Raw genomic sequence first — 56,640 nt, 5'->3', positions numbered from 1 at the left:
TAAAGACAGAAAACTGAGCAACCTGTTGACAAGCGATGAAATCACATCAGCGACAGCTCATGAAATCGCTAACAATTAGATGATTTATATGGAAAATATTAAGATGATGAGGAAAGCATAAAGAGGGCTGAGAATGAGTATAAAAAAGTAATTGAAGTATTACAAAAATTGAATTTAGATTTCAATACTAATAAGCGTTTGTGTTGGACGACACACTTATATACTGTATTTTCTTTCGCCTGGACACTTGTGAGAAAAAATATCTCAGCAGAAAGTAAAGCAAATTTGGTTAAAGAGTTTTATGCTGAATATTTTTCAAAAAGTAGCAATTATGAAGGAATGCTTAAAGAATATAAAGATGCATCATCAAGTAGAACACGTTCAGAGACACAAAGAAAGAAGAGACTGTTCGCATTGCTATCATATTGTGGGATAGATAATGATAACGGAAAGTAAACAAAAATGTTTATTAGTATATGGTGGCTTTTATAGGGATATTATTTGAATAAAAAGCTGTAAAAATTCACGTTGAATTTTACAGCTTTTTATGTATAATATAAGTAGCAGAAACAATATAAAATCAAGGAAGGAGCTGAAAGAATATGGCAAGTATTTTACCAGTATCTGATTTGAGAAATTATAATGAAGTCCTGAAAAACTGTCACAAAGGAGAACCGGTATATCTGACCAAGAATGGCAGAGGACGTTTCGTTGTCATGGATATTGAAGATTATGAGCGTGACCGGGCAGAGAAAAAGCTTCTGATGAAGTTGCAAGAAGCTGAAGAAGCAGTGAAAGACGGAGAAGGCTGGCTGGATCTGGATGAATTAAAAGCACTTGTGGGGAAATAAGATGTTAAAACTGCGGATCAATCCGATTGTTGCAAAGGATTTGAAGAACATCCGGGATTATATTGCCGAAGACAACGAGGAATATGCTGCGAAGACGCTAAAAGAGATTTATGGTAAATTTGAAAATCTTCAAATGTTTCCGGGAATGGGGGCGGATCTCTCCAAACGGGTCAGCTTTCGGACAGATTATAAATATGCGATATGGGAAGATTATGTAATTATCTATAAGGTCGGTAACGAATATGTAGAGATTTATCGTGTAGTTAACCGATATCAGGATATCACGAGAATCTTTGATTGATAACAGAGATGTGATAACAAATTGATAACACCGTTCAGTACAGCCTATGGATTTAGGACAGTAGAACACATATAAAACCAAATAGAACCATAATACCAATACTAAAAAGTATAGTGGTGAGATTTTATTTGCGAGATTGAGCCGGCGCTTGATGTAGTAACGTATGTGGGTGGCTGCTGCGGCTCAAATCCATCTTATATCCGTACCTTGAAATCGATTGTGGATGCAAAAAAATAAACTTCTATAGAAGCTCTGCTCTGATCTTATGGACGGCAGCCTCCACTGCGGAGGTGTCGCCCAAAATGCCAAGGCAGGTCATATGCTGGAGACAACTGCCGGGAATCTCAAACACATCTACGCTGGCGGCTTTTTGCGCAAGGTCGCTGGCGTAGATCATATCACACACATCACCGTGAAGCAGCGCAAGGGAAGAACCCTGGTCGAAAAGGTCTGATAAATCTCCCTTGTGCAGCCGTTTGGCGATGATTTCTTTTGTACCTTCTGATACGGTTTTCATAATTCTTATTTTCATTTCATGAGATGCCATAGGATCAACCTCCGTTTTTCTAAAAAAATAGTGCAGCTTAAGCTGGTTTTACGCCATTTAAGCTACACACTTTGCACATTTACCTGTTGGAAAAGCTGGAAACAGGCGCTTATGAGATTAGTTTTATTATAGTCGGTTTAGGCATTTGGCGCAAGTAAATTCTTCAGGAGGGAATAGGAGAAAAAACTGGTATATGAATGTATATGGGTGTATGATAGGAGTAAGAACACATAAGGAGGAAGAAAAATGGAGTATGAGATAAAAAATGCTCAGCTTTGTGTAAGGATTTCATCTAAAGGCGGTGAGTTCCGTTCCATTCAGGATAGTGAGGGAACGGAATATCTGTGGCAGGGAGATGAAGCTACATGGATAGACAGAGGACCGAATCTTTTTCCATATATAGCGAGAATGACAGACAAAACTTACACTTTCCAGGGAAAAACATGGCATATGGATATTCATGGATTCCTTCCCTATTCGGAAATGGAGCTTGTGAGCCAGGAGGAAAAGAAGCTGGTGCTGAGGCTGGACAGCTCTGCGGAAACTTTGGAGAAGTACCCCTTTGTTTTTTCTCTGGAAATCCAGTGGGAGCTTAAGGAGAATGCTTTGGAGATTACATACCGTATCTTTAATAAAGATACCAAAACCATGTATTTCGGAATCGGCGGGCATCCCGGTTTTCGTGTTCCCTGGGACAATGATACGGAATTTGAAGACTATTTTCTGGATTTTGGGGAGGACACGGAGCCGATACAGGTGGGTTTCTCAGAAGACCACTTTGTAATCGGAAAGGATGTACCCTTTGCATTAAGGGAAAACAGATATCTGGATTTAAAGCATGAGCTGTTTGACCAGGATGCCATTGTTCTGTGCCAGATGCCGAGACATGTGGTTCTGACCTCGAAAAAGTGCAAAAAGGCAATTAAAGTGGACTTTCCTAAAATGCCGTATATCGGATTCTGGCATTGGCCGAAAACAGAAGTTCCTTATGTCTGCATTGAGCCGTGGAGCTCTCTGCCGTCCAGAAAGGGTATCGTGGAGGATCTGGAAAAGCAGGAGAATCTGATTTCTCTTGAGGCAGGGGGAACATATGAAAATCAGTGGAGTATTACACTGAAAGAAACAGATTAATAAGAAATATAGCATAAAAGCTGCAGGGATCAAGATGATAATATCAGATATGCCAGGGGAAGAAGGTTTTTTACGAAGAAAGTCCTATAATAGATAATATTTTAGCTATTTATTGACAAAAATAAGAAAAGTAGATAAAATATTATCTATGAATAATTTTGACTTTTTAAAATCACCAGCGGAAATAAATATGGAAATTGCAAAACGGATGCGGGAGCGGAGAAAGGAGAAAAAATTGTCTCAGATTGAACTGAGCCAACGTTCCGATGTGAGCCTGGGATCGCTCAAACGGTTCGAGCAGACCGGGCAGATATCATTAACCGCTCTCATCAAGATCGGTTTTGCCCTTGGATGCGAGGACGATTTTGAGGTACTGTTTTCCAGGAAGGGATATCGTTCTATTCAGGAGGTTATTGATGAACAATTATAAAACGCTGAATGTGTGGATGAATGGAAAAAAAGTAGGAACGCTGGCAGTTACGCGGGATTATCTGACTGCGTTTGAATATGATCCGGAATGGCTTAATGACGGATTTTCCATTAATCCACTGTCCCTTCCTCTCGAGAAGCGGGTATTTGTACCAAAAAGATTTGATCCATTTGAGGGGCTATTCGGTGTATTTTCAGATAGTTTGCCTGACGGCTGGGGACGTCTGCTTTTAGATCGTTTGCTTTCGCGGAATAAGATAAATCCAGCAGAGGTGAATAGCTTAACACGTTTGGCAATAGTTGGGAAAAGCGGAATGGGAGCCCTGGAGTACCAGCCGGAAACCATATTGGAGTCAGAAGAAAAAGAGATGTCATTGGATCAGATTGCGATGGAGTGTAAAAAAATATTTGATTCAGAGCAGTCTGGGAACCTGGATACGCTGTTCCGGCTGGGAGGCTCTTCGGGAGGAGCAAGGCCGAAAATATACTATGAACTGGATGGAAAGGAATGGATCGTAAAGTTTCCGTCAGCGCTTGACCGGAGAAATATCGGAGAAGAAGAGTATCGATATTCGGTATGTGCTAAAAAATGTGGAATCAATATGCCTGAGACGAGATTACTTTCATCTGAATTAACCTCCGGATATTTTGCGGTAGAAAGATTTGATCGAACGGAAAAGAAAAAAGTGCATATGATTTCTGTTAGCGGCCTGCTGGAAACGTCTCATCGGATTCCAAACTTGGATTATAATATTCTTATGCGTCTGACCATGAAAATGACAGGTGATTATGAGGAAGTTGAAAAATTGTATCGGCAAATGTGCTTTAATGTTTTTGCCCATAACCGAGATGATCATTCGAAAAACTTTTCATTTATTTATGATGGGGAAAGGTGGAAGCTATCTCCGGCATATGATTTGACATATAGCAATTCCATAGGCGGAGAACATGCAACGACTGTCAATGGAAATGGGCGTGATCCCGGAATGGAGGATTTACTTGCTGTCGCGGGACAGATAAAGTTTGATCCAAATAAGGCAAAAAGAATAGCAGCAGAAATAGAGGAGATCGTTAGTACAGATTTGGCAGAGTACCTGTAGGAAATGAGGATAAGCCATAAAGGAAGTGCCGTTCTACGACTAAAATATAGTCGCGGAGCGGCACTTCTTTGGTTAAAATAAAAAATAAAATAGAATCAAACAAAATATCCACCTCATCCATCTAATAAGTGTAAGCAATAAATTGAGATCCGGACTCTGCAGAAAGAAAGGAAACGGCAATGAACCTATTGATAAGAAAGGCCAGAAAGCATGATAAGGCGGCATTCCAGGAGTTGATGGAGCAGCAGGGCAAAGCGATGTATAAGGTTGCCAAGGCCATTTTGAAAAATGATGAGGATGTTGCGGATGCAATGCAGGAAACCGCTTTGACATGCTGGGAAAAAATCGACACTTTGAAAAAAGACAAATATTTCCAAACATGGCTGACTCGTATTTTGATCAATAACTGCAATGCAATCTACAGGCAGCGGATGAAAATGGTATCCGAGGAGACCGTATCAGAAGCGTGGGCTCAGGAGGATGGTTATGCAAATGCGGAATGGGAGAACTTTTTGAACTGCCTTGACGAAAAATACCGCACTGTAGTAATGCTGTACTATGTACAGGGCTTTAAAACCAGAGAAATTGCGGAAATTCTCCAGATAAATGAAAGTACGGTTCGGGGAAGACTGGCAACCGCAAGAAAAAAACTGGAAGTTCAGTACAGAGGCGATGAAAAATCAATACGAACAGCAGGTTTTGATGATAACAGGACATTTTGCATGGCGAAAAGGGGATTTTAATATGAGTAAATTTGATGATATGATCTGTGGGCTTCAGCAGGACACAGAGGTTCCGAAGGATGTGTGGGCAAAATATACGGATGCACTTTCAAAACTGCCGGATAAGCAGGAAGAACGCCGCGTAAGTAAAAGTCACTGGATGAAATATGCGGCATCAGCGGCAGCAGTTGTAATGGTGGGTTCGGTGGTGTGCTATTCGAATCCGGCGCTGGCAGCGAAAATTCCGTTTATTGGGAATATCTTTAAAGAGGTGCAGAAGATATCTACATTTTCCGGAGAATATGATGAAAAAGCAAAGGTTCTTTCTTCGGATGATGAAGGGATTTCGGATTCCATATATACAGCGGAAGCTTCCGGCGTAACAATTACGGCATCGGAGGTGTATTGTGATGGATTATCTATTTTTCTCACAGCAGAGGTGGATGTTGAGAAGGGAGGCTTGGAGAGCAGTCCCGGCGGATTGATCTATCTGGACGGAAGCTGGAAGCTTGCCGGAGATACGGAAGATAGGATGTTGATAAATAACAATCTGGAAGGAAAGGCGATAGATGATCATACATTTATTGGAATGCTGAAGCTTGATCTGGATGAAACAGATCTGCAGGGCAGTACAATGGAATTGAAGCTTTCCATGATCGGATATGACGATGTGAATGAACTGGATGTCGAGGATATTTCCGCTTCTCATAAGATCCAGGCAGAGTGGGACCTGAGTATTCCGTTTACAGTTGACAGGGAGGCGGTCCGTACGATCGAGATCCGCAAAGAAAATAAAGGCTACTGTCTGGACAAGGTATTTGTGTCACCGTATCAGGTCATTACCTATACGGATGTGCCTTATGTGGAACAGGAAATCACCCGGGATGAGTATGAGAAAGCAATGGAGGAAAAGACGGGAGGATCCGGAGAGGACGTGGGAATTTCCTATGAAGAGTATGTGGAGCAGATGGGAAAAACTTACGCGCAGTGCAGCACTTTGATCTTTAATCAGGATGGCGTACAATTACAGCCAACGGAAGAAATCCGGGGACGATCCGTGAATGCAGTACAGGATATGGAAATCTCAAAGCTGTATATTTATGTGTTTGATGATTTTGACGATTGGATAGAAATGAGCGAGAATGGGATGGATAGTGATGCTGCAGAGCGTGCAGTCATAGCAGAGGAAGTTGATGTAAAATAAGCTTGTTTTACTCAGAAAAGAACGGAGCCGGTGATCTGTGTGGTCACCGGCTCGGTGTGTTTGAAGAAGATATTTATTCCTGTTTATTTGCGGTTTTCCAGGGTCTGGTTTTGCTAAGCCAGCTCTGTGAGTTCCAATATTTAGCATCTAAATATTCAGGATTGTTTTTATATAGTGATTTTTGCATGATGCGGCAAAAGAAAAACTTAACTTTTGTTATTATGCTTGTCCGTGCAGGAGTGCTATAATCAATGCGGATATATTTGTCCGATAGCCGTTTTATCTTGTTCGTAAGTTCGGCCCGTTTTTTATCAGTGAGTTTGTCCCAAATGATATCGCCCATCAGTGAGCCTGTAAAGATACTGATTTCAGAGATTCCCCACCATGACAAGCTGTGTTTGATATCCTTTGCGGTGGATTTTGCGCCTGAACCAAGACATTGGGTGATAATCACAGCGCGCTTCTGAAACATTTCAGGGGCAGGGCGGTGAGGCATCCATCGGTAGGCAAAATGGTCAAGCATAGCTTTCATTGCACCTGTAGCGTGCATAACATAGGCAGGAGAGGTCATTACAATTAAGTCCGCCTCTAAAAGGGACTTCTCGATTTTGTGTATATGGGCAGCGTCTTTGCATGTATACTCGCCTTTTAATACGCAATTAAGACATCCTGTACAAAAAGCGGGACAGTCTTTTGGAAGGTAGTATTCTGTGATTTCTGCCTGTCCTTTAAATGGTTCTAAAAACATTTCTTTGAGACGGTATGTTACACCGTGCTTTTCTGTTCCGTTTATGACTGTAATTTTCATAGATCAAACCTCTAAGATATCATGTAATATTTGTGTGTGAAATGCTTTGCGTTCTTCCGGATTTGTCAGATCGATCCCCTGTGTCTCTGAGACTACCTTGTGGCGCAAAAAAGTCTGCTGCATAATAGCGATCAAACAGAAGGTTTTATGCTCAACGGTTGCTTTATCCCAATCAGGACGGCAGGCAGACACAAGCGGCAGATAGGCAAGGTATGTCCGATGGGTGTTGTCGTCTTCTTTTGGGGTGCGCATATCGGTGAGTATGGAAATTTTTGATACGGCGTAATGGTCGAATAAAAAAGTCAATGTGATGTTTCCAAGATAGTCGAGTGTTTCGAAGGGAGTAAGCCCTTCGGTCTTTTCCTGCATAGAGCGAAAGTTATCAACGATACCATTAACCATACGCTCAACGCATAATTCTATTAGTTTGTCCTTGTTCTCAAAATGGTAATTTACGAGTCCCAATCCTACATTTGCTTTTTTACAGATTTCCCGCACGGTTATTTCGTTTAACTGTTCGCCCTTTTCGGTAATAAGGGATATTGTAGCTTGAATGATAGCTTCTTTGTTATCCATTGTGCCCTCCTTGAACATTGTTCAAATATATTATACTGAACAATGTTCAAAATGTCAATAGCGGGGTAAGATGTCTCAGATTTATAAGGAAATAACAGAAATTGAGGGCATTTCAGAGTGAGATGCGTTATTATATATGATTGATAGAGATAGGAAGGACAGAGATTTTGGAGGTGCTGTATGAAAATTGAACATGTAGCAATGTATGTTAATGATTTGGAAAAGACACGGGATTTTTTCATTCGATATCTGGGCGCTGCTGCAAATGATGGGTATCATAATAAAACCACGGATTTTCGTTCATATTTTTTGACATTTGATGACGGAGCGAGGCTGGAAATCATGAATAAGCCGCTGATGGACGATGCCGCGAAGACCTTAACAAGAACCGGGCTCATCCATATAGCTTTTAGCGTTGGCAGCAAAGAAAAAGTGGATGAGATAACAAGGATATTAAAAGCGGACGGTTACGAAGTGATCAGCGGACCTCGTACAACAGGGGATGGCTATTATGAAAGCTGTATTATTGGAATTGAGGGAAATCAGATTGAGATAACCGTGTAAGCAAAATAAGAGGAAAGGAACATCCGAATCAAGTTTTCGGTGAAAGAGAAAAATGAAAAATGTTTTCTGGAAAATCTTAAAGACTATCGGGAACGTGGCTGCAGCAATTTTAATATTAATATTGGCGCAGCTTGTCAGCGGAATTATTGGCGGGATGTTGCCGGATCCGTGTATAGGCGATATAATAAGCGCAGTGCTTTATATTGCAGCGGCATTGGGATTAGGGATATTGTATGCAAAATATGTACTGCATTTAACACCGGCACAGTTAGGCGTAAAAAGAAAGGCACCGGAATTGAAATGGGTTTTGACCGGGATTCTCCTGCCCGTGCTGGTATCTGTATTTTATCTAGTGTTTATGGATGGAGAGCTGATCAAAAATGACAGATTAACCCGGGTGTACCCAACGGTTATTTTCGCTGTCTTTACCACAGGGCTTGGAGGCGGAATTGTGGAGGAACTGGTATTCAGGGGCTTGATCATGCGGACAATGGAGAAATATTGGGGAAAGACAATTGCAATTTTGGTGCCTTCTTTTTTGTTCGGAGCTGTCCATTTGGCAAATATGTCTTCGTGGCATTTGCTGGACGCAGTGCTGCTATTACTTGCAGGTACAATGGTGGGAGTTATGTTTTCTCTGATCGCGTATCAAAGCGGAACAGTCTGGTCGAGCGCAGTGGTGCATGGGATCTGGAATGTTGTGATCATCGGTGGGATTTTGGAAATCGGCGCGGCAAACTATGATATGCGCATTGACAGCATATGGCAGTATAAACTTGCAAGCAGCAATTTTTTGATCACAGGAGGGGCTTTCGGAATCGAGGCGGCTTTGCCGGCAATGATTGGCTATGCGCTGGTTTCTATTGTTGCCATTGGGGGTGAAAGATGCTCTACTGATCAGCTTGCCAGAACGGAGTAGACGAAGAAGCGCGAACAGGCAATCGCCGAGAACGCAGAAACTCTGGAACTCTGCGTTTGGGATTTTAACACCGATGCATTATAAAAGATTAACAAAAAACAAAGATAAAAACGCAACGTGCATCCTGTGGGATGTGCCAGAGCCGGTAGGTAGCCCGGCCGTCCTGTCTGTTATGACAGGGTAAGTAACCTGCCCTCCTGGGTTGTCCGTTCTTTGTTCATAACACATTTTAAAGGAGGGAACGTTATGGACAAAATGAGTGGGAAGCTGACGGTTTATTTTGAGGAGCCTTTCTGGGTAGGAGTCTTTGAACGGATATCTGACGGGAAATTATCGGTGTGCAAGGTCACATTCGGAAAAGAACCGAAAGATTATGAAATTTGGGATTTCATCCTCAAACACTACTACAGCCTCAAGTTTAGTGCGGCTGTTGAAACCAGGATAAAGCAGACTGCGGATAATCCGAAACGCAGGCAGCGTAATGCTAAAAAGCAATTACAAAGTTCCGGCATTGGAACAAAGTCGCAGCAGGCATTGCAAATGCAACGAGAAGAAATGAAAACGGAACGTAGGCAGATCAGCAGGGAACAAAGAGAATCTGAAAAGCAACGACAGTTTGATTTGAAACAACAGAAACGAAAAGAGAAGCGAAGAGGTCATTGACCATGCTTCGCTTACAGGCACCCGGCTTGTGACGATTCATGAGCCGGGATGTAGCAGACTGCACATCGGCCTGGGGCAAAAAATATCCGATTTTGATTCAATATCAACATGAAGTAAATAGACCTGACTATGCCCGGAGAATAGATGGTACCTATAAATATTCTAGGTGCATTTAGGTCATCACTCCTTTGACCAAGTAACAGAAATATCGTCCAGATAATAAGCTGTCGTAGACTCAAATCCGGAATCTGTGCCAATGATAAGGTATACTTCTCCGTCTTCGTTTGCCATCGTATCAAATTCAGCTGAGAATTCGTTGAATTCGTACTCACCGGGATGATTATTTTTCGTTTTTGCCATATCCCCGACAACCGTCATATTCTTTCCTCCGTTGCTTTGTGATCCTGTATCAATATTCATACGAAAGTATCCAGATTCATTTATCGCTTTCGGCTCAATAGAAACAATACCACATTTCACTGTGACTGATTCTCCTGGAGCGCCCCCGGCGCCGACCAGTCCGCCCTCTATATTTGTAGCCAGTTTAAAACTGACGCTGAAACGATAAGTTTCTCCCGCGGCGAATCCTTCGAGCTTTTTAACATATCCCATGAACAAATCATCATTCACGTCTTCCTGATCGGGGTAGTCTGCAAAGATGGGAACAAATTCGCTGCCGCTTTGCTCAAAATCAAAAAAGGCGGATGTTCTGGCGGGAGATTCCGACGTGAGTGTGAAGCCTGACATAAAGTCAAGTAGCAGGGCAAATACTATGGTAATTGGGAATATTTTCTTCATTTTGTACCTCCTATTATTTCGTTGTTTGAGATGAAGCAAGTATAATACCAGAAATGTTAGATTATTGTTAGACTGAAAAAGAGCAGGCAATTATTTTACTCTTCTTTCGAATTGTAGCAAGCCGTTTTATACAGTATAATAAACCAACTAACAAAAATCTAACAATGATTTTGTTAAAATGAAACTTCAAAGGAGGTTTTAACCATGCGGATATTGTTGGTAGAAGATGAAAAAATGCTTTCTGGATTCATTGTGAAGGGATTACGTAACGCCGGATATGCTGTAGACCCGGTTTATGATGGTGAAGAAGCACTTTATGAATATGAGGTCAATGAGTATGATCTAATTGTTATGGATCTGAATCTGCCTAAAAAGGACGGTTTGGAGGTTTTGCGGGAAATTCGGGCAAAGAATCAGGAAATTAAAGTACTGATTCTTTCTGCACGTACCAAAGTGGGGGATCGTATCCGGGGTTTAGACGAGGGAGCAAATGACTATTTGATTAAACCTTTCGATTTTGGGGAACTGGAAGCTCGCATCCGCAATTTGTTGCATCGGGAATTTGTGCAGAAACCTCTAAATTTATCATTGGGCGACCTTCGGGTGGATACAAAGGCAAAACGCGTCTATTTCGATGATCGGGAAATTGCACTGACCCGGAAGGAATATGGGATTTTAGAGTATTTGATGTCACACAAAAGCCAAGTGATCAGTGCGGAGGAGCTTACAGAACATGTGTGGGATAACGAATTTGATCCCTTTTCTAATACTTTTCGATATCATATCCACAGTTTGAAAAAGAAACTTTATACCGCTTCGGAACTGGATTTTATCAAAACCATTCGGGGACAGGGCTATATCATAGAGGAAGTATAACATGAAAAAGTTAACCTTACAGTGTCGAATTACTATTTTAACTGCTTTGGTTTTGTTAATTTGTACGGCAACGCTCACGGCAATTTCTATTCGCAATGCAGAGCCTTTATATTCGCTGACCAGCGATGAACCAGAGGCAGATGTTGTAGAGAACTATGATTTTTATGGTTCTTTAGAGCCGGTAGAATTGACACCGATTCCTGCACAGTTGGCAAAAAAAGAGTTTGACGGAAAAAGCATCCTGTACTGTGGCATATTCACTGTATTGGGAACAGTAGCCGTTTATATTGTTACAGGACACGTCTTGCGGCCGCTCAGACAACTGACTGACAAAGTGGACACAGTGGATGAACACAATCTTTCTATGCGTTTGCCGGAAGCAGCTTCCGATGATGAAGTCAGTCGCCTGACGGATGGTTTTAACCGTATGCTGTCCCGGCTGGATGACGCTTTCTTGCGGCAGAAGCGATTTACTGCCAACGCTGCCCATGAACTGAAAACACCGCTTGCTACGTTAAAGACCGGTATTCAGGTTTTAGGTGCAGATGCCAACGCAACCCTGTCGGATTATCAGGAGCAAAATCAAATGGCACTGGAAAGTACAGACCGACTGGCAGGTATTGTAGATGATCTTCTTGTACTGGCTTCTGCGGGAGAAACCGGTGGTGAAATACGGGAAACTATTTTGCTGGACCCCCTGTTCAATGCTATTTGCAGTGAATTGGAGTCACGGCTAGAGCAACGGCGAATGACTTGCCATGTTGACTGCGGGAATTTGTCGGTCGTTGGAAATCCCGCTTTTTTTTATCGGGCATTTTTCAATCTTTTTGACAATGCCTGTAAATATGGAAAAGAAAATGGAAATATCAGTGTAAAAGCAATCATGCGTATAGACGGTATTGAAGTTTTATTATGGGATGATGGACCGGGCATTGCTGAGGAGCATATTCCCTATATCTTTGATGCCTTTTACCGGGTGGATAAGTCTCGTTCCAGAGCTATGGGCGGGTCTGGGCTTGGGCTTTCCATTGTTAAAGCTATGATTGAAGCCTGCAACGGGGAGATTTCTGTGCAGAGCGATGGGAAAAGCGGAACCTGTTTTCTTGTCAAATTTTACTATTGATAGAGAGAATAAAGACAAAAAGGCGAGTGATTTGTTCCGCTCGTCTTTTTTGCAGTCTAACAATAATCTAACACTTCGTATGCTATCATTGACCCAGCTCAAATGAAAGGAGGGGGTGCAATGAACAGATTTAAATTGCGGAAGCAAACTTCTGGTTGGCGGCATCGGCTTTTATCCTGCGTATAAAGCGTTGGAATTAAAACTCATCGATACTTTATATTACGAATAAATATCATTGCAGAAAGGAAGAAATTCAATGAAAAACATGAAAAAAATAACAAGTATACTGATTATCCTCACTTTGATGTTGAGCTTTACAACCCATACAGCGATAGCTTCCGATCAAGACCTCGACGTAGTTTGCGCTAAAGAGTACATCTATGGAAAGATCACAAATATAACTGGTAATGAAATCGAAGTGGCTTTAGTGGAGATGCCAGAAGATGTTGAAACGGAACCAGAGGCTCCGAATGATGATAATTTTGAGATTCCAATGGAAGCGAACGAAATATCGACAGGAGGTGGATTTGCTATTGATGATGCTGGTAATTTGAAATTTACCGGAGAAACGAAATCATTAACAATTCGTTCCGAAGTCGAAGTTTATAGTATGGGGCAAGAAATCAATCTTTCTAATTTGAAGAAGGGCGATATTATTTTTGTAACAGTGGATACAGAAAATGCTGAGACTGTTCTTTCTGTGGAAAAGGCCTTCGATCAAGACCTTGACGTAGTTTGTGCCGGAGAGTACATTTAAGGAAGGATCACAAATATAACTGGTAATGAAATCGAAGTAGTTTTAGCGGAGATACCTGAACATTAACAATTCGAGCCGAAGTCAAAGTTTATAGTATAGGGCAAGTAATCAATCGTTCCGACTTGAGCTTCATGTGCTGAAAAAACAGCTTAGATTTGGATCGTTTCTTGCCATTTTGGGTGTCTCCGGTTATGATTAATCCACACTGATGGAATGCTCTCTATAAAGCATAAAATGATGTAATAAATTCATGGTACTGGTACATACATGGCTGCATTATTGGGCGGGGCAATTACAATCAGATTATAGATCAATAAAGGTCCTTGATCCAAAGAAGATGCGGAAAGATACAAGTCGCAAATCACATTGGCAAAAAGGCAAGTAAAAGCTTTTGAAATTGCGAACCGTTAGCAAAACAAGGGGTGTCGGACAGGGCATCCCTTATTTTTTTCAGAAAGTGTAACTTCTCTTTTTAGAATACGACAATAAATATGAATGCATTCAGAATAAAGATGAGGAGGAAACAGATGGATGATGAAAAGATTATTACGTTGTTTCAAAACCGTGATGAGTCAGCGATCCGGGAATTAAACAATAAATATGGTCCATATTGTGCAAGGATTGCGTGGAATATTTTAGAGAACCGTGAGGATGTGGAAGAGTGCGTCAATGATACCTGGTTTTCTGTATGGAAATATATCCCGCCGCAGGTCCCGAAGGTGCTGTCAGCATTTTGCGGAAAAATCGTGAAAGGGATCGCAATAGATAAACTGAGAAAGAGATGCGCTGGTAAACGTGCGGACACGCATATGGCGGATATTGCGGCTGAGACGATAAACCTTAGCAGAGCAGCGGATTTTGCTGAAGATGTAGTTAAAGAAGGTGAAATTCTCCAGGCAGTCAATGAGTTCTTATGGAAATTGGATCCGGAAAAAAGAGATATATTTATTCGACGATACTGGTATTTGGATTCTATGGAAGAGCTTGCGGCTCGCCATGGAAAAAGTGTGGGCAGTATAAAGACAGCACTGCACCGGATGCGGAGAAAATTGGAGAAGGATCTGAAAGAAAGGAGGTTCCTATGAAGAGTGAAGAATATGGATTTGTGGAGCTATTTAATAAGATTGATATTCAGCTTGTAAAAGAAGCAGAGGGAGAATGGAAAAAAAGAAAAAAAGTGTTATTCTTTAGCAGTGGTGTGGTAAAGGCCGCCTGTGCCGCTCTTTGTATCAGCTTTGGCGCCTTGTGTATTTTCCAGCCGCAGGTACAGGCTGCGATGAAAGAATTTACCGGGTGGATTGCCCGGATATTGCACTTGGAGCGTGAGCTGTCTCCTTACACAGAGGTAATTAATAAACAGAAGACAATAGACGGTTTTACTCTCTGTCTGGATGAGGTGATCCTGTCCGAAAACAGGGTTTATGCGGCAGTGACGATCAATACGGAATATCCGGAAGGGTCATTTTCCGGAGGAAGGTGTGTTACGGTTAATGGGAAGGATTATCTGTTAGAAAGTGTTCTTGACGTGCCGGAGGATATCGGGCAGGATCTGGGCGAACAGGTATCGCATCATTTATATACGTTCGTGCTGGAAAAAGAACTCCCGGAAATTGTTACAGATATGGAACTGCATTTTGTAGCATACCAGAATTATGAGGACCTTTTGGAGGAAAAGAACGCAGTTGCTTTGGATTTTGCGTTTTCTGTCACAAAAGAGGAACTGGAAAAAGATAAAATCCAGGTGCCTGTGGATAAAAGGATTACTCTGGAAGATGGGACTACCGTCCGGCTTAAAAGTCTGACACTTACAAAACTTGATAGCAGAATAGAAGCGGAATTGGAAAATATCCCGGAAAATAAAAAAGACAAGGATGCTGCTTTTAATGACGGGTATCTGGAAGGATGGGATAGCCTCGGAAATCCGGTCTGGTATATCTGCGATACCAGCAATGGAAAAGATCTTGCATTTGTATGTGATATGTATAGCGGGGCGCTTCCGTCCGTTGATAGTGAATGGCTGGAACTTCAGTATTATTCCTATGAAAAAGTGGAGGAGAAAGACCAGCGGCCAATCGATACGGTGGACGGAGAAGATATGGTTATGGAAGATGACGGTTTTCCGGTTAATCGGGTGAATGTGGGAGAACCATTCCGGATTGAGCTAAAGTAGGATTAAAAAGGACGCATAGTATTGTTTTTATAGTGATTTTGCTGCTTGCAGTTAATATTCTTATCAAATACAGGGAGTCTAAAAGAACAGGAGAGAAACTCAGCGCGTTTAATTTTCAAATCAATAACTTAACGATAGGGTGCATTTGCCTCGGATTTATGGTATTCTATGGTAAAACACAGCGATAAAATATGTTTTTTTGAAAGGTGAGGTATTGAATATGAGTAAGGTATTAGTAGCGTATTTCAGTGCCAGCGGCGTAACAGCGAAACTGGCAGAACGGCTTGCAAAGGCTATCGGGGCAGATTTATATGAGATTCAGCCAGAGGTTCCATACACGGATGCTGATCTGGACTGGATGAATAAAAAGAGCCGCAGCAGTGTGGAAATGAATGATAAGTCATTCCGGCCCGCTGTTGCAAACAAAGTGGAGAACATGAAGCAGTATTCCGTGATTTTTACAGCCTTCCCTATCTGGTGGTACGTTGCCCCGACTATTGTGAACACGTTTTTGGAGCAATACGATCTGACTGGAAAGACGATTATTCCTCTGGCAACTTCTGGAAGCAGTGGCATGGGGAACACAAACAAGGAACTGGTGGTATCCTGTCTAGGAGCAGAACTAAAGGAAGGAAAAAGATTTCCTGCGGACGCAAGTGCGGAAGAACTGAAAGCATGGGCAGAAGGATTTGGAGTTTAAGATACATAGAAAAGACCGATAAACTTATCAATATAGACCCATAAAAGCTACAAATACCGCCGAGACTTGTTATGTCACCAGACGCAACCACTTATCCGAAGCTTCAGAAGATTAAGGCTGAACTTGACAAGCAAAACAGAATTATCTTTGAAGCTGAGCGTAAACGGAATTTGTTGGAGATAGAGCGAGACGATTTAAAAGGAATTGCAAGGCTTATCAAGAAAACGGAGCTTGACAGTAAAATTGAAAGTAAAAACGAGGAAATCGACATCCTCAAAGCAGGATTATCCGGCATCGTCAGAAAGCCACTCCAAAGCTGAAAAATCTCTATGAACGCTTACAGAGGTATCAAAAAGAGGCAGATAAACAGCATACAGAACAAAGCCACAGGAGCAAGGATAAAGGGGCGAGATGAGCGCCCCTTTATCCTTGCTTATCTTAAATTCCTTCTTCATGAAGAATAGCTAATAACTGACTAATTGGCATACTTCCTAAATCGCCGTTGTCTCTCTTACGAACAGAGACGTTGTTATCCTCTGCTTCTTTTTCCCCAACAACAAGAATATATGGTATTCTTTCCATTCTTGCACTTCTAATCTTGTATCCGATTTTCTCAGCTCTTGCATCAAGTTCACAACGCAATCCTTCGTTTTTCAAAGAGTCTTCCACACTTTTTGCATAGCCAATGAATTTATCTGAAATCGTTAAGATCTTAACCTGTACCGGAGAAAGCCATAATGGAAACTTTCCTGCAAAATGCTCAATCAATATGCCAATAAAACGCTCAATAGAACCAAATATAACTCTGTGTATCATAATTGGACGATGTTTTTCTCCATCTGTTCCTATATACTCAGCCTCAAAACGCTGTGGCAACTGGAAGTCTAACTGTATTGTTCCACATTGCCATGTTCTTCCTATGGAATCCTCTAAATGAAAGTCAATCTTCGGTCCATAGAAAGCACCATCACCTTCATTTATAACATATGAAAGGCCAAGGTCATCCAGTGCATTTTTCAAACCATCAGTTGCAATTTCCCAATCACCGTCATCACCAATGGAATTTTCCGGTCTTGTAGACAATGCGATACTGTTCTCAATCACACAGGGCTGTATGAATACCGGCACGGCAGGATGCTGATGCATTTGAGATTGATCTTTGAAGCGTTGAGTGATTTAAACGCTCCTGGGGAATATATGCGCTACTATCGTCAACTGAGGGGGCTGATCACAAGGCAACTTGCAGAGAAGTTAAACATTGTACCGGCAACAGTTCTTGCTTATGAACAGGGGCGTTTTCCGATTCCGTACGATATTGCTGTTTTACTGGCTGAAGAATTGCAAATATCCGAGTCTCTGCTGTTTGATGATTTTTGTGTTTTCATAAGTGCGCCATATACGAAACTATTACATACGGTCAGAAAAAGTTACGGATTAAGTCAAATTGATTTTGCTGAAAAAGCCGATATTTCTCCAAGTATCTATGCAAAATGGGAGTCGGGCAGTCGCAGGCCGTCAAGAAAAATGTATCAGCAATTAAAAGCAATCTATTCCGAAATATAAAATCTTATTTGAGCGTGCTTACCTAAAACGGTGGGTACGCTCATTTTTATCCGCACATTCGATTTTCGTGATTACTTATATTACAATAATTGCAAAAATTGAGAGGAGGACCGGTTATGAAGCAAAAATACTATCTTGCACTAAATGCTCAGGAACTTCGGCTTATGATTGAGAGCCTGAACCAATTAAGAAACAAACTTATTGCTAACAGCAAGTACACTGATGCGGTAGATGAGGTCTTGCTGAAAATCATTGGCGCAAAACGTAAGAAATTCAAAGTCATTTTCAAGGAGGCGTGATTATGGAAAAGTACTTTTTTGACGAAAGAAACGGGCTTTGGTATGAACTTCAAGGCGACTACTATCTACCATGCTTAAAATTACCTGAAGTAGAACAACAGCCTGTCGGCTTATGGGGACAACGACACTTGCGGTATATCAAGCAAAATCGCAAGGTCTTTTATCTCAATCTGCTGACAAGCGGTAAACTGAATGGCTACCTCTCAGACATTGACAAACAGGCCGATGATATGTTTTCTCGTCTTGTAAAGCAAATGGCAGAGCGCGAAGGTGTAACAGAACGGCTAAAAGCCGAAAATCAAATGGAGTGGGTGGGTCGGATGAACAATATCCGCAGCAGAGCCTCAGAAATCATAAACAGCAATTTGATTAACACAATTTAATACGGTCAACACGGTAATTTCATACTTTTTAATAGGTATTGAACTGCATTTTGAGTAACACTTCATATTAAATAAGCAAACCCTCCTGTTCGGTCTGCATCGAACAGGAGGGCTTTTTGCAAATATGCAAAGTTGATTCTTTTAATATTATCTTACTCTTTTTTTCTTGCTGTAAACCGTTGCTCCGATTACGCCTGCGCCGCTGACAAACAATACGGCAAACCAAAGTGCAAGATTGCTGTTATCGCCCGTTTGCGGACTTGTGGTATCCTTGCCGCCCGTCGGCGTTGTAGTATCAGTTTTGTCCCCTTCAGTTGGCTTCGTCTGCTCCGAGGCTGCTTTCTTAACCTCAAAATTTGCACTACATTCGCCGTCTGTATAGACAACAGCTATTTTATGTGTGCCGACCGAAAGTGTTTTGAGGTAATCGGCTTTTAATGTAATAACAGTAGAGCCTGAAACAGCCGTATAATTCTTCGCATCAATCAGCGTCCCGTCAACCTTCACGCCTGTGAATTTGCTGAAATCGCCGTTTGCACGGAAGGTCAGCGTTCCGTCGCTGTTCTGCGTCCATGTGCCGTTTGCTCCCTCAGTGATTTTATATTCAGGGGTTGTGCCGGATGCCTGTGGTGTCATGGTCAAATTTGTGTCAACCCACATCGTTGCATATCCGCCATTAGGATATTGTAACAGCGGGTCATAGTCGGTAATGTCATAATCGTAATATTTACCATTTATTTTTAATTTTGTATCAGTTGTAAAACAATATCCTTCTTTTGCCTTGAAATAAATTCCATAAGTGTAAGTTTTACCGCTTTCAAATTCGGTAAATAAATCATCTGGATTGTTGTCGTTCCAAAAATCGGCTGAGTAATGGTATTTTTTACCTCCATCTGTACTCCAAAATTCAGATTGATAAATATACGGAACATTCTCAGCTGTTTTTCCAGTGAATACAGGCTTATCTCCGACCTTAAAGCTGATTGTTGCATTATTTATTTCGACAATACTAATATTTTGTAACTGAACAGTTTCAGGTTTTATTGTTCTTACAGCAACTACAAAAAGTCCTGTTCCAGTATTTGTTATATTTGCATTATTTACATTTGTGCCATTCACCATTACTTTACTATTAGCTGCAAATGTATTTCCGTCTCTTGCTTTAAGAGAAAGACTATACATATAAGTTTTGCCATCCTCAAAGGTCGTTATTTTTTTGTCTTGTGCAAGTGCATTATTCTTGCTTTCATCAGAATACCAGTATTTTACTGGTATAGATTCACCGTTTACATTCGTTTCCATTTCTTCCCAATATTCGTATTCTATATCATATTGTTCATCCCATGGATCACATTTGTAAGCAGTTGCTTTTGGAACATCTCCCGGCTCATAATTAAAGGTTACACCCTCAATATCTACGTCACCAATGCTATTCTGAGAGCTTTCGTCAGTCGCTGTCACCTTTATGTCGTCAAACCAGAGGATTAACTGCTTTCTATCATCGGAGAGTGTGCCCGAAAACGCCGTTATAGTGGAGCCATCGCATATTACAGTGCATCCAACTCCGCTACCTTTGAATCCGTCATGGAAGTAGTAACCGTCTTTCGCTGTTAATTTCACTCCATATCTGTAGGTTGCCCCTGCAACCGGCTTTTGGGGATTGGATTTTGCAATTATAGGGCCATCAATAGTCCACTGCATCCAAAACTCGTCCGTAAGCGTCATCTGGTTTGCACATTCCGAGTTAGGATTGACTTCTGCTGTAAATGCAATAGGCTGTGAAGCATCAAGATTCTTCCAAATATTGCCAATGTCAACCATGGTGATAGCCTCATCCACAGCATCTGGTTCCTGCACAATCAGGTCATAAGTATAATTATATATTTGATATTCGTGAACATCCCGAATCACTGTGAAAGTACCGGTCGCATCCGGGTGCTCATTGAAATACTGCTTTGCCGCTTCTAAATCCGAACTAAAATCAACAGGATTGCCGGATGTGGGCGTAAAAGTATAAAGAGAGGCACTCTCAAAATGATCAATAATCGGCCCCGCACTCTCATTTTCACTTGTAACGGTTCCCCTAGCTTTGTACGGTGTCTCAATCTCGGTCTGAAGATTTTCCACTGCTGTCTGCAGCACTTCGGCACTTGGGAATCCTTCTGTGATAAAATTAAACTCACCGCTGCTTTTACTTACTTGTGTGGTTTCAACCACCGTACCGGTCGAATCCTTAACGGAAACATTGGCAGTTACATCAACTCGTGTGTGATATGCGTGCTTGTAGCCATCAGAAAAATACATTACTCCCTGAGGGAGATAATCCGGTTTTGGTTGCTCGAGGGCAAGTGTCGCAACTTCCGCAGATGACTTTTCATTTGATTTATCAGACTTTTCCGTCTTATTTTCTGCATTAGCATCTACCGATGCTTTTTTAATTACACTGTTTGATGTATCTACTGATGCACTTTTTTTCTCTGCATCCGGTTGTTCTGATGGCTGTAGATCTTCTGCTTTGTCATTTTTACTTTCCGCAGAAGTACCGGATACACCGTTGTCCGTAGCCTTGGTCTCATCTTTCGGTGCAGGCGTTACGGCTCCCATTTTAGTTCCCTCTGTTGCATTTTGCTGTTCCGTCAGCTGAGTTTCTTCTCCCACAGCGTTCTCACTTTTGGTCGGATCTGTATCTTCAGATGCAAATGCTGTTACAGGTACGATAGACAGCACCATGCAGAGTACGAGCAAGATGCTCAGCAGCTTCCTGCTGTGTCTTTTTTGATTTTCCATAATGATTCCTCCATTTTCTAAGCCTTGCAAACAGACTCTTGTAATTTTGATCTTCTCAGCGACGCATTCGCCAGCACTGTCTCATTTTCCAGATATTGTGATATCCGATCGGCAACAGCAGTAACGGCTCGCTGTATCCCATCTGCGGACAAGTATTTGTGTGGACGCACCATTGTGACAAGCAATTGTGTTCCATCTGCCTGTTCGCTTACAGAAATAGAAAAGACGCTTTTATTTCCATATACCGATATCTCGGAAACGATTGTTGACGATTCTGTTTTCTCGTATCGGATTCTGTCCTGTTCCAGTACCTCGTATATGGCAACGATGACATACTGCCGGACATATGGAAGTATCCTTTGCGTAGTATTCACGATTCAGCCTCCTTCCTTGGTACGCTTCACTTGTTTCGCATAAATACCGACTCTATTATGGGCAAAAGAGGAAGAAAAGTATATAAGGGAACTCCGCCAATCTGTCAAAACGGGGTGGCGGAGTTCCGCCATTCTTCAAAATCAAGGCAAAAAGGTGATTTTTATCAAAAAAGACATAAAAAATCCGCCTTCCGTTTTAGGGAAGGCGGTCAAGCGAACACCAAGATCAAAAATTATTTATTGTAAAGATTGAGCAGTCCGACACGGGATTTTACACCGGTCTTTTCGTAGATAGCGGAAATATACCGTTCCAAAGTTCGTCTGGAAACATACAGGCTTTCAGCGATTGCCTGAACGCTGTCCTCTGTATTGACAAGACAGCCGAACACCTCAGTTTCTCTTTCCGTGAAAGAAAACACTTCTGAGAATTTTCGCAGCTTTTCTTTCTCGCTGACAGCATCAGATGCATCTGTAATAAGCTGTTCCATAAATGCTTTCTTTTGAAAGGTATATGCTGCCGCCACGATACTGACTGCTACAAACAAAAACAGCACAAGAACAATGACGGCAATACTGCTGTCGGAGGACAGCAGGGTTAAAACGAGATTGGCAATGACAGCGGCGGTGATATTATTGACCGCACGTCCCATGCCTGCCCACAGCTCAGGTATTTTCATATGACTGGAAAGCTCCATAAAGCTGGAGGTAAAGAATACGGCAAAAAAGCCCGCCGACAGGTAGAAAACAATCAGGCCTACCAAAAACGGTCCGGCAAGTTTAAGTACGACGATACATATGGTTGACAGCACCATCACACAGTACATAACAAGCCCCATATATTTGCGATTCTTTATGTCAAACACAAATCCCGCCGCCAGACCGCTTAGCGCAAGCAGGATTCTCGGCCATTGTCCTATATCAACTGTTCCGTTTGCATGAACAAGCGTTACTGCACTGTCAAGCGTACTGAAAATAAATGTCATCAGCACTACAAGCAGAATCATAAGAATGCCTACTATTGATCCCTTTGTGTGTTCTCCGGTATTGCTTTCGCTCTTTTCTTCATCCGACGATGCTTCTGCCTTATCTTCACAATAAACACGGTCGTTCTTTATCAGCATCCAAACAAGCAGCAACAAAAATATCGACAAAATGATTGCTTCCGCCGTTTCCGAACGAACAAGATTGTTGTTTGCAAACTGGAGCAGGATACCCAGCGCATAGGAAATACCCACAGTCCTTGCCAAATATCTGTCTGTTTTCATCATACGCATGGAAACATAAAAAACCGCGCTTCCGAACAAACCGAGAAGCAGGAACAAAACAAGTCCCGCTATGAATGTCGCTGTATAAGCAGTACCCATACAGATAAAGGCTATGCACAAAACGGATGCAAGGCTGAAAACAGCAAAGCATACAGTTTTGAGACGGTTTTTACAAAATCGGTTCAATAACGGATACAGCAAAAAGCCTGCCGCACTTACTCCGAGTGCATAATTCTGTGCCAATACGGTTTTATCCTCTGATACCATGCGGGAAAGCACATCTACAAATAGATATTCCGCATTTAAAAACAGAAAGGTGAACAGTCCCATCAGAACAACAGCATTTATGTAAGAAATTCCATCCTTCTTTTTGAAACAGGCGCTTTGCGTGATTTTTATTAAAACATTGCTCATTGAAAAAATCCCCTTCATATGCTGTTGTCACTGAACTCCATAATGTCATTGGGAGTACAATTTAATGCACCGCAAATTTTGCCTACGATATCCACGGTTATGTTTTCACCTTTGTTCATCTTTGAAATGACATAGTTGCTGATCCCCGCCGCCTTTTCAAGGTCCTTCTTTTTCATATCCTTGTCAATGAGCAGCTTCCAAAGTTTTTTATAGCTTACTGTCATATCCGTTTCCTCGTTTCTTATATTCTTCATCATCGTGAGAAAAGAAATACTGTTATATGTTGGTACTGAGTTATTATGGTGTATTATAGCACAAATTCTTGAAAAATTCAAGCAATTATAAAGCGATAAATTTATTTTTAAATGTTACGATGATTACCTATAATAGCTCAAACAGAATAACTGCCCGATGGTTTTCAGGTTTCTGTACTCATGCGAGGCTTTTTCGTTTTGTCAGTTCTATAAAGCTATCACCAGATATTTCGGTATGTGCTTTCTATTTGTATTTTGCGTAATCCACTCGCCTGCGCAGGCGAAGAAAAAATCACCCTTTTTGTCGGCATAAACATATTGAACAACATCGTAATCGACTTCGCCGAAGGTATAGTGGATTTTGCCCCAGTCGTTGTTATGATCGGCACAGTATTCATATGTAACCGAGTTATCATCGGTGAATTTCAGCCGCAGTTCCACAATATGAATATACTCATCAATTGCAAGTTCAATCAGCATTTTCTCGTATGCACCGTTAACGATCTGGAAAGCTGTATCGGGCGAAGACAGCATATGCTCGGCGGCGAGGTCTATGTAGACTTTCCCTTTGCGGAGCAGCTTGACCGAATTTCCGTTTTCGTCTTTACTGAGCTCATATATTCCGTAACATTCCGGGCAAAAGCCGAGATGATCGGCAACCATACTACGCTCACGGTAATCAAGTGCTTCGTAGGCTGTAAACAGTGCTTCTGACTGCCACTGTTTGAAAAATAACCTTTCAGGATTGGAGGTAGTGTCAACCGTCACGTCCTCTGCCGTGCTCTCTCCGTCCTCGTCGACGTATTTACGGTAAAAATCGGTGTAGTGCGTGCTGTCGATTCCGGCACGGATGATTTCTTTGGTGTCCTTTACGCTTCTTCCAATTTCAGCGGAAATTATGGTTATCGTTTCATCATCAAACTTATACTCATATTTTGCATACAGCGCCATTGCCTTTTTCAGCGCTCGGTATTCGTCCACGCTTTGCACGGAACAACCTGTCCGCATGGTACTGATATACTTGTCAATCTCGTTTTTGACATAATGCTCTTTGAAAATGAGGAACGGAACACCTGTGGAAATGTCATATTTCTGCAACGCCTTGTATATGCCGAAAACATACGCTTGCTTCAAATCGGCAAAATGCCCTTGCATGGCGTTTTCCTGCACGGCTTGCATAATGATTGTGTTCAGTCTCGGCTCGTAATAGTGAAAGAACCAACTGAGATATTTATCGTTCCTTTCAGCACAGTATAGAGCGATATATTCCTGTAAATCGTCTTTTTTCGGCGGTGCCGGTTTCATACGGTATAAATACAAATCTTCTGTCCACTTTTCGTTTTTCACCGACACACACCCTCTTTCATTTTAAAGTCCTGTCCACCTCGGCGTATAACGCCTCTCGGCTCATGTCTTTTCTATACTGCGTTTTTGCATATTGTTCGTCCGCCAACGCTCTCAGTTTATGTTCCTTAGCGAGTCGTTTCGCCGCTTCACCAAATGCTTTGGATATTGTACATCTGCCAACCTCTGTACGAATGGCGCCACAGCGACGATTGTACAGTGATACGATAGGATCGTTTTCCGCTTTTTCTTTTCTGTTCAGCACGGCGGCATATTTTCGGCAAGTAATCTTCTTGCCCCGATACAGCTCAGGCGCAATACCGTAGGGGCAGTATTTCTGCCGTCTTGCGCTTTGCATAAGGAAATACTTTCCGCAAATTTCACATTTTCGGGGATAGTGTCCGTAGTGCAACCCTTCAAAAAAATCTGTCAGGATAAAGCTGTAGTAGCTGTCGAAATTCAACCTTTTTGCCACGGTTCCGGTTACGCTTTTTGCATTCTTCTGCACTGAAATATATCTGCCGCTTTGCGTAAAGTGATGGTCTACGAATATTTCTAACGCCAATGGTAATAAATGTGCCTCGTCAAGTCGTTCCGCCTCGTCTATGCGGTTGCAAAATTTTAATAGGTTCCCGTGTGCAAGTATCAAGTCATCGGCAAGAGTATCGAAGAATAACAGTATCGATTTTATCTCTGTGATGTTGTTTTCAATCAAAGTTAAATCGGTTGCGGTTTTCATTCGGTCTGCCGTACCTACGGCGATTTCATTCTGCGGCAATAAACTGAGCTTTGCCTTGTCGGCAAAGTATTCGCATATCTTTTGCCCGGTTTCTGCCGTGAAAAGCGTTGTTACTGAATTACGGATTTCTTCAATATTCAGCCCGTCAAACGGTCGCAGTTTTGGTAATGCTTTTAAGGCTTCAAGAGTATTTGCTCCCGTTTTCACAAATTCCGTGACATTCAAGTACCCGTCATTTAACTGTTTTAAGATATGATAATTCAAATCATCCCGAAACACAGCGATTCGTGCGGCTGTATCGTTTATATAAAACTGACCCAGTAGGTGCGTTGCAAACACTCCGGCGGGATAGCTTTTGCCGACGAATACCACTCTGCCGTCACGGTAATCGGCAGTGAAAAACGCAGAAATCATTTTGTTTTGCTCCTTTGCTTCTATTCTATCATGGCATATGTCCCAAAAGATGGACTTGAAGCAGACATAAAGTTAAAAAGTTATGTTCGCACCAGTATTATATATTCTATTATACCGTAAACATCGCTGATTTTCAAGAAATTCAGCTTGTTGCGTTTTTGCAGTTTTAGTTGTTGCGCTGTTTCGTAAAAAATCTCTGTTTTCCGTTATTATATATACAGAAGGCAGGAAATGAGCCGTCGAGGTTGCACTCGGCGGCTTTTTTACTGCCCGAAAAACGGAAAGGAGGTTAAAACCTATGATGCTCAAAATCACACCGAAGCAACGGACAAAAATCAACGCCCTTGTGCGCAGAGCATGCTGTAACTGCTACAAGGGTAACTGTCTGTTGCTTGATGACGGCGAAGAATCGAAATGCGTTCAGCTCATTTCACGGTACGGTATCTACTGCAACTATTTTTTGAAAGCAGTGCTGCCGGCTGAAAAGGAACTGTGTACGGAAATCTTACGGCAAAATGGGGTTATCGGATAACTGCCCCCACAAGAGTTATCTAAAAAATTTTATTTGCGCTTAAAGCGCAGGAAAGGAATTAAATTATGAAGTCATTTAAAGAAACAAAAATTATCGGTATTGATCACGGCTACGGCAATATGAAGACAGCCAACCACTGCTTCAAAACCGGCATATCCACCTACGGCAGCGAACCGCTGTTCACGGCGGATATGCTTACCTTTAACGGCAAGTATTATCTTATCGGCGAGGGACACAAGGAATTTGCTCCCGACAAGGTAAAAGACGAGGACTATTATGTGCTGACGCTTGCGGCAATTGCAAAGGAACTGAGAGTGGAAAACCTCACCGAAGCACACGTTGTTATTGCGGCAGGACTGCCGCTTACTTGGACAAGCGGACAAAAAGCAGAGTTTAAGGCGTATCTAATGAAAAACACAGAAGTAAAGTTCACCTACAAAAAGGTAGATTACCACCTCTATATTGATGATGTTCGCATTTATCCGCAGGGATATGCCGCTATTGCAAGCTTTGCAACTACGCTGAAAGGCGTTAATTTGATTGCCGACATTGGCAACGGTACGATGAATGTGCTGTATATGATAAACGGCAAGCCGCAGCAGGGCAAAATGTTCACCGAGAAATTCGGAACTTACCAGTGTACGCTCAGTATTCGGGAAGCCTTTATGCAGAAAACGCAGCGAGAAATCAACGACGCCATTATAGACGAGGTTCTTATTACAGGCACGGCGAATATTGCTCCGGCTGATCTTAAAATCATCAAGGGCATTGCGGCGGAATATGTAAAGGACATCTTCCGCAGACTTCGTGATCACGGCTATGATGAAAACACCATGACGCTGTATGCAACCGGAGGCGGCGGGTGTCTTATAAAGAATTTCAGCAAGGTGAATCCTGACCGTGTAAAATTCGTCGATGACATCTGTGCCGCCGCTAAAGGATATGAGTATCTGGCAGAAGCACAGATGAAATCCGAGGCGAAGTTATGAGCAAGTACAGAATCAATGTGCGTTTTGACACCGATGACCCGAAACAGGCTGAAGCAGTAAAGTTTCTGCAATCCCTTGAACATTCTCGCAATACTTTTATTGTGTCAACGGTGCTTGACGCTATTTCAGGAAAGAGTGCGCACAATAACATTACGCTTGAAAATATACGAAAAGTCATACGAGAGGAATTGCAGGAGGTGTCGTTGGTTGCGGCACCTCCTGTTTTTCAGTCGGCAAAGACAGAACTCACCGAAGAAGAGCAAGCCGAAAATGAAAAGAGTGTTCTTGATGATCTTGAAATGTTCGGTTGAGCCAAAAGCGGGATTTATGGCTCAATACAGCAATTTTCGAGAAAAAACTGAGCCAGTTTGGCTCAAAGGAAGATATGCCCCAAAGGGCAAGGGAGTGGCTTTCGGTATCGGATGGCGCAGAGATACGCCAGAATCCCGGTATCCGACAGCCGCTTTTCTTTCTGCCCTGCGGGGCGTGTCCTACGGTATAACAAGCAGGGACTTTGTGTGCCAAAGTCCCAATCAAAAGCCTCAGATTTTCTTGCGGCTTTGCTCTTTGGGGGCTTACCGCCCCCAATCCCCCGGAAAGGAGAGATGATATTATGGGGAAAGATATACGAATCGCTGTGCGTGTCACGGCAAAAGAAAAAGATAAAATCAAATCAAAAGCCCGAAAGTGCGGGCTAAGCACAACTGAATATGTAAAGCAAAGAGCGTTAGGGTATGAGCCGAGAGGTATTCCGTCCGACGCTCTTTTTCTTTGCCTTGAAAAACTCGGTGAACTTGCAGATAAAGCGAGTTCACCGGAGTTGGACAAGGAAATCAGTGATGTACTGAAAGAAATTACAGCAGCTTTTCTGCTGCCGGGAAAGGGGTGATGTATTTTGGCTGTAACAGGCTTTTGGCCTATTTACAAGAATTTGAAAGCAACGCTTGACTATGCTGATAACCCTGACAAAACCACCGACCGCAGATATTTGGATGACGATTTGTATGCGGCGCTTTCTTACGCTGAAAACGATAATAATACTGACCGTAAAATGTATGTGGGCGGTATCAACTGCTCCAAGCAAAATGCCTATGCCGAAATGATTGCCGTACAGCGACGGTTCGGGCTTCGTGGCAAGGTGGTCGGCTATCACGGAATACAAAGTTTCCGTGAAGGCGAGGTCACACCGGAGCAGGCGTTTGAAATCGGCAAAGCAACCGCCCGAAAGATGTGGGGCGATAGGTATCAGGTGCTTGTGACTGTTCATCTGAACACTGAAAATGTGCATTGCCATTTCGTTGTAAATCCCGTTTCATTTAAGGACGGTACAAAGTTTCAAAACAAAATCGGTGACCACAAGGAGCTTCGCCGTGTGTCGGATGAGATATGCCGGGAACACGGTTTGTCCGTTCTTGAAAACAGCAGCTTCTACGGCGGACACAAAAAGGACTATTGGCGGCACAAGGCAGGTAAGAAAACACACCGGGACTATCTCCGTGAGGATGTGGAATACTGCTTGACTTTTGCAACCTCTCCGAGAGAATTTGAGAGCCAGTTATATGCGCTGGGATATACGCTTGATCCTGTGCGGTTTTCCGTAAAAGCGAAGCACTGGGAGCGTTCTGTTCGACTTGCGAATATCGGTTTTACAAAAGAAATCGTGCAGGCACAGTTGGATAAAAACGCCGAGAGCAGATATCACCTATTCACTTTGGAGTATCGACCGCCTTACAGACCGAAAAAGTTTCCGCTGGAGGATGAACTGCGAAAGCTTGAATTTTCGATTGACCACAGCTATGATGCGGCTACGGTTTTAGTAGATACGATTTTCTATCTCGTTATAACAGTAATCCAAATTGCCGCCGAGCTTGCCGATGTAATGCTGTTGTCCCCAGATCTTCGGGCGGCGGAAAAGGATTTGAAAGAACTTATTTCAGATTATCATTTTCTCAAAGAAAATGACATTCACACCGTATCCGATTTGCAAGCCAACATCGACGAAAACAAAGTGCAGTTATCCGATTTGGAGCATGAGCGCAAAACGCTCAGCAATCGTATCCGCCGTCCGAAATCGCCAGAGGATGAGAACAAGAATAAAGAGCGCCGCAAGGGAATCAGCAAACAAATGAAGCCTGTTCGTGAAAGGCTTCGCCGTGCGGAGAAAATTTTGGCGAAATCGCTGCATTTATATGAGTTATTAAAACAAGAGCACGAGCTTGAGAGAAAAGCCCGTGCGAGATATTTAGATAGGAGTAGATAAAATGAAAAACACAATGAAAAAACCGGTTAATATTCCGGTTTCAAAACTTCGCCCATTTGAGGGGCATCCGTTTAAGGTAAAGGATGACGAGGAAATGAATACCCTGATTGAAAGCGTACAGACGCAAGGAATTCTTTCACCCTTGATTGTCCGACCGATTGAAAACACAGATGAATACGAGGTGATAAGCGGACACCGCCGCTTACACGCCGCAGTTAAGGCAGGGATTACAGAAGTCCCTGCCTTCATTTATGCCCTCGACCGAGATTCCGCCGCTATTGCTGTGGTGGACAGCAACCTGCACAGAGAACACATTTTGCCCTCTGAAAAGGCATTTGCGTATAAGATGAAACTTGATGCAATGAGCCGACAGGGATTTCGTTCGGATCTAACTTCCGACCAAGTCGGTCGGAAGTTAGAAACAGCGGATATAATCGCACAGCAGTCAGATGACAGCAAAACTCAGGTGCGCCGCTATATTCGCCTAACAAACCTTATTCCCGAACTTCTTGAATTTATGGATGAAGGTAAAATGGCACTGTCCGTTGGTGTGGAGCTTTCCTTCCTTGATGAGCAGAGCCAGTACGATGTTTTGGAACAATGCGAGCAAAACGACTGTACGCCGTCCTATTCGCAGGCTTTCCGTATGCACAAGGCAGACCGTGAAGGACTGCTTACCAAAGCTGTTATTCAGGATATTATGTGCGAAGAAAAAGCAAATCAAAAAGAAACGATCAAAGTTTCTGCCGAGCGTCTGCGAGCTGTTCTTCCAAAAGAAATGGACTCACAAAAGACGGAAGATTTCATTATCCGGGCTTGCAAACATTACCGTAAGTATCTTCGCAACCGTGATCGAGAACGATGAGGAGGTGCGCCTATGGATTTTAAGATGAATGCCGTTATTCACCGTGGTAAAAACTACAATAACGCCCTCCGTTCTTTTCAGCATAAGCGAATGGAATTTCTGGAACAGGAAATTCGAGCGCTTGACAGCGAAACGCTGTGGTTACTCTTACGCCAACTTTGCAAAAACGGCCGCACATTGGAAAGCGTCACCGGGCTGGCTGTATAATGAGTAAAACAGGAGGACTGATATTATGACAAAGAAACAAAAATACAATGCTGAGGATAACCGGGGCGTAGCCATCTACGCCCGAAAATCCCGCATCACCAACAAGGGCGACAGTATCGGCGTGCAGTTCAAGCAATGTGAAGAATATGCCAAACGGGAATTGAACCTTGATGAAGATTACACTTTTTTGAATACGAGGACAAGGGACTATCCGGCTACTATTCCGACCGTCCTGATTTCCAGCGTATGCTTCACGATATTGAAATGGGCAAGATCCGTGCCGTCGTCTGCTACAAATTAGACCGGATCGGCAGAAAGACAAGCGATCTTCTGCGCCTGCTTGATTTTCTGGAAAAACACAAGGTAGACCTACTGATATGCTCCAACAATATCAATACCGCTTCCGGCGTGTCAAAGATATTTATTCAGATATTCGCCGTCGTTGCTGAATTTGAGCGTGACACCTTGACCGAGCGTATTACCGATAATATGATGGAGCTTGCCAAAGACGGGCGCTGGCTGGGCGGCAATACCCCAACAGGCTTTACGGTGAAGCGTGTGAAAACCGGCAGCGACAAAAACAAATCGGCTTATAGCTATTTGGAGAGCGTTCCCGAAGAAAAAGCAATGATACAAAAGCTCTATGAGATATTTGCCGCAACCCGTTCCATCAAGAAAACGGCGGATCGAATGAACGAACTCGGCTATCGTACAAAAATCGGGAGCAAGTTCAACAGCTCCACAACAAGACTGCTATTGAAAAATCCCGTTTACTGCACCGCCGATGAAAGTGCATACAATTACTTCTTGGAGCACAATGGCGGTCTGTGCGGGGATATTTCCGACTTTGACGGTCAACACGGAATTTCCGCCTACAACAAGACCGATCAGGAGAAATTTGAGGATACCGACAGCACCTTTATCTCACCGAAATTTGTGCAGTTGATGTCAACAAAGCCGGTTTCCGAATGGATCATCTCGGTCGGCCGACACGAGGGCTTTATTTCAAGTCAGCAATGGATTGACACGCAGAATATGCTGGATGATATTGCCGAAAAATACAACCGTCCGCATCGTAAGACCAACGCTTTGCTTGCAGGACTGGTCTATTGTCCGCATTGCGGAAAACGCCTTCGGGTTATATCCGAATCCAACCGCTGGACAAACAGCAAGCCGAGATTCAAGTATGTCTGTCCCGGATATCGTGCAGGCGAATGTACTTTCCGTGCTGTAGACGGCGTTTTGCTCGATGAATTTGTGGTCAATCAGTTATCCCACATTGCCGATGAGGACAGCGAATACTTTGAAAAATTACTCAATCAGAAAGCGTCCGATATTTTCAGCTCGTCGCAGAATGAAAAAGAACTGTCCGACCTCAGAAAGAAGAAGGCACAGCTTGAAACGGCAATAGCCAATCAGGTGAAAAATCTTCGGGAAGCGGATGACGGTCTGAAACGCTTTATTCAGGAGGATGTGAAAGCGCTGACCGATGAGCTTTCCGAAACAGAGACGCTACTGCAAAAATTAGAGGACAGCAGACAAAGTCAGATGTACGCTATCCGAGACATTGAAGAAATCAAGGAACGGCTGCTCTCCTTCGGGAAGTATGCAGAAAACGCCGCACCCGATGTGATAGTAACGCTGATACAAACCTTTGTGGAACGTATTTATATCACCGATGAAAATGATGAGCGTCACTGCCACATCTTCATCAAAGGTTGCTCGAAAGAAGATTATGATGACTTCTTCCGGGTAACCGGTTACATAGAAAACACACAGGAAACCGGGGCTGTCACATCCGTTTTACCTGTGTGTGATTCAGATGAGTGTTGCGAACTCTACATGATATTTGAATCCAAAATTTGAATACACTTCGTCAATCAAGCGTACAACGCCTTTGATTTCATCCGGTATCTGTTCCAGTGTCATGAAAATATGGGCATCATCCTGTGTGAAGCAACGAACACGCATAAGTCCATGTAACTGACCGGATTTTTCATGCCTGTGAACTAATCCAAGTTCTCCCATACGTAACGGCAAATCACGATAGGAACGTGGCTCCATCTTGTAAATAAGCATACCCCCCGGACAGTTCATAGGTTTTACAGCAAAGTCTGTTTCATCAATTACGGTAGTATACATATTTTCCTTATAATGGTCCCAATGTCCTGATGTTTCCCAAAGCTGACGATTCAGCATCATCGGAGTCGCTACCTCAACATATCCTTCTCTTGTATGAAGCTTTCTCCAATAATCAATCAACAAATTCTTTAATACCATTCCTTTCGGAAGGAAAAACGGAAATCCTGGACCTTCATCCAACAAAGCAAACAATCCTAATTCCTTACCTAACTTTCTATGGTCTCTCTTTTTTGCTTCTTCCATTCTGTTTAAGTATTCTTCTAAAAGGTCCTTACTCGGAAAAGATGTACCATAAATTCTTGTAAGCATTTTGTTCTTTTCGTTTCCTCGCCAATATGCTCCGGCAACAGACAAAAGCTTGAATGCTTTAATTGCACTGGTATATGCTACATGCGGCCCCGCACACATTTCCAAATATTCGCCTTGCTGATAAAAGCTAATTTCTTCATCTTCCGGTAAATCCCTTAGCATTTCAATTTTATATGTTTCATTTCTCTCTTGCATTGCATTCATTGCCATTTCACGCTCCTGCGTAAAATGTTTAAGCTGCAGGTTTTCTTTTATGATTTTTTTCATCTCTGCCTCAATCTCAGAAAAATTATCTTCCGAAAAATTGAAATCAAATTCAAAGTCATAATAGAAACCATCTGTAATAGCCGGACCTATTGCGCACTTCGTAGATGGATAGAGCCTTTTCACTGCCTGCGCCAAAATATGTGCTGTTGTGTGTCTAAACGCATCTCTGCCTAACTTCTCTTCAAATGTTGCTTCCTGAATGGAACCATCCTTCATCTTAATCTTCATTTTGTTCTTCCTCTTTCTTAATCTATATTTTTAACATAAGAAAAAGCACTCTTAAAGATACTAACTGTATATCTTTAAGGGTGCTTAATGCACGGTTCCACCTTAATTTTTTACTTCAGATTCCATCAAATCCTAACCTTTAACGCAGGTGTACGGTAATACTTACATCTACTTTCAGTATTACAGCTCGAGAATGGTTTTCGCATACAATCCACATAAGTATCTTCCACCAAATAATACTCTCTCTGTTTGCGACTAATATGCTACTTGTTTCCGTCAACGCTTTTCCTTATGCTAATTTAAAGCTAATGATAGCATTTTCCATGAAAATTGTCAATAATTCCGCAAACTTGAGTTTCCGTACTTTTATCCACAGAACCTCATTTCCATAAACATTATCATAAACAACTTTCAAAAAATGCCCCAAATATAAGGAATCCTCATTCTTTTTGTAGTAGAATTAAGCTGCAAAACAAATTTGAGGCTCTCGGTATTGTCAGGGATGGCTCTAAAAGTACCGATACAAAAAATGTTTATGGAAAAGGCTACCATGTGACAGAAGCCTATGCGCTGACAAAAAATAATCATCCTGTCAGCATCTTCTCAGAAATCCATTCCTCAAAAGAAAAGAGTTTTACATCTATCAATGACGTAACCTTTTCTGCTATGGAACGCGGTGCAGCTCTTTTGGGCAGAGCAACCTTTGTCATGGACAGAGGGTATGATGACAACAAAATGTTTTTAAAACTTGATGAACTTAAGCAGGATTACGTAATCCGTCTTACCGCCAAGCGAAAACTTTATTTTCACGGAAAATGGATTTCTGCAACGCGGCTCCGAAATCAACGAAAAGGCAAAATCAAAGCGTCCTAACCATGGGTGTTTTCTTATACTCAAAAAACAATAGCTCCGATTTTCAAATTGTATCATTTGGATTACGCAATATGGCGGGGAGATATGCCAATGGGAGTATATATGATCCCGTAAGAAAACGGAGGCCAGTTAGTCCATAGCGGTAGTTATTTCTCTGAGATATCACAAATTTTTCACAAATAATTAGCACTCACCTATTGACAGTGCTAACAAAATGAGTTATAGTACAGCTATAACAAGAGAGGAAATAAAAAGAGTCTCTTTGGAAACAATAGAAACACATAAATGTGTAAGAATAAAAAGGAGGAATTGATTATGTTAATGCCGAGTATTTTTGGAGAGGATTTATTTGATGATTGGATGAGACCGCTGGGAAGAGATGCGGTATCAAGAGGCTTTAGCGGCGGCAGTGCAGATCTGATGAAAACAGATATCCGGGACATTGATGGAAATTACGAGCTGTCGGTTGATTTGCCGGGATTTAATAAAGAAGACATGAAGATTCAGCTTAAGGATGGTTACCTGACCTTACAGGCTACCAGGACCGATAACAAAGATGAGAAGGATGCAAATGGCAAATATGTTCGCAGAGAACGTTATACAGGTCATTGCTCCAGAAGCTTCTTTGTAGGCAGAAGTATTCAGCAGGAGGATGTTCATGCGAAATACGAAAACGGTGTACTGAAGGTTACCTTCCCGAAGGAAGAAACAAAAAGAGAAGTAGAAGAAAAGAAATACATTTGTATTGAAGGTTAAACAATAGGATTTCCCGGCTGCGGTACGGAAGCGGCAGCCGGGGTTTAGATAGATATTTTACCAAAGAAAGCTTCGTTAATTTTATAGATAGATTCATACCCCCCCCTCACTGCCCTGCCGGATGATTTTCGGCAGGGCTTATTTTGGGCGTTAGAGCACATAGATTGTGAGGAATCATGATGCTTTCTGGTTGGGCAAGGAGAGCGTGAGATAGAATTTTATGAGTGGCAAGATAAAGGAAAAACCGGGTGGAAGGAAGTGATAATACAGTTCCGAAAAATACACAGTAAAAAGAATACAGTTCCGTTGTTTTAAAGACGAAGACAGCGACAGCAGATAAAATATAACCAGAAAATCCAAAAGGGGCTTGCGTTTCCTTGTAGGAATCTTACCTTCAACATGATAAAATAGTTCCAAATTGTAAAAAGGATGTGAGAAGACATGGGCAATCTGGAACAGGATATTATGCAGCAGTTAATAGGGGGCACTTTTCAGATTGAGATCCGCAATGCGGGGATTTTCCGGTTTCCGTCAGCATACAGGTTTAACAGCCATCAGCACAAAGAAATAGAAATTATTTTTATGAATTCCGGGCACTGCATCATTGGTGTGGAGGATGAATTTGTACCGCTTAAGCGTGGGGATTGTATCAGCATATCTGCGGGAGAATCGCATTGCTTTATTGTAGATGAGAAAGAAAAATGCAGCATTACGCAGATTGAGGTTTATATAGAAATGCCGGAAGCACTGGGCGAGAGGGTAAGCTTTCTGCGCCAGGATAAACGGTACTATAAGCTGTCGGATTGTGAAACTATAAAATATATGATGGAAAATGTGTGCAGGATTTTCAGAGGACAGAACAGAACTGAGGAAAAAAGGGCGCAGCTATTATTCGGTTTTTTTCAGTTATTTATCGAGCTGTCTTTAAAGCTGGAGGAGGAACAGTCAAAAACCCGAAGCGGCAAAGCGGGAAAGGTATGGGACATTATCCGGCATATTAACGAAAATTACATGACGGAAATCAATCTGGAGCAGTTGGCGGAAAGCTTTGGTCTCAGTTCCAGATATATCCGCAAATGCTTTGAAAAAGAAGTGGACATGAGCTGTCAGCAGTATATTACCATGCTGCGGATCAATAAGGCAAAGGAGCTGTTATGGTTTACATCGGATACGGTTACGGAGATAGCCATGAAGACTGGCTTTAACAGTTCTCAGTATTTTAGCAGAGTGTTCCAGAAGTATATGGAAATGACACCTCTGGAATACCGGAATCTATGGTGCGGGAGCAAAGCGCAGCAGCTTTGTACCATAGAGTATGAACCGGAGAGGGATCCGGGATAAAAAGAATCATAATTGAGGAGAACAAAGCTATGACAAACAGGGAGAATTTTCTGTCTCTTATCCGCAGACAGGGCTATGAAAGCGTTCCGGTGGAATTTGTATTAAGTCCGCATCTGGAACAGATTTGCAGAGAAGAGCTGGGCGCAGAGGATTATCAGGCGTATTTCAGATTTCCATGGAGAAATGTGGAGGATCTGCGCTTGCAGGACCAGGACACAGAGAAATTTATAAAATATTATAAGAAGCCTTTGGCTGAAGGGGCGGATATCGATTTGTGGGGCGTTGGCCATGAGAAGTCTCCGAACAGTATGCACATGACTTACATGCGCCATCCGCTTGAGGACATGGAAACCCTGGAAGAAGTGCAGAATTATCCATATCCTGACTATGCTCATGCAGACGGCGCACACCAGGCGGAGCAGGTGAAAAGAATCAAGGAACAGGATCTGATCGCTGTTGGAAATATGCAGATGACCATTTGGGAGTGCGCCTGGTATATGCGCAGCATGGAGCTTTTGTTCTGTGACATGATGGACGACAATGAAATTGCACATTTCCTTTTTGATAAGGTATTGGAGCTGTCTACGATCCGGGCGGTATCCTATGCAAAGGCAGGCGTGGATGTGTTGTTTTTCGGGGATGATATTGGTATGCAGCGAAGCATCATGATGAGCGAGGAGCTGTATTGTGAATGGATCAAGCCTCGTTTGAAAAAGCTGATCGATACAGTAAAGGCCATTAACCCGGAGATCGCGATTTTCTATCATTCCTGTGGATTTATTGAGCCGTTTATCCCGCATCTGATCGAGGCAGGAGTGGATGTGTTGAATCCTATTCAAAGTGAGTGTATGGATTTTGAAGACATTTTCCATAAATATGGAGATAAGATTTCCTTCCACGGAACCATCGGAACACAGACGGTCATGCCTTTTGGAACTCCGGAGGAGGTAAAGGAGGCTGTTTGGAAAAACCTGGATATCGTGGGACCAAAGGGGGGACTGATGGTAGCGCCTACCCACATGCTGGAGCCGGAAGTGCCGCTTGTCAATGTGCTTGCGTATGTGGAGGCGTGCAGGACATATAAAACGAAAAAGTAAATCGGGGCGAACCGCAACAAACCGTAAGGTTGTTTCAGCAGATGGTAATAGGCATCCTTTACAGGAATTTCTTCGTCTGTTATACTGTTATCAGTTAGTACAGTGAATGATAATTACGAAAAAGGAACTCGGAACCATGAATTACATTATTTTTGACCTGGAATGGAATCAGAGTCCGGATGGGAAAAAATATTCTGACAGTCGTCTGCCTTTTGAGATCATTGAAATCGGGGCAGTAAAAATGAATGAAAAAAAGGAGATTATAGACAGCTTTCAGCGGCTGATCAAGCCGAAGGTGTATAACTGGATCCATGACAGCATTCATGAGGTGATCCATGTGGATTATAAGGATCTGGAGGAAGGGACACCTTTTCCGCAGGCTGCGGAGGAGTTTATCCGGTGGTGCGGAACGGAATACCGTTTTTTTACCTGGGGGAATCAGGATGTGATGGAGCTGCAGCGGAATATGAAGTATTATGATATGCTGGAGTTGATTCCTGCTCCGGTGACATATTATGACGTGCAGAAGCTTTTTGGTATTTGTTATGAAGAGAATAGAGAGAGGCGGGCGCTGGAGTTTGCGATAGACAGGCTGGAAATCGGGAAAAACCAGGATTTTCACAGGGCTTTGGCAAATGCCTGGTATACGGCGTGTGTTTTGCAGAAAATAGAGGATGAATGTATTTTTTCCCACTCTTCACTGGATGTGTACCAGAACCCTAAAACGAGAAAAGATGAGATTTATATCCGCTATGAGGAAAGCAGCAGATATGTTTCCAGAGAGTTTTCGTCAAGGGAACGGGTGATGAGGGACAGGGAGGTTACCAGCACCCGTTGTCCGGTTTGCAATAATCCGGCAAAGCGCAGGATCCGCTGGTTTATGAATAATAATTCCAAGGTGTATTACAGCGTGTCCCAGTGCCAGGAGCACGGCTATCTGACAGGAAGGATCCGGATACGAAAAACAGAGGAAGAGAAGTATTATGCAATGAAAAAGCTGAAGCTGGTCAGCGAGGCGGAGGCCGAGGAGGTGCGGGAAAAGAGAGATGCCCTTCGGTCAAAGCGGCAGCTTAAGAAGCAGCAGGCATCTTGTTCTTGAATTTATAAGAGAGATATGTTATATTAGTAATGAAAAGAGGAAAGCCAGAAACACACGGCCTACCCCAAGTAATAACAAACTAAATCATTTACAATGTTTAGCCGTCACTATTGCAGTAGTGGCGGCTATTTGTTTGCATCGCCCTCCTTTCTCGTACCTTGATGGTAAGATATCCGGAGGGGGAAGCCCTCCGAAGAGGGCAGGCCGCCTTTAAAGGTGCTCTGACTTTCGTAGGGTCAGTATAGCATAGAATATTATGTCAAACAAATATATTCGTTCGACAAATTTTGACATAACTTCTTAAAACGTTTGCCAAAGAGCATTACTACCGATGGATTCAACCTGCCTGTGGGGTTGTAAGCAAAGTGGAAAGAATCGGCCTCTCATACTGCATTCCCCATCCTACCATCTGGCCGTTATAATAATATTGGCTGTCCAGGATCAGAGGACCGACGGAGTTGGAGCGCAGGGACTGGCGTTTTTCCAGATTGTTTACATCCGTTCCCACGGGAACCGTGACATAGACTCCGCGGGTGTAGTAAAACGGGTAGGTGTTTCCGCCGTTTGTCAGCAGGTATTTTTCGCTTGGGAGCGTTTGCTTGGGAACAGGATTTTTGTCAACCTTCATGTTTACACGTTCAAAGCTGCCGAAGCCGTAATCCAAAAGTGCGGCGGTATCGGACCAGCCGCCGTTTACAGAACCCATAACGACCACCAGAAGGATGGTGTCACCCCGTTTGGCATAGGTGACGAGGGTGCTGCCTGACGCTTCGGTATAGCCCGTTTTACCGCCCACAACACCGTCATAGGCGTAGTCGCGGCCTGCCATCATTTTGTGATGATTTAAAAGATAGCGGGTTTCTTTAAATACGTTGGTGGGCGGAATCTCAAAGAGATCCTTAGTGACAAATTTGCGGAAAAGCGGGTTAAACCAGGCCGCCTTGGAGATCTTAGCCATGTCATTGGCTGTGGTCACGTGGGTTTCATCAGGAAGCCCGTTTGGGTTGTTAAAGTGTGTGTTGGTGCAGCCAATCTGGCGGGCACGCTCATTCATCAGCTCTACGAATTTCTTTGTGGAGCCGGAAACCTTTTCTGCAATGGCCAGAGACATCTCATTTGCGGATTCCAGCATGATTGCCATCAGCGACTGCTGGACAGTGAAAATCTCGCCCGTATCGGCGTAGATGCTGGAGCTTCCCGGCTCAATACCGTAGGCTGCCTCCTGGGAAACCTCCACTTTTTCCTTCATACCCAGATTCTCACAGCCTAAAAGAGCGGTAAGGATTTTGGTGATACTGGCAGGATAGAGCTGCTGGTCCGCATTCTTGGAATAGAGAATGGCATCTGTATAAACATCCATAAGGACAGCAGACTGGGCTTCAATCTGCGGGCCCTGCGGCCATCCCGGAATAGAGTCGGTGTCTGCCGGCTGATAATAGGCTTCTGTATGAGGGTCCGGTGTAGGTGTGGGAGATAAAGTCCCGGAATCTGCGGTGGAAGCGCCTTCTGCTTCTGCATAAGCTGCAAATGGCTGCGCCAGCAGCAGGCTCAAACTCAAAAAACCGCAGAGAAATTTTTTCATATAATTGTTTTTCTTCGACATAAATATCCCTTCTAAAATAATACAGTCAGAAAGATCATGTTTGCTACATCTTTATTTATCTCCATAATTCTATACATTATATCACTTTTTATTTAGGAAGACTATAAGCAGAGTGTGAATTTTTTATGTTACGATCCGGACGGCTTGGGCTGCGTATGACCGGGGCTCATAACTATTTTCATAAAAAAACACTTGACATATAGATTTTACTGCCTTTATAATATAGCAGCATGAAAAGTCATAAGCAAAGACCGCGATGGAGACAGTAAGCTGTTCTAAAAGTTATAGCGAGCCGGGGATGGTGTAAGCCCGGTGCGAGTAGGCCCAGCAGAAAATCACTCCGGAGTTTCAATTCTGAAGAGTACTCAGGGCCTTAATATGAGAGCAGGGTGCAGGTAAGAACTGACGGTGATTCCCCCGTTACAGGGAACATATATCGGCGTAAATGCCCGTATGTTGTAACAGGTGGTATAGCGAATGTGAGAGCCTTCGCCCTTTTACGGGGCGAAGTTTTTTTGTTTTATGAATTAAAAAAATAAGCAGGAGGGAAAAGCAGTGTACCAGAAAGTAGACACGAACTTAAATTTCGTGGAACGCGAGAAGAAAGTTGAAAAATTCTGGGAAGAGAACCATATCTTTGAAAAAAGTATGGAAAACCGCAAAGAAGGCGAAACCTACACCTTTTACGATGGTCCGCCTACCGCAAACGGTAAACCCCACATCGGTCATGTACTGACCCGTGTTATCAAAGATATGATTCCCAGATACCGCGCTATGAAGGGATATATGGTTCCGCGAAAAGCAGGATGGGATACCCATGGGCTTCCCGTGGAGCTGGAAGTTGAGAAAAAGCTGGGTCTGGACGGAAAAGACCAGATCGAGGAATACGGAATTGAGCCGTTTATCCAGCAGTGTAAAGAAAGTGTCTGGAAATACAAAGGAATGTGGGAGGATTTCTCCGCAACTGTTGGCTTTTGGGCAGATATGGAGCATCCTTATGTCACCTATGAGGACGATTACATTGAGTCCGAATGGTGGGCACTAAAAGAAATCTGGAACAAGGGACTTCTGTACAAAGGTTTCAAGATCGTACCGTACTGTCCGCGCTGCGGAACCCCGCTGTCTTCTCAGGAGGTTTCCCAGGGATATAAGCTGGTAAAGGAGCGCTCTGCAATTGCACGTTTCAAGGTAGTGGGCGAGGACGCATACTTCCTGGCATGGACCACAACACCGTGGACCCTGCCGTCCAACGTGGCTCTTTGTACAAACCCAGATGAGACTTACTGCAAGGTAAAAGCTGCCGACGGATATACCTATTATATGGCAGAGGCGCTTTTGGATAAAGTTCTGGGCAAGCTTGCAAAGGACGACACCCCGGCTTACGAGGTTCTGGAAACCTATAAGGGAAAAGACCTGGAATACAAGGAATACGAGCCGCTGTTTGAATGCACCGGTGAGTTTGTGAAAAAGCAGGGCAAAAAAGGCCATTTTGTCGTATGCGATAACTATGTAACCATGAGCGATGGTACTGGTATCGTTCATATCGCTCCTGCATTCGGTGAGGATGACAACCGTGTGGGCCGTCAGTACAATCTTCCGTTTGTACAGTTTGTAGATGGCAAGGGCGATATGACAGCCGATACTCCATATGCGGGAACCTTTGTAAAGGATGCAGACCCGCTGATCCTGGTGGATTTGGATAAAGAAGGCAAGCTTTTCGAAGCACCGAAATTTGAGCATGATTATCCCCATTGCTGGAGATGCGATACACCGCTGATCTATTATGCAAGAGAATCCTGGTTCATCAAAATGACTGCGGTAAAGGAAGACCTGATCCGCAACAACAACACTATCAACTGGATTCCTGAGAGCATTGGAAAGGGCCGCTTCGGTGACTGGCTGGAAAATGTTCAGGACTGGGGAATCAGCCGTAATCGTTACTGGGGTACTCCGTTAAATATCTGGGAGTGCAGCTGCGGTCATATGGAGTCTGTGGGAAGCCGTCAGGAATTACTGGAAAAGACAGGAGACGAGCGTGCAAAAACCGTAGAGCTGCATCGGCCGTATATTGATGAGTTCACCATGAAATGTCCGAAGTGCGGCGGAACCATGCACCGTGTGCCGGAGGTAATCGATTGCTGGTTTGATTCAGGAGCCATGCCTTTTGCACAGCACCACTATCCATTCGAAAATCAGGAGCTGTTTGAGCAGCAGTTCCCGGCAGATTTTATTTCCGAGGCTGTAGACCAGACACGAGGCTGGTTCTATTCCCTGTTGGCAGAGTCTACCCTGCTGTTTAACAAAGCACCATATAAGAACGTTATCGTTCTGGGCCATGTTCAGGATGAAAACGGACAGAAGATGAGTAAATCCAAGGGAAATGCAGTTGACCCGTTCGAGGCACTGGAAACCTACGGAGCAGACGCGATCCGCTGGTATTTCTATATCAACAGCGCGCCATGGCTGCCAAACCGTTTCCACGGAAAAGCCGTTCAGGAGGGTCAGCGTAAATTCATGAGCACTCTTTGGAATACCTACGCATTCTTCGTGCTTTATGCGAATATTGATGAATTTGACGCTACCAAATATACATTAGAGTATGATAAGCTTCCGGTCATGGATAAATGGCTGCTGAGCAAGCTGAATACATTAATTAAGACTGTTGACAATGATCTGGAAAACTACAGGATTCCGGAGAGTGCGAGAGCGCTTCAGGAGTTTGTAGACGAGATGAGTAACTGGTATGTAAGAAGAAGCCGTGAGCGTTTCTGGGCAAAGGGCATGGAGCAGGATAAGATCAATGCTTACATGACACTTTACACCGCACTGGTTACTGTGGCAAAGGTTGCCGCTCCGCTGATTCCGTTTATGACAGAGGATATTTACCAGAATCTTGTGAGAAGTATTGACAAGGATGCTTTGGAGAGTATCCACCTGTGCGATTTCCCGGTCGCAAATGAAGACTGGATCGACAAAGAGCTGGAAGAAAACATGGAGGAGCTTCTGGATGTGGTCGTACTTGGACGTGCCTGCAGAAATACGGCAAATATCAAGAACCGCCAGCCGATCGGTACCATGTATGTAAAGGCTGAGAAGAAAATGGAGAAATTCTTCACAGACATTATTGCAGACGAGCTGAATGTAAAGGAAGTGAAGTTTGCCGATGATGTGGAGTCCTTTATCTCTTACAGCTTCAAGCCGCAGCTTCGCACCGTGGGACCGAAATACGGAAAACTCCTGAACGGTATCCGCAGCGCGCTTGCAGAGATCGATGGAAGCAAGGCAATGAATGAATTAAAGACCAACGGTGTCCTTACTCTGGATATCGATGGAAATAAAGCAGAGCTTACGGAGGAAGACTTATTAATCGAGACAGCACAGACTGAGGGTTATGTGACAGAGGCTGACGGGGATATTGCAGTTGTCCTTGACACAAACCTGACTCCGGAACTGATTGAGGAAGGCTTCGTTCGCGAAATTATCAGCAAGGTACAGACTATGCGTAAGGAAGCCGGATTCGAGGTCATGGACAAGATCCGTGTATCAGCAAAAGACAATGACAAGATCATGGAGATCATGAGAGCACACCAGGATGAAATCAAGGCAGAAGTACTGGCAGAGGAAGTCGTTCTGGGAGAAACAGATGGTTACGTAAAAGATTGGAACATCAACAAAGAACAGGTAACCATGGGAGTAACCAAATTATAAATACGAAAACTGTGGAATTTTGAAGCAGTTTTCCGGATTACAGGAGGTATGGAATGATTGATAAGCAGTTTGATAAGGAAACATTCAAACAGAGCGTAAAGGATAATGTAAGATTCCTTTACCGCAGAAAGCCGGAGGAAGCAACACAGGAGCAGCTTTTCCAGGCAGTAAGCTATACAGTGAAGGATGTTATCATCGACAACTGGCTTGAAACTCAGAACGCATATGACGAGCAGGATCCGAAGATCGTATACTACATGTCTATGGAGTTCCTGATGGGACGTGCTCTGGGAAATAACCTGATCAACCTGGGCGCTTACGGTGAGGTAAAGGAAGCCCTGGAAGAGCTTGGAATTGATATCAATGCCCTGGAAGACCAGGAGCCGGATCCGGCGCTTGGAAATGGCGGTCTGGGAAGACTGGCAGCATGTTTCCTGGATTCTCTTGCAACATTAGGCTACTGCGCATATGGCTGCGGTATCCGCTACCGCTATGGTATGTTCAAGCAGGAAATCAAGGACGGATATCAGATCGAGGTTCCGGATACATGGCTTGAAAATGGATATCCATTTGAGCTGCGTCGTCCAGAGTATGCAAAAGAGGTTCATTTCGGCGGTTATGTAAGAGTTGAGTATGACCCTGCTACTGGAAACAACAAGTTTATCCATGAGGGATATCAGGCTGTAAAGGCTATTCCTTATGATATGCCGATCGTTGGTTATAAGAATAATGTTGTAAACACTCTGCGTATCTGGGATGCGGCTGCAGTTGAGCAGTTTGGTTTTGATTCCTTTGACAAGGGTGATTACAAGAAAGCTGTTGAGCAGGAGAACCTGGCAAAGGATATCGTAAACGTACTTTATCCGAATGACAACCAGAGATCCGGTAAAGAGCTTCGTCTGAAACAGCAGTATTTCTTTGTTTCCGCAAGTTTACAGGCTGCAATCGCAAAATATAAAAAGAAACATGACGATATCAGAAAGCTTCATGAGAAGGTTACCTTCCAGATGAACGATACACATCCGACTATGGCTGTTGCTGAGTTAATGCGTATCCTGATGGATGAGGAAGGTCTTGGCTGGGACGACGCATGGGCAGTTACCACAAAAGCCTGCGCTTACACCAACCATACCATTATGGCTGAGGCTCTTGAGAAATGGCCGATCGACCTGTTCTCCGAGTTGCTTCCACGTGTTTACCAGATTATTGAGGAGATCAACCGTCGTTTCATTCTTGACATTCAGGCTAAATATCCTGGAAATTTCGAGAAGGTTAAAAAGATGGCAATTATCTGGGACGGCCAGGTGAAGATGGCGCATCTTGCTATCGCTGCAGGTTATTCTGTAAACGGTGTTGCAAGATTGCATACTGAGATCCTGAAGAATGAGTCCCTGAAAGATTTCTATGAGATGATGCCGGAGAAGTTCAATAATAAGACAAACGGTATCACTCAGAGACGTTTCCTGTATCATGGAAACCAGGCTCTGGCTGAGTGGGTTACAGACAAGATCGGACCGGATTGGGTAACAGATCTTTCCCAGATGAAGAAGCTGGCTGTTTATGCAGATGATGAGAAGGCTCTGCAGGAGTTCATGAACATCAAGTTCAAGAATAAACAGCGTCTGGCTAAGTACATCCTGGAGCACAATGGTGTTGAGGTTGACCCGAATTCTATCTTTGACGTTCAGGTTAAGAGACTGCATGAGTATAAGAGACAGCTTCTGAACATCCTGCATGTAATCTATCTGTACAACCAGATTAAGCTGCATCCGGAGATGGATTTCTATCCAAGAACCTTTATTTTTGGAGCTAAGGCTTCTGCTGCTTATAAGATTGCAAAGAAGATCATTAAACTGATCAACTCTGTTGCAGATGTGATTAACAATGATGCTTCCATCAATGGCAAGATCAAGGTTATATTTATTGAGAACTACCGCGTATCCAACGCAGAAATGATCTTTGCGGCTGCTGATGTTTCCGAGCAGATCTCTACTGCAAGTAAGGAAGCGTCCGGTACTGGTAACATGAAGTTCATGCTGAACGGTGCCGTTACCCTTGGTACAATGGACGGTGCAAACGTTGAGATCGTGGAAGAGGTTGGCGCTGAGAATGCGTTTATCTTTGGTATGAGCTCTGATGAGATCATCAACTACGAGAACAACGGCGGCTATGATCCGAATATGATCTACAACATGGACGGAGAGATCCGTCAGGTTCTGATGCAGTTGATCAATGGTACCTTTAACAGCGATACAGAGCTGTTCCGGGATATCTATGATTCCCTGCTGACCACCAAGTACAGCGGAAGAGCTGACCAGTATTTCATCTTAGGTGATTTCAGATCCTACGCTGAGGCTCAGAAGAAGGTTGAGACTGCTTACAGAGATCAGAAGAAGTGGGCTAAAATGGCTCTTCTGAACACTGCATGCAGCGGCAAATTCTCCTCTGACAGAACCATCCAGGAGTATGTAGATGATATCTGGCATTTGGATAAGGTTGTTGTTAAAAAGAAATAATAGAATGAAAAACTAATGGGCGGTCCGCGCAATATGCGCGGGCCGTTTTGTCCGCTTGCCTGCCATAAGAATCCATGGTAAGATAATAAATAGCTGAGCTGTAGGGCGAAGCTATTTATTACTTCTCGATTTGCGGAGCAAATTGAGAAGAATCCCGTAGATTTTATGGAGCGAGGGAGGCTCAGCTTTAATTTCAACCAGAAAAAGCAGATTGGTGCCCATGAGATCAAAGTGGGGGATAAGACGATCATTGAGGCTGTTGTATAGTGACAGGAAAGAAATGGAGGAATGGACTTGAATAACTTTGATATTATGTGGGATTTTCCTGTGAAGGAAGGCGTATCATTTGGGAATGCAAACAGGGTCCATCCGTTGATGCAGACAAGAGTAGATAAACTGATTCAAATCCTTTCAAAGGATAAAAACGTCCGTAGGATCGTTTTATATGGCAGTTCGCTGGAATTTCGATGCAATAGTAACAGTGATATTGACCTTTATATTGAAAAGGATGACAAGGACAAGAAGCTGGAGAGGATCCCGGATTTGGACTGTGAGGTGGACATCATTACGAATTTATCGGTGGAATCCCGATTGTATCAGGAAATAGACAGAAAAGGTTTATTATTGTTTGAGAGGTGAGATTATGTGTGATGTGAGATTATTCCGGAGTGCATGGGTGGACTTTAAAACGGCCCATATGATTTGGGAGAATCCTTATAATGATGAAATGATCCTGAATAATGCGGCATATCATATTCAGCAAGCAGTGGAAAAGGTTTTAAAAGGAGCTCTGGAGTGTGTGGGGGTGACTGTCCCAAATACACATAAAATAAATAAGCTGGTCGATATGATTAAAAACAATGGTGCGAATTTAACAGTTACGGAATGGATTGATGACCATTCAGAAATGCTGAGCGAGTGGGAAGCTGAAACTAGGTACAATATGGATTTCATTGTAGAAAAAAGAAAGCTTGACAGGGCAATGAAGGAGGTTGAGCTTTTTTTGAAAAAGAATGGAATTTGTCAGGAATTACGTGAGGAGCTGAGAGACAATTTGCAAAAAGAGAGGCTGCTGAAATGCTTGCCGGCGGCAAAAAGGGGATGCAGCGATTTTGAGTTGAACTGTTATTATATTTTGTTTAAAAAGAAGCTGGTGTCATAAAGAATAAATGGAAACAGGAGGCTGTCAGGTATGGGAATTATCTGGCAGCCTCTTTTGCATTGCTTTTATGGAATGCTTCGGCTATTATAATAATTAGAATCAGTATCGGCTGAAGGAGGGGCGATATGAAAGTTTATCTTTTATATTTCTGGAAGAAAATCAGAGATTCCAAAATCCGTACAAAGCTGACATGGTATCTGGTGTTTGTGGCAATTATCTGCAGCCTGGTGATCGGCGGCACCAGTTATATTACCATGAAGAATTCGCTGATCGATACGGTGGAGGATTCTGCCATCAGCCTCATGAAGCAGACGGGCGTACAGATGGAGGAAAGAATCCGGGAGTTTCAGGATACATCTTATTCTTTTGCTTCCGGGGCAGAAATAAAGGGAATTTTAGATGAGGACACGGATACGGAAAAATCCACATGGAAATATTCTGTGAACCAAAAGGCTTTTGTTGAGGAATTTCTGCAGTATACGATACTGCACCAATATTCCGATCATGTTATAATGGAAACAGACAGTGGTGAAATATACTATTATGATCCGGCGGTAATCGGAAAGGAAATGACACATGTCGAGGCAGGAAGCATTATGGAAGACTTGCGCAGCCAGGCAGATGCTGACAGCCGGATGCAATGGCTGAAACGAGGAGATCAGGTCTATTTTCTGCGGACACTATTTGAACGTTATTCGGGAAACACGGCCAGTGTGCGCTGTAGGGTGGCGTTTGCGGTTTCGGAATCATTCTTTGAGCTGGAGGAGGACATGAGTCCTTATGTGTCCAATCAGAACCTGGTTCTGGCGGGGCAGGATGGGGAAATATTTAAAAACAACAGTCTGAATGTAACTGAGAAAATGCTGAATCCATATATCACATATAAGGATGGAAGCTATTATATTTACGTTGCAAAACGGAAAATAGAAACGGACAGGTATCTGGTAATTCCCATGCGGACGCCCCGGTACGCTTGGAATATCTTGTGCTTTATTCCGTATTCCATTGTTCTGGAAAAGGCCAATCAGATCATTCCCAGGACGCTGCTCACCACGGTCGGTCTGCTTGCTGTGGGCTTGCTGGTAGGCTTTGTGTTGTACAGGACACTGCGTAAAAATCTGGAAATCATTGAACAGGGAATGCTGCAGTATGAAGAGGGAAACTATTCATCCCTCCTTTCTCCTGCTGTTTATGACGAGATCGGCTATCTGATCCTGCAGTTTAACCATATGGGACTGAAGATCAATGAACTCAATGAGCTTACCAGAAAAGAAGAAGAGGAAAAACAATTGCTGGAATACCAGGTTATGGAGGCGCAGATCAATCCACACTTTTTGTATAATACATTGGGTTCCCTGAAATGGCTGGCTTATGAAAAAGAGCAGGATGAAATTGCAAAGCTGGCGGACGCCATTATTAATCTGCTGCGCTTTACCGTAAAAAAAGCAAACCAGTATATTACCTTAAAGGAAGAACTGGACTATGTCAGACAATATATTTACATACAGCAGACCCGCTATGAAAACACATTCCGTGTGGAATATCAGGTGAATGGGGAGGCGGAACAATTTATCCTGCTGGGCTTTATCCTGCAGCCGTTTTTGGAAAACAGTATTCTCCATGGTCTGGACAATGCCAGAGAGGACGGGCTTATCGTGATCAGCGGGGAGATCAAAGATCGTAAGCTTGTGCTTGCGGTGACAGATAACGGATTGGGTATGACAGAGGAAAAGCTGCAGTGCCTGAAAAATAAAATTGAAGAAAATAAGGCCGAAAAATACAAAGGCTTTAACGGAATCGGTGTGACCAACATTATCCTGCGGCTGAAGATGGTTTACGGTTCGGAGTTTCAGTATCAGATAGAAAGTGAGCCTGGAATGGGAACCTCTGTGACACTGGTCATTCCGGAAAGGAAAACAGACGATGAAGAAACGAGTATTGATTGTAGAGGATGACAAATTTTTCCGTTTTGCGGTAAAAAAGGTAATAAACTGGGAAAAATACGGTTTTGAAGTTGTCGGGGAGGCTGTCCATGGAGCAAAAGCTCTGGGGTTTCTGGAGGAAAATCCGGTGGAGGTTGTGGTCACGGATATGAGTATGCCGGTTATGAACGGAATCGAACTGACCGCAGCTATAAAGGAGCGGTACCCGGACATCCTGATCATCGCACTGTCCGCCTATGATGATTTTGAGTTTGTGAGGGAGTCCCTGAAGCTTGGAGCAGAGGATTATATTTTGAAGCAGGACATTGAAAAGGAAGATGTGGGTGCAATCATCTGGAAAACCTGGCACAAGCATTTTGAAAAGCTGATCAACCAAAGCCAGAGCAGAACCGAAATTTTAGATTTCCTTTCCGGGAAACAGGACGGGGAAGGCCGGCATTTTCTGGAATTAAGCGTGGACAACCAATGGGGGTACTATTTGTGCCGGATCCGGAACCTGAATGAGGAATGGCAGTCTCCTGAATGCCGCAAAGAGGTTTGGATGGAGCAGAGCCTGGTGGAGCTTCATGAAAAGAGGCAGCATATTCTTTTATTACCTGTTATTAAGGAGCACAGCCAGAAGCTTCAGATGGAGGATAGAAGCAAGCGGCTGCTGGAACTGGAAGGGATTCTGAAGGACGAGGATTATCTTGCCGGATGCAGCAGCACCGGAACAGAGGTGACGGACCTTCCGGCTATGAGCCATGAGGCAGAGTGCGCGGCGGAGATGGCAAAGTTTTCCGGGAAAAGGCGAGTGCTGATATGGGAATATGTACGTTCTGAATATGAAAGCCGGAATGAAACCTTTATGGAAGAGAAAGAAGCATATGCCGGGATCTGCAGCATAGAGCAAGGAAAGGATGCACTTTATCAGCTTACGGAAAAGCTGCGCAGGATGCTTTGCTCAGAGGAGTATGTGCAGAAAAACTACCTCCTTTTCCTGAATACCATCGCAAAAAACATGCAGCATGAGATGGATAAAATGCGGTTTGCTGAGATCAGGGAGGAACTTGCGGGAGCTGCCCGCATTGAGAAAAAGCAGGAAATATGCAGCCATTATTTGGAGACCCTTTTTGCAGAATGCGGTTCCGTGACAAGACATCCCGGGGTGCAGCAGGCAATCCGCTATATGCGGGAAAACTATTCCAAAGACCTTTCGCTGGGGGATATTGCAGGGGAGGCGGCGCTGAATGAAGGTTATTTTTCAGGGCTGTTTAAAAAAGATACCGGGAAAAGCATTACGGAATATTTGAATGAGATCCGGATGGAAAAAGCAAAAGAGCTTCTGACGGAATCCAATCTGAAAAACTACGAGGTGGCAGAACAGGTGGGATTTCGAAATGCGTCTTATTTCAGTACAATGTTTAAGAAGTATACGGGAATGACGATACAGGAATACAGGCAAAGCCAGGCAGGACGGGGGTAATCTGAAAATACTGTAAGAAAAATGAAGAAATTGAATGGATTTTTGAAAAAGAGGACGTTTAGGGAAAAAAGCTATGGTATTTACGGTCAAAAATACCATGGCTTTTTTAGTAAAAGCTGAAAAATCTGAAAGGTTCCCCGCGGAGGAAACCGATATAATAAAAGCACAAACAAACGAGACAGAAAAACAAAACGAATTCAGGAGGTAAGATTGAAAATGAAAAGAAAAGCATTAGCAGCGATGCTGGCCTGCGCTATGGTATGCGGAATGACTGCAGGAGGAAGCCTGGCTTGGGCAGACGAAGTGAAAGAGGACGAGGTTTCCAAGGAAGAGGGAGAACAGGTAACCCTGGAGTTTATCAACGGTTCTGCTGAGGAGCAGTATGTTGCATGGCTGGATGAGGTAATCGCAAATTTTGAGGAGGAAAACCCCAATATTAAGATTGAGATCCAGAAAACCTCTATTGACAGCTTTAATCAGACGGTTATGACAAGATTTTCCGCAGGAGATGTGCCGGATCTCTTCTCCTTTTCCGCAAATGACATGACGGATATGGTGCCAAGCGGTTATGTACTGGATCTCAGCGAGAGCGAAAATCTGGAGAACTATTCAGAAGGTATGCTGGATGCTTTCACAGCAGACGGAAAGGTATACGCTCTTCCCATTGCAAATGACTTTATGTGCGTGACATACAACAAAGCTGCATTTGAGCAGGCAGGAATTACAGAAACACCGAAAACCTGGAGCGAATTTCTCGAGGCATGCGGAAAGCTTCAGGAAGCAGGGATTACGCCGATAGCATCCGGATTCGCAGAGCAGTGGGTGGTAAACGGAACCTCTCAGACTGTTTACTGTGCACAGGTTCTGGCAAACGGAGGCCCCAGCCTTGCGGAAATGGTAGACAGAAGCAGCAAATTTGCTGAGACAGAACAGTGGAGGGAATTCTATACAAAACTGCAGGAGATCTATCCGTATATGAATGAGGATCCATTTGGAAAAGACCAGAATACCTGCTATTCTATGCTGGCAAATGGCGAGGCAGGCATGATCCTGAACGGAACCTGGACTGTGACAAATGCCACTGCCATGAACCCGGATGCAGAATTTGGTATCTTTGCCCTTCCGGTTTCCGAAACAGCAGAGGACAATGTTATGCCTATGTGCCCGCCGGAATCCCGATCATCAAGGGTGTGGATACCTCCAATCTGGAAGGCGCATTTAAGGATGCCGCAGATATTATGAACAGCGGAGAGGTAAAGGTCATCTCCTCCAAGAGCTTCCCAAGTGCCAATGAGGATGCGTTTATCAATGATGTCTCCGGATTTTTCCTGGACGGCTGCGAAGACGTAGAGGGCGCGCTGGAAACACTGGACACAGACTTTGACAATCTGGTCAAATAACAGGAAATACATGGAATTATTTTAAGTTGATATGGAAGCTGCCGTATAGACACATGTCCCTAAATGCAAGGAAAAGCAGATAGGAATTGGAAATCTGCGGCAGCTTCTTTTGGGAAAGGAGATTTATGAAACGGTTCAGAAAAGAAATGGGATATTTTATTTTTCTTATCCCGTCTGTCATTCTTTTTACATTTTGTGTGATCTACCCGTTCCTTTCAGGAATACAGCTTGCATTTACGGACTGGGATGGGATTTCCAGAACATATAACTTTGTAGGTCTGGATAATTTTGTGAGGATGCTTGGGGACAAAAATGTCCTGCAGCCAATTAAGACCACGGTAATCTACGGAGTCGGCGTAACGGCAGCGAACAATATACTTGCATTGTTTCTTGCCGTTACGCTGAGCAAAAAATTAAAAGGAAAAGCCTTTTTTAAGACCAGCTTTTTTATTCCTCTTGCTATCAGTGCAGTGCTTGCCTCCTTTGTGTGGAAGTACATTGATTCCAATATGCTGTCTGCAATTTTGGGACGTTCTCTTTTGGGAAGAAGGGAAACGGTATTGCTCGGAATCATCATCATATCCCTGTGGAATAATCTGGGGTCTAACGTCATGATCTATATGGCTGGGATCGCAGGAATTTCCAGGGATTATGAGGAGGCAGCTATGATCGATGGGGCAAATACATGGCAGCGTTTCTGCAATGTCACCATTCCCATGCTGATGCCTTCCTTTACAATCTGTATCACGCTGACACTGACTTCATCTCTCAGGGAATTCGGTACGGTTCTGGCAGCCACAGGAGGCGGTCCAGCCGGGTCCTCACAGACTGTTGCGATTTTAATCTACGATTATATGTTTAAGTACTCCAGAGCCGGTTATGCTCAGGCGATTTCTCTGGTATTCATGGTTTTCCTTGTAATTATCGGACTGGCTCTGACGAAGTTTTTCAGGAGTAAGGAGGTCGAAGCATAATGAAAGAAAACAAGGCAGGGATTCTATCAAAAATAATACTGGTGGTAATGACATTGATTTTTCTGTTTCCCTTTTACATCTGTATCCTGATGTCCGTAAAGTCAAAGCAGGAAAGCTCCAAAGGAATTTTGGCACTTCCGGAAACGATTCATTGGGAGAATTTTACAAATGCTATAGAAAAGGCGAAAATTCTGACCTCTATGAAAAACAGTATCATTGTGACTGTGAGCAGTGTGCTGATCATTTTGCTGGTGGCATCTATGGCAGCCTATGCCATTGGGCGCCGGTATCATAAAAAAGGGTACCAGATTTATGAAAGTCTGCTGGTTGCATCCATGATGCTGCCCTTTCAGGTGATCATGGTTCCGGTTTACAAAATGTATAAAAATCTGAACCTTTTAAACACCAGGACTGGAGCAGTCATTATGATTGCCGGATTGGCGGTGGCGTATTGTACCATTATGATAACCGGGTTTGTGCGGCAGCTTCCTGTTGAGCTGGAGGAAGCAGCAGAGATTGAGGGGGCGGGAAGATTTAAGATATTTTTTTCCATTATCCTGCCGCTTCTGAAGCCGATTTTGGCAACTGTGGCGACGCTTCAGTTTTTGTCTGTATGGAATGAATTTAATGTATCCATTCTTCTTTTGCAGAATGAAGAGATTAAGACGATTCCCATGCAGCAGTATGTGTTCTTCGGAGCATACGGAGCAGATTACAATACGGCTTTTGCCGCTGCTGTGATCACGATGATTCCGGTGATCCTTATTTTCCTGGTTTTGCAGAAGCAGGTAGTGGCAGGTATGACAGCAGGCGCCGTGAAAGGATAAGACTATGAAAGAAATCAGATTTCCCAAGGATTTTTTGTTTGGTGCGGCAACCAGTGCGGCACAAATTGAGGGTGGCGCACATGAGGACGGAAGAGGCGCTTCTATTTGGGACACTTTTGCCGGACAGCCGGGAATGATCGGGGACGGCAGTACACCGGAGGTTTCCTGCGATTTTTACCATCGGTACCGGGAAGATATTGCTCTTGCAAAGAAAATGAACATCCAGAGCTTCCGATTTTCCTTTTCCTGGTCCAGAATTTTTCCGGAAGGCGTGGGAAAGGTAAATGAAAAGGGTTTGGATTTTTATAAGCGGTTGGTGGAGGAGCTGCACAATAACGAGATAATTCCCAATGCCACGCTGTACCATTGGGATCTGCCCCAGGCATTGGAGGAAAAGGGCGGATGGCTGAACCGGGAGATCGTGGATTGGTATGGAGAATATGCCTCCTTCCTGTTTCGGGAATTTGGCGACAGCATTCCACTTTGGACGACGGTGAATGAGCCTATTGCTACATATGTGGGTTACGCGCAGGGAATCTTTGCACCGGGCCACTGTTCAGAGGCAGAGGGGCGGCAGGCAAACCATCATATTCTACTCGCCCACGGAGAAGGTGTACGCAGGTTCCGGCAGGAGGCCATGAAAGACAGTCAGATCGGAATTGTGGTGGATATCTGGAAGCATCATCCATACAGACCGGATAATAAGGCAGACCGGGAGATGGCGGAGCTGGAAAATGAGAAAACATACCGCTCTTATCTGAACCCTATTTTTAAGGGTGGGTACACAGATGCTTTATGGCGATACATGGAAGAGAATCAGTGTGCGCCCAACGTGCAGGAGGGTGATTTTGCACGCATCTGTCAGCCTATGGATTTTTTTGGATTGAATTGCTATAACCGTGTGGTGGACTGTGCGGAAAAGGGGTTAATGGAATCTGAAAAGCGGGAAAAAAGGACAGGCGGTAATTTTCAGGACAATGGAAATGAGTTTTATCCCAAAGCGGTTTATGATGCTGTTCACCTTTTGAAAGAGGACTATGGAATCCAAATCCCGATCTATATTACGGAAAACGGTACACCGTCTTACGGGGAAAGGGTGGAAGGTGACGGCTGTGTTCATGACTATAACAGGATTGCCTATATCAAGGGCTTTTTATACTGGATACAAAAAGCACTGTCGGAAGGAAATGACATCCGGGGCTATTACGTTTGGTCACTTTTGGATAATTGGGAGTGGAACAGCGGATTTCATTCAAGATACGGGCTTACCCATGTGGATTTTCAGTCCCAGAAGAGAACATTCAAGGATAGTGGGAAATGGTATGAAAAAATGATACGGGACAGGAGATTTTATTATGACCAGCAATGAAAATGGATTTTTGTGCGACAGAACCGGAAAGCCTGTGTTTTTGACTGGGCTTCAGTGCCATAATTCTTCCAGCGGAACGGAAATGATAGACCGGACTATTGAAGCGATCCATCAGTATGGCGGAAACCTGCTGGAGGCACCTGTTTACTGGTGTGAGGTGGAGAAAGAGAAGGACTGCTATGATATGAGTCTGGTGGCTGGGCTTGTAGACAAGGCAAGGGAGGCAGGTCTTTATCTGATTCCCTTGTGGTTCGGGGCAAGCAAAAACGGACTGTTTACCTACGCGCCGGATTATGTGAAAAGAAACAGCAAAGAATATAAAAGAGCGAAAAATTCGGCAGGGATTCAGGTGGAATCTCTTTCGCCCCATTGCCGTGCGACCCTGGAAAGAGATAGGAAAGCCTTTTGTAAAGTGATGGAGTTCCTGAAGAAATATGATACGGAGGGAACCGTCATTGCGGTCCAGGTTGAGAATGAAATGGGATTGGTCCATACCGACAGGGATTATTCCAGGGAAGCGGAAGAGGAGTTTTTGCAGCCTGTTCCTTTGGAGATATGTTGTGGTCAAGCATTTTTGTAACACTTGTGGCTAAAAAATATCGCTTACCGGTTACGCTGCCATCCGTGCCTCAT

The 56,640-nt window shown here is 43.5% G+C and carries 58 protein-coding genes, 2 pseudogenes and 1 other annotated feature; of the genes and pseudogenes, 47 read left to right on the top strand and 13 right to left on the bottom strand.

Annotated elements, in window-relative coordinates; all coding sequences use genetic code 11:
• Positions 1-602: 602 nt before the first annotated feature.
• Positions 603-851, top strand: coding sequence for a type II toxin-antitoxin system prevent-host-death family antitoxin (locus ACESZH_RS18830; RefSeq protein WP_297936165.1), 249 nt, complete (start codon positions 603-605; stop codon positions 849-851).
• A 1-nt stretch (position 852) separates the two neighbouring features.
• Positions 853-1,152 (top strand): type II toxin-antitoxin system RelE/ParE family toxin, encoded by a 300-nt coding sequence (locus ACESZH_RS18825; RefSeq protein ID WP_297936167.1) that lies wholly within the window; start codon positions 853-855, stop codon positions 1,150-1,152.
• A gap of 241 nt (positions 1,153-1,393) precedes the next feature.
• Here the strand turns inward: ACESZH_RS18825 and ACESZH_RS18820 are convergent, their stop codons facing one another.
• Entirely contained in the window at positions 1,394-1,699 is a 306-nt protein-coding gene (locus tag ACESZH_RS18820; RefSeq protein WP_373218350.1) for a BMC domain-containing protein, read from the bottom strand.
• A 246-nt stretch (positions 1,700-1,945) separates the two neighbouring features.
• On the opposite strand from ACESZH_RS18820, the gene ACESZH_RS18815 reads away from it, so the two are divergent.
• From ACESZH_RS18815 to ACESZH_RS18795, 5 genes are all read left to right on the top strand, one after another.
• Complete coding sequence (locus ACESZH_RS18815; RefSeq protein WP_373218349.1) at positions 1,946-2,830, top strand: aldose 1-epimerase family protein; 885 nt, start codon at positions 1,946-1,948, stop codon at positions 2,828-2,830.
• Between the two features lie 190 nt (positions 2,831-3,020).
• The gene (locus ACESZH_RS18810; RefSeq protein ID WP_373218347.1) at positions 3,021-3,260 is read left to right on the top strand and encodes a helix-turn-helix domain-containing protein; all 240 of its coding nucleotides are present in this window, start codon (positions 3,021-3,023) and stop codon (positions 3,258-3,260) included.
• Positions 3,247-4,359, top strand: coding sequence for a type II toxin-antitoxin system HipA family toxin (locus ACESZH_RS18805; RefSeq protein ID WP_373218346.1), 1,113 nt, complete (start codon positions 3,247-3,249; stop codon positions 4,357-4,359). The genes ACESZH_RS18810 and ACESZH_RS18805 overlap by 14 nt, the downstream gene beginning before the upstream one ends.
• A gap of 179 nt (positions 4,360-4,538) precedes the next feature.
• The gene (locus tag ACESZH_RS18800; RefSeq protein WP_373218344.1) at positions 4,539-5,102 is read left to right on the top strand and encodes an RNA polymerase sigma factor; all 564 of its coding nucleotides are present in this window, start codon (positions 4,539-4,541) and stop codon (positions 5,100-5,102) included.
• A gap of 1 nt (position 5,103) precedes the next feature.
• Positions 5,104-6,285 carry a DUF4179 domain-containing protein gene (locus ACESZH_RS18795; RefSeq protein ID WP_373218342.1) on the top strand — a complete coding sequence of 394 codons (1,182 nt, stop codon included), beginning with the start codon at positions 5,104-5,106 and terminating at the stop codon, positions 6,283-6,285.
• A 73-nt stretch (positions 6,286-6,358) separates the two neighbouring features.
• Here ACESZH_RS18795 and ACESZH_RS18790 read toward each other — a convergent pair whose 3' ends face one another.
• Both ACESZH_RS18790 and ACESZH_RS18785 read right to left on the bottom strand, forming a co-directional pair.
• The gene (locus tag ACESZH_RS18790) at positions 6,359-7,093 is read right to left on the bottom strand and encodes a flavodoxin family protein (RefSeq protein WP_373218340.1); all 735 of its coding nucleotides are present in this window, start codon (positions 7,091-7,093) and stop codon (positions 6,359-6,361) included.
• Positions 7,094-7,096: 3 nt separating this feature from the next.
• On the bottom strand, positions 7,097-7,669 hold the full coding sequence (locus ACESZH_RS18785) for a TetR/AcrR family transcriptional regulator (protein WP_373218338.1): 573 nt from the start codon (positions 7,667-7,669) through the stop codon (positions 7,097-7,099).
• A 180-nt stretch (positions 7,670-7,849) separates the two neighbouring features.
• Here ACESZH_RS18785 and ACESZH_RS18780 point away from each other — a divergent pair, with 180 nt between their 5' ends.
• The 3 genes from ACESZH_RS18780 to ACESZH_RS18770 all read left to right on the top strand — a co-directional run bounded on the left by ACESZH_RS18780 (position 7,850) and on the right by ACESZH_RS18770 (position 9,815).
• Complete coding sequence (locus tag ACESZH_RS18780; RefSeq protein WP_373218336.1) at positions 7,850-8,233, top strand: VOC family protein; 384 nt, start codon at positions 7,850-7,852, stop codon at positions 8,231-8,233.
• Between the two features lie 52 nt (positions 8,234-8,285).
• Positions 8,286-9,152 (top strand): lysostaphin resistance A-like protein, encoded by an 867-nt coding sequence (locus ACESZH_RS18775; RefSeq protein ID WP_373218335.1) that lies wholly within the window; start codon positions 8,286-8,288, stop codon positions 9,150-9,152.
• A 246-nt stretch (positions 9,153-9,398) separates the two neighbouring features.
• Entirely contained in the window at positions 9,399-9,815 is a 417-nt protein-coding gene (locus ACESZH_RS18770) for a YjdF family protein (protein WP_373218333.1), read from the top strand.
• Positions 9,816-9,995: 180 nt separating this feature from the next.
• On the opposite strand, the gene ACESZH_RS18765 is transcribed toward ACESZH_RS18770, so the two are convergent.
• A complete protein-coding gene (locus ACESZH_RS18765) occupies positions 9,996-10,613 on the bottom strand; it encodes a hypothetical protein (RefSeq protein ID WP_373218331.1) in 618 nt (205 codons plus the stop codon).
• A 204-nt stretch (positions 10,614-10,817) separates the two neighbouring features.
• On the opposite strand from ACESZH_RS18765, the gene ACESZH_RS18760 reads away from it, so the two are divergent.
• The 7 genes from ACESZH_RS18760 (at position 10,818) to ACESZH_RS18730 (ending at position 16,559) form a co-directional block, all read left to right on the top strand.
• Complete coding sequence (locus ACESZH_RS18760) at positions 10,818-11,489, top strand: response regulator transcription factor (RefSeq protein ID WP_373218330.1); 672 nt, start codon at positions 10,818-10,820, stop codon at positions 11,487-11,489.
• Position 11,490: 1 nt separating this feature from the next.
• On the top strand, positions 11,491-12,612 hold the full coding sequence (locus tag ACESZH_RS18755; RefSeq protein ID WP_373218328.1) for a sensor histidine kinase: 1,122 nt from the start codon (positions 11,491-11,493) through the stop codon (positions 12,610-12,612).
• 256 nt (positions 12,613-12,868) lie between these two features.
• A complete protein-coding gene (locus ACESZH_RS18750; protein ID WP_373218326.1) occupies positions 12,869-13,369 on the top strand; it encodes a hypothetical protein in 501 nt (166 codons plus the stop codon).
• 527 nt (positions 13,370-13,896) lie between these two features.
• Complete coding sequence (locus ACESZH_RS18745) at positions 13,897-14,454, top strand: RNA polymerase sigma factor (RefSeq protein WP_373218324.1); 558 nt, start codon at positions 13,897-13,899, stop codon at positions 14,452-14,454.
• Positions 14,451-15,539: a DUF4179 domain-containing protein gene (locus ACESZH_RS18740; protein ID WP_373218322.1), complete on the top strand. Its 1,089-nt coding sequence runs from the start codon at positions 14,451-14,453 to the stop codon at positions 15,537-15,539. Before ACESZH_RS18745 ends, ACESZH_RS18740 begins: the two co-directional genes overlap by 4 nt.
• A gap of 220 nt (positions 15,540-15,759) precedes the next feature.
• A complete protein-coding gene (locus ACESZH_RS18735; protein WP_373218320.1) occupies positions 15,760-16,239 on the top strand; it encodes a flavodoxin in 480 nt (159 codons plus the stop codon).
• A gap of 71 nt (positions 16,240-16,310) precedes the next feature.
• A complete protein-coding gene (locus ACESZH_RS18730; protein WP_373218318.1) occupies positions 16,311-16,559 on the top strand; it encodes a hypothetical protein in 249 nt (82 codons plus the stop codon).
• 118 nt (positions 16,560-16,677) lie between these two features.
• On the opposite strand, the pseudogene ACESZH_RS18725 reads toward ACESZH_RS18730, so the two are convergent.
• Positions 16,678-17,331, bottom strand: a pseudogene (locus tag ACESZH_RS18725) (His/Gly/Thr/Pro-type tRNA ligase C-terminal domain-containing protein); the annotation flags it as partial.
• Positions 17,332-17,385: 54 nt separating this feature from the next.
• Between ACESZH_RS18725 and ACESZH_RS18720 the strand changes: the two are divergent.
• The 3 genes from ACESZH_RS18720 to ACESZH_RS18710 all read left to right on the top strand — a co-directional run bounded on the left by ACESZH_RS18720 (position 17,386) and on the right by ACESZH_RS18710 (position 18,484).
• A complete protein-coding gene (locus tag ACESZH_RS18720; RefSeq protein ID WP_373218316.1) occupies positions 17,386-17,802 on the top strand; it encodes a helix-turn-helix transcriptional regulator in 417 nt (138 codons plus the stop codon).
• 116 nt (positions 17,803-17,918) lie between these two features.
• Entirely contained in the window at positions 17,919-18,101 is a 183-nt protein-coding gene (locus ACESZH_RS18715) for a hypothetical protein (protein WP_373218314.1), read from the top strand.
• A gap of 2 nt (positions 18,102-18,103) precedes the next feature.
• Positions 18,104-18,484 (top strand): TnpV protein, encoded by a 381-nt coding sequence (locus tag ACESZH_RS18710; RefSeq protein WP_373218312.1) that lies wholly within the window; start codon positions 18,104-18,106, stop codon positions 18,482-18,484.
• A 147-nt stretch (positions 18,485-18,631) separates the two neighbouring features.
• On the opposite strand, the gene ACESZH_RS18705 is transcribed toward ACESZH_RS18710, so the two are convergent.
• The 6 genes from ACESZH_RS18705 to ACESZH_RS18680 all read right to left on the bottom strand — a co-directional run bounded on the left by ACESZH_RS18705 (position 18,632) and on the right by ACESZH_RS18680 (position 26,075).
• Positions 18,632-21,271, bottom strand: coding sequence for a X2-like carbohydrate binding domain-containing protein (locus ACESZH_RS18705; protein WP_373218311.1), 2,640 nt, complete (start codon positions 21,269-21,271; stop codon positions 18,632-18,634).
• A gap of 17 nt (positions 21,272-21,288) precedes the next feature.
• Positions 21,289-21,645 carry a hypothetical protein gene (locus tag ACESZH_RS18700; protein ID WP_373218309.1) on the bottom strand — a complete coding sequence of 119 codons (357 nt, stop codon included), beginning with the start codon at positions 21,643-21,645 and terminating at the stop codon, positions 21,289-21,291.
• A 233-nt stretch (positions 21,646-21,878) separates the two neighbouring features.
• Entirely contained in the window at positions 21,879-23,324 is a 1,446-nt protein-coding gene (locus tag ACESZH_RS18695) for a LuxR C-terminal-related transcriptional regulator (protein ID WP_373218307.1), read from the bottom strand.
• Positions 23,325-23,338: 14 nt separating this feature from the next.
• On the bottom strand, positions 23,339-23,548 hold the full coding sequence (locus ACESZH_RS18690; RefSeq protein WP_373218305.1) for a helix-turn-helix domain-containing protein: 210 nt from the start codon (positions 23,546-23,548) through the stop codon (positions 23,339-23,341).
• Between the two features lie 237 nt (positions 23,549-23,785).
• A complete protein-coding gene (locus ACESZH_RS18685; RefSeq protein ID WP_373218303.1) occupies positions 23,786-24,925 on the bottom strand; it encodes a hypothetical protein in 1,140 nt (379 codons plus the stop codon).
• 16 nt (positions 24,926-24,941) lie between these two features.
• A complete protein-coding gene (locus tag ACESZH_RS18680) occupies positions 24,942-26,075 on the bottom strand; it encodes a DUF6076 domain-containing protein (protein WP_373218302.1) in 1,134 nt (377 codons plus the stop codon).
• Positions 26,076-26,373: 298 nt separating this feature from the next.
• On the opposite strand from ACESZH_RS18680, the gene ACESZH_RS18675 reads away from it, so the two are divergent.
• The 9 genes from ACESZH_RS18675 to ACESZH_RS18635 all read left to right on the top strand — a co-directional run bounded on the left by ACESZH_RS18675 (position 26,374) and on the right by ACESZH_RS18635 (position 32,794).
• On the top strand, positions 26,374-26,607 hold the full coding sequence (locus tag ACESZH_RS18675; RefSeq protein ID WP_224773207.1) for a cysteine-rich VLP domain-containing protein: 234 nt from the start codon (positions 26,374-26,376) through the stop codon (positions 26,605-26,607).
• Between the two features lie 65 nt (positions 26,608-26,672).
• Positions 26,673-27,596 carry a ParM/StbA family protein gene (locus ACESZH_RS18670; RefSeq protein ID WP_373218300.1) on the top strand — a complete coding sequence of 308 codons (924 nt, stop codon included), beginning with the start codon at positions 26,673-26,675 and terminating at the stop codon, positions 27,594-27,596.
• Positions 27,593-27,907: a hypothetical protein gene (locus ACESZH_RS18665; RefSeq protein WP_373218299.1), complete on the top strand. Its 315-nt coding sequence runs from the start codon at positions 27,593-27,595 to the stop codon at positions 27,905-27,907. Before ACESZH_RS18670 ends, ACESZH_RS18665 begins: the two co-directional genes overlap by 4 nt.
• Positions 27,908-28,209: 302 nt before the next feature.
• On the top strand, positions 28,210-28,485 hold the full coding sequence (locus ACESZH_RS18660; protein ID WP_373218297.1) for a hypothetical protein: 276 nt from the start codon (positions 28,210-28,212) through the stop codon (positions 28,483-28,485).
• Between the two features lie 6 nt (positions 28,486-28,491).
• Positions 28,492-29,856 (top strand): relaxase/mobilization nuclease domain-containing protein, encoded by a 1,365-nt coding sequence (locus tag ACESZH_RS18655; RefSeq protein WP_373218295.1) that lies wholly within the window; start codon positions 28,492-28,494, stop codon positions 29,854-29,856.
• A 1-nt stretch (position 29,857) separates the two neighbouring features.
• A complete protein-coding gene (locus ACESZH_RS18650) occupies positions 29,858-30,721 on the top strand; it encodes a ParB/RepB/Spo0J family partition protein (protein WP_373218293.1) in 864 nt (287 codons plus the stop codon).
• Between the two features lie 12 nt (positions 30,722-30,733).
• Positions 30,734-30,928, top strand: coding sequence for a hypothetical protein (locus ACESZH_RS18645; RefSeq protein ID WP_373218292.1), 195 nt, complete (start codon positions 30,734-30,736; stop codon positions 30,926-30,928).
• Positions 30,929-30,953: 25 nt separating this feature from the next.
• Complete coding sequence (locus tag ACESZH_RS18640; protein ID WP_373218290.1) at positions 30,954-31,229, top strand: hypothetical protein; 276 nt, start codon at positions 30,954-30,956, stop codon at positions 31,227-31,229.
• The gene (locus ACESZH_RS18635) at positions 31,175-32,794 is read left to right on the top strand and encodes a recombinase family protein (protein ID WP_373218289.1); all 1,620 of its coding nucleotides are present in this window, start codon (positions 31,175-31,177) and stop codon (positions 32,792-32,794) included. Before ACESZH_RS18640 ends, ACESZH_RS18635 begins: the two co-directional genes overlap by 55 nt.
• Here the strand turns inward: ACESZH_RS18635 and thrS are convergent.
• Positions 32,756-33,874 (bottom strand): annotated as a pseudogene (gene thrS, locus ACESZH_RS18630) (threonine--tRNA ligase); the annotation flags it as partial. The gene ACESZH_RS18635 and the pseudogene thrS overlap by 39 nt on opposite strands.
• Positions 33,875-33,947: 73 nt before the next feature.
• Positions 33,948-34,163 (bottom strand) — a binding site (T-box leader).
• Positions 34,164-34,426: 263 nt separating this feature from the next.
• On the opposite strand from thrS, the gene ACESZH_RS18625 reads away from it, so the two are divergent.
• The 5 genes from ACESZH_RS18625 to ACESZH_RS18605 all read left to right on the top strand — a co-directional run bounded on the left by ACESZH_RS18625 (position 34,427) and on the right by ACESZH_RS18605 (position 39,040).
• Positions 34,427-34,747 carry a hypothetical protein gene (locus ACESZH_RS18625; RefSeq protein ID WP_373218287.1) on the top strand — a complete coding sequence of 107 codons (321 nt, stop codon included), beginning with the start codon at positions 34,427-34,429 and terminating at the stop codon, positions 34,745-34,747.
• Positions 34,748-35,062: 315 nt separating this feature from the next.
• On the top strand, positions 35,063-35,503 hold the full coding sequence (locus ACESZH_RS18620; RefSeq protein ID WP_373218285.1) for an Hsp20/alpha crystallin family protein: 441 nt from the start codon (positions 35,063-35,065) through the stop codon (positions 35,501-35,503).
• Positions 35,504-35,944: 441 nt separating this feature from the next.
• Positions 35,945-36,844, top strand: coding sequence for a helix-turn-helix domain-containing protein (locus ACESZH_RS18615; protein WP_373218283.1), 900 nt, complete (start codon positions 35,945-35,947; stop codon positions 36,842-36,844).
• 29 nt (positions 36,845-36,873) lie between these two features.
• A complete protein-coding gene (locus ACESZH_RS18610; RefSeq protein WP_373218282.1) occupies positions 36,874-37,941 on the top strand; it encodes a uroporphyrinogen decarboxylase family protein in 1,068 nt (355 codons plus the stop codon).
• A 136-nt stretch (positions 37,942-38,077) separates the two neighbouring features.
• Positions 38,078-39,040, top strand: a complete 963-nt coding sequence (locus tag ACESZH_RS18605; RefSeq protein WP_373219954.1) for an exonuclease domain-containing protein — start codon at positions 38,078-38,080, stop codon at positions 39,038-39,040.
• 337 nt (positions 39,041-39,377) lie between these two features.
• Here the strand turns inward: ACESZH_RS18605 and ACESZH_RS18600 are convergent, their stop codons facing one another.
• A complete protein-coding gene (locus ACESZH_RS18600) occupies positions 39,378-40,643 on the bottom strand; it encodes a D-alanyl-D-alanine carboxypeptidase family protein (protein WP_373218279.1) in 1,266 nt (421 codons plus the stop codon).
• Between the two features lie 555 nt (positions 40,644-41,198).
• Between ACESZH_RS18600 and ileS the strand changes: the two genes are divergently transcribed.
• From ileS to ACESZH_RS18535, 13 genes are all read left to right on the top strand, one after another.
• A complete protein-coding gene (gene ileS / locus ACESZH_RS18595; RefSeq protein ID WP_373218277.1) occupies positions 41,199-44,351 on the top strand; it encodes an isoleucine--tRNA ligase in 3,153 nt (1,050 codons plus the stop codon).
• Positions 44,352-44,407: 56 nt separating this feature from the next.
• Entirely contained in the window at positions 44,408-46,867 is a 2,460-nt protein-coding gene (locus ACESZH_RS18590; RefSeq protein WP_373218353.1) for a glycogen/starch/alpha-glucan phosphorylase, read from the top strand.
• Positions 46,868-47,155: 288 nt separating this feature from the next.
• The gene (locus ACESZH_RS18585) at positions 47,156-47,506 is read left to right on the top strand and encodes a nucleotidyltransferase family protein (protein WP_373218275.1); all 351 of its coding nucleotides are present in this window, start codon (positions 47,156-47,158) and stop codon (positions 47,504-47,506) included.
• Between the two features lie 4 nt (positions 47,507-47,510).
• The gene (locus ACESZH_RS18580) at positions 47,511-48,029 is read left to right on the top strand and encodes a HEPN domain-containing protein (protein WP_373218273.1); all 519 of its coding nucleotides are present in this window, start codon (positions 47,511-47,513) and stop codon (positions 48,027-48,029) included.
• A 125-nt stretch (positions 48,030-48,154) separates the two neighbouring features.
• Positions 48,155-49,984 carry a sensor histidine kinase gene (locus tag ACESZH_RS18575; RefSeq protein ID WP_373218271.1) on the top strand — a complete coding sequence of 610 codons (1,830 nt, stop codon included), beginning with the start codon at positions 48,155-48,157 and terminating at the stop codon, positions 49,982-49,984.
• Positions 49,953-51,437, top strand: coding sequence for a response regulator (locus tag ACESZH_RS18570; protein ID WP_373218269.1), 1,485 nt, complete (start codon positions 49,953-49,955; stop codon positions 51,435-51,437). Before ACESZH_RS18575 ends, ACESZH_RS18570 begins: the two co-directional genes overlap by 32 nt.
• Positions 51,438-51,510: 73 nt before the next feature.
• Complete coding sequence (locus tag ACESZH_RS18565) at positions 51,511-51,645, top strand: hypothetical protein (protein ID WP_373218267.1); 135 nt, start codon at positions 51,511-51,513, stop codon at positions 51,643-51,645.
• An 8-nt stretch (positions 51,646-51,653) separates the two neighbouring features.
• A complete protein-coding gene (locus ACESZH_RS18560) occupies positions 51,654-52,679 on the top strand; it encodes an ABC transporter substrate-binding protein (protein ID WP_373218265.1) in 1,026 nt (341 codons plus the stop codon).
• Positions 52,676-52,837, top strand: coding sequence for a hypothetical protein (locus ACESZH_RS18555; protein WP_373218264.1), 162 nt, complete (start codon positions 52,676-52,678; stop codon positions 52,835-52,837). Before ACESZH_RS18560 ends, ACESZH_RS18555 begins: the two co-directional genes overlap by 4 nt.
• Before the next feature lie 125 nt (positions 52,838-52,962).
• A complete protein-coding gene (locus ACESZH_RS18550; RefSeq protein WP_373218262.1) occupies positions 52,963-53,811 on the top strand; it encodes a carbohydrate ABC transporter permease in 849 nt (282 codons plus the stop codon).
• Entirely contained in the window at positions 53,811-54,638 is an 828-nt protein-coding gene (locus tag ACESZH_RS18545) for a carbohydrate ABC transporter permease (RefSeq protein WP_373218260.1), read from the top strand. The genes ACESZH_RS18550 and ACESZH_RS18545 overlap by 1 nt, the downstream gene beginning before the upstream one ends.
• Before the next feature lie 4 nt (positions 54,639-54,642).
• Positions 54,643-56,007 carry a GH1 family beta-glucosidase gene (locus tag ACESZH_RS18540; protein ID WP_373218257.1) on the top strand — a complete coding sequence of 455 codons (1,365 nt, stop codon included), beginning with the start codon at positions 54,643-54,645 and terminating at the stop codon, positions 56,005-56,007.
• Positions 55,994-56,587, top strand: a complete 594-nt coding sequence (locus tag ACESZH_RS18535) for a beta-galactosidase (RefSeq protein ID WP_373218255.1) — start codon at positions 55,994-55,996, stop codon at positions 56,585-56,587. The genes ACESZH_RS18540 and ACESZH_RS18535 overlap by 14 nt, the downstream gene beginning before the upstream one ends.
• Positions 56,588-56,640: the final 53 nt, after the last annotated feature.

Origin of the sequence: Ruminococcus sp. 5_1_39BFAA (assembly GCF_964240875.1) — a bacterium.
In the GTDB taxonomy this organism is placed as follows: Bacteria; Bacillota; Clostridia; order Lachnospirales; family Lachnospiraceae; genus Blautia_A.
The sequence above is the reverse complement of the archived record's forward strand: the minus strand, read 5'-3'. Positions and strand labels throughout refer to the sequence as shown.

What these genes read in the sequence shown, in the direction of transcription:
- ACESZH_RS18830 (WP_297936165.1), top strand. Translation starts at nt 603, where the DNA reads ATGGCAAGTATTTTACCAGTATCTGATTTGAGAAATTATAATGAAGTC.
- ACESZH_RS18825 (WP_297936167.1), top strand. Translation starts at nt 853, where the DNA reads ATGTTAAAACTGCGGATCAATCCGATTGTTGCAAAGGATTTGAAGAAC.
- ACESZH_RS18820 (WP_373218350.1), bottom strand. Translation starts at nt 1,699, where the DNA reads ATGGCATCTCATGAAATGAAAATAAGAATTATGAAAACCGTATCAGAA.
- ACESZH_RS18815 (WP_373218349.1), top strand. Translation starts at nt 1,946, where the DNA reads ATGGAGTATGAGATAAAAAATGCTCAGCTTTGTGTAAGGATTTCATCT.
- ACESZH_RS18810 (WP_373218347.1), top strand. Translation starts at nt 3,021, where the DNA reads ATGGAAATTGCAAAACGGATGCGGGAGCGGAGAAAGGAGAAAAAATTG.
- ACESZH_RS18805 (WP_373218346.1), top strand. Translation starts at nt 3,247, where the DNA reads ATGAACAATTATAAAACGCTGAATGTGTGGATGAATGGAAAAAAAGTA.
- ACESZH_RS18800 (WP_373218344.1), top strand. Translation starts at nt 4,539, where the DNA reads ATGAACCTATTGATAAGAAAGGCCAGAAAGCATGATAAGGCGGCATTC.
- ACESZH_RS18795 (WP_373218342.1), top strand. Translation starts at nt 5,104, where the DNA reads ATGAGTAAATTTGATGATATGATCTGTGGGCTTCAGCAGGACACAGAG.
- ACESZH_RS18790 (WP_373218340.1), bottom strand. Translation starts at nt 7,093, where the DNA reads ATGAAAATTACAGTCATAAACGGAACAGAAAAGCACGGTGTAACATAC.
- ACESZH_RS18785 (WP_373218338.1), bottom strand. Translation starts at nt 7,669, where the DNA reads ATGGATAACAAAGAAGCTATCATTCAAGCTACAATATCCCTTATTACC.
- ACESZH_RS18780 (WP_373218336.1), top strand. Translation starts at nt 7,850, where the DNA reads ATGAAAATTGAACATGTAGCAATGTATGTTAATGATTTGGAAAAGACA.
- ACESZH_RS18775 (WP_373218335.1), top strand. Translation starts at nt 8,286, where the DNA reads ATGAAAAATGTTTTCTGGAAAATCTTAAAGACTATCGGGAACGTGGCT.
- ACESZH_RS18770 (WP_373218333.1), top strand. Translation starts at nt 9,399, where the DNA reads ATGGACAAAATGAGTGGGAAGCTGACGGTTTATTTTGAGGAGCCTTTC.
- ACESZH_RS18765 (WP_373218331.1), bottom strand. Translation starts at nt 10,613, where the DNA reads ATGAAGAAAATATTCCCAATTACCATAGTATTTGCCCTGCTACTTGAC.
- ACESZH_RS18760 (WP_373218330.1), top strand. Translation starts at nt 10,818, where the DNA reads ATGCGGATATTGTTGGTAGAAGATGAAAAAATGCTTTCTGGATTCATT.
- ACESZH_RS18755 (WP_373218328.1), top strand. Translation starts at nt 11,491, where the DNA reads ATGAAAAAGTTAACCTTACAGTGTCGAATTACTATTTTAACTGCTTTG.
- ACESZH_RS18750 (WP_373218326.1), top strand. Translation starts at nt 12,869, where the DNA reads ATGAAAAACATGAAAAAAATAACAAGTATACTGATTATCCTCACTTTG.
- ACESZH_RS18745 (WP_373218324.1), top strand. Translation starts at nt 13,897, where the DNA reads ATGGATGATGAAAAGATTATTACGTTGTTTCAAAACCGTGATGAGTCA.
- ACESZH_RS18740 (WP_373218322.1), top strand. Translation starts at nt 14,451, where the DNA reads ATGAAGAGTGAAGAATATGGATTTGTGGAGCTATTTAATAAGATTGAT.
- ACESZH_RS18735 (WP_373218320.1), top strand. Translation starts at nt 15,760, where the DNA reads ATGAGTAAGGTATTAGTAGCGTATTTCAGTGCCAGCGGCGTAACAGCG.
- ACESZH_RS18730 (WP_373218318.1), top strand. Translation starts at nt 16,311, where the DNA reads ATGTCACCAGACGCAACCACTTATCCGAAGCTTCAGAAGATTAAGGCT.
- ACESZH_RS18715 (WP_373218314.1), top strand. Translation starts at nt 17,919, where the DNA reads ATGAAGCAAAAATACTATCTTGCACTAAATGCTCAGGAACTTCGGCTT.
- ACESZH_RS18710 (WP_373218312.1), top strand. Translation starts at nt 18,104, where the DNA reads ATGGAAAAGTACTTTTTTGACGAAAGAAACGGGCTTTGGTATGAACTT.
- ACESZH_RS18705 (WP_373218311.1), bottom strand. Translation starts at nt 21,271, where the DNA reads ATGGAAAATCAAAAAAGACACAGCAGGAAGCTGCTGAGCATCTTGCTC.
- ACESZH_RS18695 (WP_373218307.1), bottom strand. Translation starts at nt 23,324, where the DNA reads ATGAGCAATGTTTTAATAAAAATCACGCAAAGCGCCTGTTTCAAAAAG.
- ACESZH_RS18690 (WP_373218305.1), bottom strand. Translation starts at nt 23,548, where the DNA reads ATGACAGTAAGCTATAAAAAACTTTGGAAGCTGCTCATTGACAAGGAT.
- ACESZH_RS18680 (WP_373218302.1), bottom strand. Translation starts at nt 26,075, where the DNA reads ATGATTTCTGCGTTTTTCACTGCCGATTACCGTGACGGCAGAGTGGTA.
- ACESZH_RS18675 (WP_224773207.1), top strand. Translation starts at nt 26,374, where the DNA reads ATGATGCTCAAAATCACACCGAAGCAACGGACAAAAATCAACGCCCTT.
- ACESZH_RS18670 (WP_373218300.1), top strand. Translation starts at nt 26,673, where the DNA reads ATGAAGTCATTTAAAGAAACAAAAATTATCGGTATTGATCACGGCTAC.
- ACESZH_RS18665 (WP_373218299.1), top strand. Translation starts at nt 27,593, where the DNA reads ATGAGCAAGTACAGAATCAATGTGCGTTTTGACACCGATGACCCGAAA.
- ACESZH_RS18660 (WP_373218297.1), top strand. Translation starts at nt 28,210, where the DNA reads ATGGGGAAAGATATACGAATCGCTGTGCGTGTCACGGCAAAAGAAAAA.
- ACESZH_RS18650 (WP_373218293.1), top strand. Translation starts at nt 29,858, where the DNA reads ATGAAAAACACAATGAAAAAACCGGTTAATATTCCGGTTTCAAAACTT.
- ACESZH_RS18645 (WP_373218292.1), top strand. Translation starts at nt 30,734, where the DNA reads ATGGATTTTAAGATGAATGCCGTTATTCACCGTGGTAAAAACTACAAT.
- ACESZH_RS18640 (WP_373218290.1), top strand. Translation starts at nt 30,954, where the DNA reads ATGACAAAGAAACAAAAATACAATGCTGAGGATAACCGGGGCGTAGCC.
- ACESZH_RS18635 (WP_373218289.1), top strand. Translation starts at nt 31,175, where the DNA reads ATGCTTCACGATATTGAAATGGGCAAGATCCGTGCCGTCGTCTGCTAC.
- ACESZH_RS18620 (WP_373218285.1), top strand. Translation starts at nt 35,063, where the DNA reads ATGTTAATGCCGAGTATTTTTGGAGAGGATTTATTTGATGATTGGATG.
- ACESZH_RS18615 (WP_373218283.1), top strand. Translation starts at nt 35,945, where the DNA reads ATGGGCAATCTGGAACAGGATATTATGCAGCAGTTAATAGGGGGCACT.
- ACESZH_RS18610 (WP_373218282.1), top strand. Translation starts at nt 36,874, where the DNA reads ATGACAAACAGGGAGAATTTTCTGTCTCTTATCCGCAGACAGGGCTAT.
- ACESZH_RS18605 (WP_373219954.1), top strand. Translation starts at nt 38,078, where the DNA reads ATGAATTACATTATTTTTGACCTGGAATGGAATCAGAGTCCGGATGGG.
- ACESZH_RS18600 (WP_373218279.1), bottom strand. Translation starts at nt 40,643, where the DNA reads ATGTCGAAGAAAAACAATTATATGAAAAAATTTCTCTGCGGTTTTTTG.
- ACESZH_RS18585 (WP_373218275.1), top strand. Translation starts at nt 47,156, where the DNA reads ATGGACTTGAATAACTTTGATATTATGTGGGATTTTCCTGTGAAGGAA.
- ACESZH_RS18580 (WP_373218273.1), top strand. Translation starts at nt 47,511, where the DNA reads ATGTGTGATGTGAGATTATTCCGGAGTGCATGGGTGGACTTTAAAACG.
- ACESZH_RS18575 (WP_373218271.1), top strand. Translation starts at nt 48,155, where the DNA reads ATGAAAGTTTATCTTTTATATTTCTGGAAGAAAATCAGAGATTCCAAA.
- ACESZH_RS18570 (WP_373218269.1), top strand. Translation starts at nt 49,953, where the DNA reads ATGAAGAAACGAGTATTGATTGTAGAGGATGACAAATTTTTCCGTTTT.
- ACESZH_RS18565 (WP_373218267.1), top strand. Translation starts at nt 51,511, where the DNA reads ATGGTATTTACGGTCAAAAATACCATGGCTTTTTTAGTAAAAGCTGAA.
- ACESZH_RS18560 (WP_373218265.1), top strand. Translation starts at nt 51,654, where the DNA reads ATGAAAAGAAAAGCATTAGCAGCGATGCTGGCCTGCGCTATGGTATGC.
- ACESZH_RS18555 (WP_373218264.1), top strand. Translation starts at nt 52,676, where the DNA reads ATGAACAGCGGAGAGGTAAAGGTCATCTCCTCCAAGAGCTTCCCAAGT.
- ACESZH_RS18550 (WP_373218262.1), top strand. Translation starts at nt 52,963, where the DNA reads ATGAAACGGTTCAGAAAAGAAATGGGATATTTTATTTTTCTTATCCCG.
- ACESZH_RS18545 (WP_373218260.1), top strand. Translation starts at nt 53,811, where the DNA reads ATGAAAGAAAACAAGGCAGGGATTCTATCAAAAATAATACTGGTGGTA.
- ACESZH_RS18540 (WP_373218257.1), top strand. Translation starts at nt 54,643, where the DNA reads ATGAAAGAAATCAGATTTCCCAAGGATTTTTTGTTTGGTGCGGCAACC.
- ACESZH_RS18535 (WP_373218255.1), top strand. Translation starts at nt 55,994, where the DNA reads ATGACCAGCAATGAAAATGGATTTTTGTGCGACAGAACCGGAAAGCCT.